This is a genomic window from Herbiconiux moechotypicola (genome assembly GCF_024979255.1).
Classification (GTDB): domain Bacteria; phylum Actinomycetota; class Actinomycetes; order Actinomycetales; family Microbacteriaceae; genus Herbiconiux; species Herbiconiux moechotypicola.
On record NZ_JANLCN010000007.1, the window covers coordinates 1 to 55,608 of the forward strand.

Below are 55,608 nucleotides of genomic sequence, written 5' to 3' on the forward strand. Positions count from 1 at the left end.
ACTTCGCCACCCCAGCTGAGATCATCGAACCCTACCTGTTGCACTGACCACTAGAGACCACCCCCGGAGGAGGGCACCTATTGACGTGTCGATGGTGGCGACGCGGATGCGCGGGCGAGCGCGCACGCGGGTGCGCGCCGGGGAGTGGGCATACTGGAGTGGTGAGTTCTGTGACGCCACCGCTCGGTCTGCTGCTCGACGTCGACGGGCCCATCGCCAGCCCGGTGACCCGCACCATCGCGATTCCCTCCATCGCCGCCGACCTCGTGGCGCTCGCCAACGCGGGCGTGCCGGTCGTGTTCAACACGGGGCGCTCGGACGAGTTCTTGCAGGGCGAGGTGGTCGGCCCGCTGGTCGAGGGCGGGCTGCGCGACGAAGCGCGGGTGTTCGGCGTGTGCGAGAAGGGCGCCGTGTGGTTTCGCATCACCCCTGAGGGCGTGGGCGACCTGACCGTCGACGACTCCCTCCTGGTGCCCAGCCAACTCCGCGAGCAGATCGCCCGCCTCGTGGCCGAGCAGTTCGCCGACTCGATGTTCTTCGACGACACCAAGCGCACCATGGTCTCGGTCGAGCAGCGCACCGACGTCGACTCCGACCACTATCTCGGGGTGCAGCCCGACTTCGACCGCGCGGTGCTCGATCTGTGCAGAACCGACGACATCGGCGCCCTGTGGAGGAGTGAACGGCACCCGGCCGCCGACGGCAGCATCCGTTACCGTCTCGACCCCTCGATCATCTCCACCGACATCGAGTCGGTGCGCGTGGGCAAAGACCTCGGCGCAGAGCGCGCGCTCGACCTGGTCGCCGCGACGGGTGCCGTCCCGACCCTGTGGCGCACGGTGGGCGACTCCCGGGGCGACTACGCCATGGCCGACTGGATGCACGGCCGCGGGTTCGACGTCGCCCACGTCGACGTGCGCCCCGCCGAGGGCGTGCCCGAGAAGCCCTACGACGTGCTCACCGAGTCCGGCGTCGTGAACGACGCCGCGGGCGCCGTCTTCCTCCGCCGCTGGGCCGTCGAGCACGTCGGCGCCTGAGGTGCGGGGCTGAGGTGCGAGCTTGAGGCGCCACGCCGGCCTCAGCCCCTCCTGATCACCCCGGTCGTACCGCCCACGGCCCGCACCAGGTCGGCCGGCGCGATCTCCAGGTCGAATCCCCGCCTCCCGCCCGACACGAACACCGTCTCGTACCCGAGTGCGCTCTCGTCGACCACGGTCGCCAGCCGCGTCTTCTGTCCGACAGGCGAGATGCCGCCCACCACGTAACCCGTCTTGCGCTCGGCCACGGCGGGGTCGGCCATCGACGCCTTCTTCGCCCCGAGCTCCGCCGCGAGCGCCTTGAGGTCGAGCTGGTCGGCCACCGACACCACGCCCACGCCGAGCCCCGCATCCGTCTCCACCAGGAGGGTCTTGAACACCCGCCCCTGCTCGACACCGAGTTCGCGGGCGGCCTCGGCGCCGAAGTCGGTGCTGCCGGCACGATGCTCGTACACGTGCGGCACGAAGTCGATGCCCGCCGCCACCAGGGCGAGCGTGGCGGCCGTCGACGGTGACGCCGCCTTGCCCTTGCGCGCGGCCATCAGCTCTGTGCAGCGGTCGCGATCGGCAGGGACGAGGTGAGGAACTCCGACACGTCGGCGAGCTCGTCGAGCGAGATGGAGTGGGCGATGCCCGGGTAGCGCCGCTCGGTCGCGGTCGCGTGCCCGGCGAGGAAGGCCTCGGTGCGCCCGACGGCCTCGGCGGTCATGGCCGGATCGTCGAGGTCGCGCCCCCAGAAGATCGGCGGCCGCCGGCCGGCCAGCACCTCGTCGCCGGCCACCTCGCCCACCCCCACGACCCCCGAGAGATCGACGGCGGCGGCGAACCGGTGCGGTGCGGCCCGCAGCAGCTCCATCGACATCATGCCGCCCTGCGAGAAGCCGAGTCCCGCCACCGCGGTCGGCGCGCCGTGCTCACTCTCCACGCGGTCGAGCCAGCCCAGGACGGCGGCGACGGCCGCGTCGACGGATGCGCGTGAAGGCGGCCCGGGCACGGTGAGGTCGAACCAGGTCCAGCCGCCCATGTTCCATGGTGCAGCCGAGAGGGGCGCACGCAATGAGGCGTACACGGCTCCGGCCGGCAGGTGCGGCCATCGCGTGGGCAGGTCTGCCTCGTGCGACCCGCGCCCGTGCATCACGATCACGAGCGGCTGACTCGCCAGTCGCTCCGAGCGTTCCTCCCACGGCACCGACCACACCACCGCGGCGTCATCGATCTGCACCTGGTCGTACTCGCTCATCGTGCTCCCGTCGGGTTCTGGGTCTGGGTCTCCTGCGAATCTAACAGCCCTGGCGGGCGCCGCGCGGGCGACGGGTGAGTGCCGGCCGGTGGCGTCCCCGCCGCGGCGGCGGTAGCCTCCAGACATGCAGCACCCACGACTGTTCGAGGCCGCCGACCCGATCGTGGCCCGGGTGCGCGAGATCTGCTCCGACTACCCCGAGATGGCCGAGGTCGAGGCCTGGGGAAGGCCCACGTTCCGGGCGGGCAAGAAGATCTTCGTGGTGGTGGGCGCGATGATGGACCGCCCGCACACGCTCGTGTTCAAGCCGCAGCGCGATGAGCATCCCGCCCTCTCCGAGCGCGACGACGTGTTCGTTCCGCCCTACTTCGGTCCGGGCGGCTGGCTGGCCCTCGACCTCGACGAGCGCACCGACTGGGAGTTCGCGGCCGAGCTCATCGACAGTTCATACCGTCAGGTGGCCCTGAAGCGCCAGATCGCCGCGCTCGACGCCGCCGGCCTCCGCTGAGCGGCGACCGCACCACCGCCCGGAGGGCTGTCGTGCTCAGTGGCGCCGCACCCGCACGATGCACACGTCGTCGGGAGGGGCGGAGCGGCCGCTGCGCCGCAGGATGAGGCTCTCGACGGCTTCGGCGAGCCGGGGTGCCGAACCCAGGTCGGCCAGGTCGGTGAGCAGGGCGGACAGGGTGCCGTCGCCGAGTTCGAGCATGCCGTCGCTCACCACCATGAGGGTGTCCCCCGCCTCCAGCGTCACCGTGCCCACCTGCCAGGAGTCGACCGGGTTCAGCCCGAATGGCTGGTTGTTGGCGGAGAGGAGCGCGCTCCGCCCGTCGGGCCGGAGATGCGCCGCGAGGCCGTGACCGGCGTCGATGTAGGCGACGTGGCCGTCGGCCAGCTCGAGGTGGGCGTGGAACAGGGTGGAGAACGCCTCCGCCGCCGCGAACTCCTCGTCGAGGGCCACCGCAGCTGTCGCCACGCGCGACTCCACGCATCCGGGTTCGGTCACCACGCTCGTCTTCAGCGCACCCCGGATGGTGGCGGCGAGCAGGGCCGCACCCGTGCCCTTGCCCATCACGTCGCCGAGGGTGAGCGCGACGCCGGTGGCGTCGGACCGCCAGTCGTAGAAGTCGCCGCCCACGTCGTGCGAGGCGATGAGGATGCCGTCGACGTCGTAGCCCGGCACGTCGAGCTTCACCGGTGGCTGGAGGGCGCGCTGCACGTCGCGGGCGCGCTGCGACTCGCGCTCCGCGGCGAGCTCGGCCTCGACCCAGCTCACGATGCGCGAGATGTTCTGCAACTCGGCGCCGCTGAAGCTGCGAGGACGCGGGTCGGCCAGCGCGAACACGCCGATGCGCTCGCCCCCGGCCGCGTGCAGGGGCGACACGGCGAACGAGCGCAGGAAGGGTGCGGCCACCACGGACGGGTGGTCGTGGAACCGTGCGTCGGAGCTGCCGTCCTCCACCACCACGGGCTCGCCGCTCATGAGGGCGGCCTCGGTGAAGCTGCCCTGCAACGGGATGCGCACCGCGTCGCCCAGCCCCACACTGGCCTTGATGATGAGGTCGGAGTCGTCGGCGATGGCGATCGCCGCCTGGTTCATGCCGAAGAAGTCGGCCACCATGGTGAGGTAACCCACGAAGCGCGACTCGAGTTCGCTGTCGAGAAGGCCGTACGCCTCGAGTGCCGCGACGCGTTCGGCGTCGTGCCCGATCCTCGTCGCCGCCACCGTCACCCCTTGTCTTCGTGCCTTCGAGCCCCGCCGTCCCGCCCCCGTCGACGACTCGGCCACCGACCAGCGTACGCCGTGCGGGAGCTCAGCTCTGACAGGTGGGGCACCAGTACGTGATGCGCCTGGTCAGCTCGGTGGCGCCGAGCTCCCCGCTCCGGATTCGCGTCCCGCAGCGCAGGCACGGGCGCCCTTCGCGCCCGTAGACGTAGGTGCGCCGGCCCGGTCTCAGGTCGCCGGTGGTGGTGCGTTCGACGCGGTCGCGATTGGCCACGATCAGGCGCCGGCCGAGCGCGACGAGCGCCTCGAGGTCGGCCACCTCGTCGACGGGGCGCTGCGGCAGCACGCCGCGCAAGAAGCAGAGCTCGTTCACGTACACGTTTCCGAGCCCCGCGAGGTTGCGCTGGTCGAGCAGCGCCACGTCGATCTCGCGGCCGCCGTCGGTGCGCAGACGGCTGGCCGCCTCCGACACTTCGGCCTCGCTCCAGCTCGGCGAGAGCACGTCGGGACCGAGGTGCCCCACCGCCTCGTCTTCGTCGTCGCGCCGCACGAGCTCCACCACGCCGAGGTCGAAGCCCACCACGACCCACTCGGCGTTCTCGAGCACCGCCCTGGCCTGGTAGGCGGGCCGCCGCCACCGCGATCCGTGCCGGTACACGTGCCAGGCGCCCTCCATCTTGAGATGGGTGTGCAGCGTGTGCTCGCCGATCCGCGTGAGCAGGTGCTTCCCACGGGAGACCACCTCGTCGACGGTCTCCCCGCGGAGGTCGGCGGATGCGAGCCGCGGCACCCGCAGGTCGAAGACGGTGAGCGGCCGGCCGGCCAGGGCCTGGTTCAGGTGCTCCGCCGTGCGGAAGACGGTGTCGCCCTCAGGCACGAAGCCTCAGCCCCCGGGGCGTGGCGGTGAACCCGGCGGCCTCGAGGGCGCGCCCGGTGGGGGTGCCGAGCACGAAGTCGCCGTCGGCCTTCTCCACCGACAGCCGGTCGATGCGGCCGGCGCGCACCGCATCGGCCAGCGAGGCGGCCGCGGCCGTGAGCGTCTGCTCGTCGGCCGTGAAGGTGAGTGCGGTCTTGCCGCCGCGCTCGAGGTAGAGCACCAGCTCGCCGGCCACCAGGGTGACGAGGGCTCCCGCCTTGCGGCCGGGGCGATGCCCCTCCGTCTCGGGCCAGGGCAGCGCGGCGCCGAAGGGGTTGGCCGGGTCGGTGGCGGCGAGGGTGAGCGCACCGTCGCTCGCGAGCCGATCGCGACTGGCGGTCTCGGGCCGGCCCAGCGCATCCGGAGCGAAGGCGCGCAGCCGGTCGACCGTGCCGCCGGTGGCGAACTGGGCGGCGCCGAGTGTCTCGACGAAGTAGCCGCGGCGGCAGCGGCCCGACTCCTCGAACTGGCTGAGCACGCGGTACATCTGCGCGAAGCCGCCGGGCACGCGCTCGGCCATCACCGAGCCCCGGGTGACCAGGCCGTACCGGTCGAGCAGCAGTTCGGCGGTGGCGTGGGCGCGGAGCGTCGGGTCGGCGACGGGCTCGGGCAGCAGCGACCACCGGCCGCCCGCGGTGGGAGGGCCCACCCTGGTCTGCATGGTGGCGCGCAGTGCGGAGCGGCCGCGGTAGAGGCGGGTGCGGGCGGGTGCCCGGCGGGTGGCATGACTCGAGGTGCCGGAGCCCGTGAGGCTCCGCAGCGGGGCCACGGTGTCGTTGGTGACGAGCCCGGCCCACACGAGGTCCCAGAGCGCGGCGACGATCGCCTTGTCGTCGGCGGCGACCCCGGCGGGGCCGTCTGCGCCGACCTCGAGCTCGGCCGTCACGCGGTCGGCGAGGGAGCGGAAGAAGTAGGCACCCCCTCGGCCGAGCGCGTCGATCAGCGCGCGATGCACCGGGGTGGCGTCGAACTCCTCGGCCGCCGTGGCGGTCACCGGCAGGGTGTCGGCGGTGTGCAGCACGACCCAGCCGTCGTTGCCCGGCAGAGAGCCGCGACCGGTCCAGAGCACCTCGCCCGAGGCGGTGAGCTCGTCGAGCAGGGCGGGACTGTAGTCGCGCACCCGGGCCGGCAGCACCAGGGTCTCCCAGGCCGAGGCGGGCACCGGCACCCCGGCGAGCTGGTCGATCACGGTGAGCACACCGTCGGCCCCGCGGAGCGAGCCGCCCACGTGCTGCCACGCCGGCAGGAACCGGGCGAGCGTCTCGGTGGGCACCGGCTCGACCTCGTGCCGAAGGGCGGCGAGAGATCTGCTGCGCAGGCGCCGCAGCACCTCGGCGTCGCACCACTCGGTGCCGCCGGCCTCGCCCAGCCGGTTCTCCTCGTCGGCCAGGCCGGTGGGCCGGAACTCGCCCTCCACCACGCGGCGGTCGGCCACCAGGCGCCGCAGGGCGTCGGCCACGACGGCGGTGCCGAGCCCGAACCTCCCGGCCACCTCCGAGACGAGGAACGGTCCGTGCGTGCGTGCGTACCGGCTCACCAGGTCGAGCACGGGATGCTCGACGGGGGCGATGAAGGCCTCGGGCACGCCGATCGGCACGGGCACACCCAGCGCGTCGCGCAGGCGGCCGGCGTCTTCGACGGCGATCCACCACTGCCGGCCGGCGAAGGTGACCGTGAGGGCGCGCTTGTGAACGGCCAGGCTCTCCAGGGCGGCGGTCACGTCGAAGTCGAGGCAGCGGGCGACGACCTCGTCGTGCGTGAGCGGGCCGAGCATCCTGAGCAGGTCGGCGACGCCCTCGGCATCGCGGGCGCGCCGCTCGGGGGCGAGGCGCTGCAGTTCGAGCTCGGTCTGCTCGATGACCGCCGGGTCGAGCAGCTCGCGCAGCTCGGCGCGCCCCAGGAGCTCGGCGAGGAGTGTCGGGTCGAGGGAGAGCGCCGCGGCTCGGCGTTCGGCCAGCGGCGAGTCGCCCTCGTAGACGAACGAGGCCACATACCCGAACAGCAGCGACCGCGCGAATGGGGACGGTTCGACGGTCTCGACCTCGGTCACCCGGATGCGGCGCGACTCCAGGTCGCGGGCCAGGGCGAGCAGGGAGGGGAGGTCGTAGACGTCTTGGAGGCACTCCCGCACCGTCTCGAGGATGATCGGGAAGCTCGGGTATTTGCGGGCCACTTCGAGCAGTTGGGCGGAGCGCTGGCGCTGCTGCCAGAGCGGCGACCGTCGTCCGGGGTTCTGGCGGGGGAGCAGCAGCGCCCGGGCCGCGTTCTCGCGGAAGCGTGAGGCGAACAGCGCCGAACCGCCCACCTCGTCGGTCACGAGCTGTTCGAGCTCGTCGGGCTCGAACAGGAACAGCTCGGCCGAGGGCGGTTCGCTCTCGGTGTCGGGCAGGCGCACCACGATGCCGTCGTCGCTCGCGACGGCGTTGGCGTCGACGCCGAGACGCTCCCGGATGCGCGCCCCGACGGCGAGCGCCCACGGGGAGTGCACCTGCATGCCGTACGGGGAATGCAAGACCATCCGCCAGTCGCCGAGCTCGTCGCGGAAGCGCTCCACCACGAGGGTGCGATCGCTCGGCACCGCGCCGGTGGCCTCGTTCTGTTCGGCCACGAAGGTGGTGAGGTTCGTGGCGGCGCGCTCGTCGAGTCCGGCCTCGACGGCGATCGCGGCCGCCTGCTCCGCATCCGCGGCCGCCACCGTGCGGGTGAACGCGCCAATCGCCCTGCCGAGCTCGGCAGGGCGGCCGATGCCCTCGCCGCGCCAGAACGGCAGCCTCCCCGGTTGCCCGAAGGCGGGCGTCACCAGCACCCGGTCGTGCGTGATCTCGTGGATGCGCCAGCTCGTCGCCCCCAGCGCGAACACGTCGCCGACGCGCGATTCGTAGACCATCTCCTCGTCGAGCTCGCCGACCCGCCGACCGGGCGCCGACCGGGGCGAGCCGGTCGAAGGATCGGCGTCGGCGGGCTCGCCGCCCACCATGAACACCCCGAAGAGCCCACGATCGGGGATCGTGCCGCCGCTCGTGACCGCGAGCCGTTGAGCGCCGGGCCGGCCCGTGAGGGTTCCCGCATCCCTGTCCCAGACCACCCTCGGTCGCAGCTCGGCGAACTCGTCGGAAGGGTAGAGGCCGGAGAGCAGATCGAGCGTGGCCTCGTATGCCGATCGGGGCATGTTCGAGAACGACGCGCTCCTGCGCACGGTGTCGAACCACTCCTCGACGTCGATCGGCTCGAGGGCGCAGGCCGCCACCGTCTGCTGGGCCAGGATGTCGAGCGGGTTGGCCGGCAGCGAGATGGCCTCGATCTCGCCCCGGGTCATGCGGGTGGCGACCACCGCGGAGTGCAGCAGGTCGGCCCGGTGCTTCGGGTAGAGCAGCCCGCGCGAGATCTCGCCCACCTGGTGCCCGGCGCGGCCCACCCGCTGCAGCCCGCTCGCGACGGAGGGGGGAGCCTCGACCTGCACGACGAGGTCGACCGCGCCCATGTCGATGCCGAGCTCGAGGCTCGAGGTGGCCACCACGCAGCGCAGGCGCCCCGACTTGAGGTCGTCTTCGATGAGGGCGCGCTGCTCTTTGCTCACCGAGCCGTGGTGGGCGCGCGCGAGCACGGGCTCGGCGCCGGCGCTGCTACCGGCCTGACCCATGACCTGGGCCGGAGCCGACCCGCCGCCACCGCTGCTCCCGCGGTCACCGCTGCCGTCACCGCCACCGTCGTCGCCGCTGGCCCACCCCATCCGCTCGGCGAAGATCTCGTTCAGCCGGGCGGTCAGCCGCTCCGCGAGCCGCCGTGAGTTGGCGAACACGATCGACGAGCGGTGCTCGAGCACCCGATCGACGATGTCCTCCTCGACGTGCGGCCAGATGGAGCCCTGCTCCGGTGCGGAGGCGGCCGAGGCCGGCCCCTCGCGCAGGCCGGTCTCGGCGGGCGGGATCTGCGCCATGTCGTCGACCGGCACGACGACCCTCAGGTCGAAGGTCTTCGTGGTGGGCGGCGCCACGATCGCCACGGGCCTGCCCCCGGCCAGGTACCGCGCGACCTCCTCCCGGGGCCGCACCGTGGCCGAGAGCCCGATGCGCTGGGCCGGCGCGGGCAGCAGCCGGTCGAGCCGGTCGAGACTCACCGCGAGGTGCGCGCCGCGCTTGGTGGCGGCCACCGCGTGCACCTCGTCGACGATGACGGTGGTGACCTCGGAGAGCGACTCCCGCGCCGAGGAGGTGAGCATGAGGAAGAGCGACTCGGGCGTGGTGATGAGGATGTCGGGAGGGGTGCGCGCGAGCGACCGGCGCTCCTGCGAGGTGGTGTCGCCCGACCGCACGCCCACCGTCACCACGGGGGGTTCGGCGCCGAGGCGCTTCGCGGTCTGCGTGATGCCCACGAGCGGTGCGCGCAGGTTGCGTTCCACGTCGACGGCGAGGGCCTTGAGCGGTGAGACGTAGAGCACCGAGGTCTTGCGGCCCGCTCCCGCGTCTGGTGCCGTCGAGGTGAGCCGGTCGATCGCCCAGAGAAATGCCGACAGCGTCTTGCCCGAGCCGGTGGGAGCCACCACGAGGGCGTGCTGCCCGCTCGACACGGCCTCCCAGGCGCCGAGCTGGGCCGGGGTGGGCGCGCTGAACGCACCCCTGAACCACTCGCGAGTCGCGGGGGAGAAGCTGTCGAGCATGTCGCCCATCCTCTTATCCTCACCCCGACCGCCGACATCGGCCCGCCCTCGCGCAGAAGCGGAGCGCGCTCGGGTAAGAATGGAGCATGAGCGTGCGTACCCCCGACCCCAACTCAGGCTGGCTGAGCGACAGCGAGCTCGCCGAGATCAGGCAGCGGCTGCCGCTGCTCTACGTCGAGGCTGTTCCGGTGCGCGTCGACGGCCTCGGCCAGGTGGTCGAGGTGGGTGTGCTGCTGCGCGTGGGGTCGAGCGGCACGATCGCCCGCACCCTCGTGTCGGGCCGCGTGATGTACGGCGAGACGCTCCGCGACGCGCTGTTCCGGCACCTTGAGAAAGACCTCGGGCCGATGGCGTTCCCGCAGCTGCCGGCCAGCCCCGTGCCGTTCCAGGTGGCCGAGTACTTCCCGCTCCCCGGCGCATCCGCGTACTACGACTCGCGACAGCATGCCGTGGCGCTCGCCTACGTGGTGCCGGTCACGGGCACCTGCGAGCCGAGGCAGGACGCCCTCGAGCTCACCTGGATGACGCCCGAGGAGGCGGCGTCGCCCGCCGTGGGCGAGGAGATGGAAGGCGGCCGCGGCGGGCTGCTGCGTGCCGCACTGGCCTCGGTCGGCCGCCTGCCGTAAGCACGCCGTCGCCATGGCCGAGGAATACGAGCACCTCGAGTTCGCCGATGCCGCAGCCTTCGAGGCGTGGCTGGCCGAGCACGGCGGCGAGGTCGCGGGCATCCGGCTGCGCATCGCCAAGAAGGCCAGCGGCATCGAGACCGTCAACCACTCCGACGCGATCGACGTGGCCCTCTGCCACGGCTGGATCGACGGCCGCCGCAACGGACTCGACGAGCACTACTTCTTGCAGACCTTCACCCCGAGGCGGCCGCGGAGCCTCTGGTCGAAGATCAACCAGGAGCGGGTGGCCGCGCTGATCGAGGCCGGCCGGATGCGCGACGCCGGTCTCCGGGAGATCGAGCGCGCGCGGGCCGACGGCCGGTGGGATGCGGCGTACGCCTCGCCGAAGAACATCGAGGTGCCGCCCGAACTCGCTGCGGCTCTCGCGGCCTCGCCCGTCGCGGAAGCCCGCTTCGCCGAGCTGACCGGTCAGCGGCGCTTCCAGATCCTCTTCACGCTGCACAACCTCAAGCGCGAGGAGACACGAACCCGGCGCATCGCACAGTACGTCGCCGAGCTCGCCGGAGAGCGCGCGGACGCACGCGCTTCCGAACCGAGCGGAGACGACTGAGCGCGGTCGCCCGATCACCCGGGAGACCGCGCTCATGATCCTGCGTCAGCGCGAGCGGCGACGCCCGCCGGAGGAGTTCGCCGAGAACGAGGCCGCCGACTGCCGCGAACGACCCGCGTCGCCGCCGCCGTGACCGCCCGAGCCGCCGCCGGGGCGGTCGGTCGAGGTGCTGTAGAACGAACGGCTGCCGCCGGAGGTCGACGCCGAGTCGGCACCACCGCGCGACCGCTGCCGAGAGCGCCCGGAACGGCCCGATCCCTCGGCACCGTTCGCGCCGCCCGCGCCCGCACCGCCGCCGCCGTGCCCGCCGCGCCGACCGCCGTTGCCGCCCTGCGCATCCGGAGCACCCGCCCCGCCGCGCCCGCGGCCGCGACCACCGGTCGAGCCTGCGCCCCCGTTGCCACCCGATCCCGCCTCGCCGGTGCCGCCACCGCGACGGGCGCGCTTGCGCTGCGCGTTGGCGCCCTGCGACTGGCCGCCGCCGCCCTGCTGGCCCTGTGCCGCCCGCGGCGCGGGCTTCACGTAGGCCGCGACCTCGCCGACGAGTGCCGTCACCGACGCGGAGTCGGCCTCGACGGGCTCGGGTGTCACCTTGATGCCGGCCTTGCGCAGCAGGTCGGCTACGTCTTTGCGTTGCGTCGGCAGCATGATGGTGACCACGTCGCCCTCCGATCCGGCGCGCGCCGTGCGGCCCGAGCGGTGCAGGTAGGCCTTGTGCTCGGCCGGCGGGTCGACGTGGATGACGAGCTCGATGTCGTCGACGTGCACGCCGCGGGCGGCCACATCCGTCGCCACCAGCACCTTCACGTCGCCGGCGCTGAACGCGGCCAGGTTGCGGTCGCGGGCCACCTGCGAGAGGTTGCCGTGCAGGTCGACGGCCGGGATGCCCGCCTCGGTGAGCTGCTTCGCGAGCTTCTTGGCGTGGTGCTTGGTGCGCATGAACAGGATGCGGCGGCCGGTGCCCGAGGCGAGGCGCTCCACGAGTACCCGCTTCGACTCCACCGAGGGGGTCTCGAACACATGGTGGGTCATCGCGGCCACGGGCGAGTTCGCCTCGTCGACCGAGTGCAGCACCTCGTTGTGGAGGAAGCGCTTCACGAGCTTGTCCACGCCGTTGTCGAGGGTGGCCGAGAACAGCAGGCGCTGACCCGTCTGCGGGGTCTTGTCCAGGATGCGCGTGACGACGGGCAGGAAGCCCAGGTCGGCCATGTGGTCGGCCTCGTCGAGCACGGTGATCTCCACGGCGTCGAGGGTGACGAAGCCCTGCTTCATGAGGTCTTCGAGGCGACCGGGGCAGGCCACGACGATGTCGACGCCGGCCTTCAGCGCGGTCACCTGGCGCGACTGCGAGACGCCACCGAAGATGGTGGTGGTGGTCATGCCGTAGGCGTGGGCGAGAGGCGCGAGGGTGGCGTCGATCTGGGTGGCGAGCTCGCGGGTGGGGGCGAGGATGAGGCCCACCGGGCGGCCTGGGCGGCGCTTGCCGCCCGCGAGGGGCCCGGCCAGGCGCGCGACCATCGGGATGGAGAACGCGAGCGTCTTGCCCGAGCCGGTCTTGCCGCGGCCGAGCACGTCGCGCCCTGCGAGGGTGTCGGGCAGGGTGTCGACCTGGATGGGGAAGGGCTCGGTCTTGCCACCGGCCGCGAGGGCGGTGACGAGAGGAGCGGGCACGCCGAGCGCGCCGAAGGTGGTGTCGTTCTGAGACAAGTGGGTGCCTTTCCGGCAGTGGCCGGGCGGGCGCGCGGTCTCGCGGCCCGATCGGGATGATGGCGAACGCACCGGCGGTGCATCCGTTCGCCGCAAGAAGTGTCTGCAATCGGCGTGACATCGCACCGTGGGTGCTGTGCCCGCCAGAAGAAGAGGGAGCGTTCTTTCGACGCACGGGGCTCATGGTCGAGCCCTCGAGTACCTCCAGCCTAGCGCACCCGCGTTTGCACTGAGTAGGAAGTACCCCTCACGCCTCGGTGCGCGGTGGTGGTTGCCTGTCGCAATGCCCATCACTCGAACCCCTCCCCACTCGTCCCGCTCGGCTTCGACGTCGCGTCGTATCGCGCGTCTCGGTGCCGCTGCGGCCCTCGCTGCAGCCCTCACCGCGCCCCTCAGTCTCGCCACCACGGCGCCGGCGGCGTCCGCCGACCCGTTCACCGCTCCGCCCGTCGTGTCGCTCTGGCACGACCTGCCCGAGTTGCACGCCTCGGCGCGCGTCTCCGGGCTAGCCCACGACGCCGCGGGCGACCTCTGGTACAGCGACTCGGCGCTCGACGTGCTCGTGCGGGTCGACGCCGACACCCACGTGCAGACCAGCTACGACATCGCGGCGAAGTCCAACGTGCTCGGCATGGTCGGCACTCCCGACGGTGCGCTCTGGTTCACCGACTCGACCAGCCACACCATCTCCCGGCTCGACCCGGCGACGGGAGCGATCGTGCCCCACACCCTCAGCGGTCTCAGCAGCCTCCCGTGGACCGTCATGCTCGGAGCTGACGGCGGCATCTGGCTCGGCGACCCCTTCGTCGGCAATCTCGTGCGGATCGACCCTGGCACCGGCGTGCTCTCCGCTGTCGCCGACCCCACCGGGATGCCGATCATCGACCTCGTCGCCGCACCGGACGGCCGCCTCTGGTACGTGCGTCAAGGCGGCGGCAACAACGTCGTCGCATTCGATCCCTCGACGAAGGCGTTCACCGAGGTCGCCACCGTCGACGACGGCTACGGCATCGCTGCGGGCAAGGGCGGATCGGTGTGGGTGAGCGGCCCGAGCAGGTTCACCGAGATCGCGATCGACGGCTCGTCGGTCATCCCGCATCCGGTCGACCTCCCGTCGCCGGTACCGTCGTTCCCTCACGCCGTGCTGGGTGGCGACCTCGTCGGCGACGACGACAACGAGCTCTACTTCCTCGACAGCTACTACGGCCTCGGCACCGTCGACTCCCACGGCACCACGCACTTCAGCCGCCTCGACGGCACCCGCACCGCGCTGGCCTTCGACGGTCTGGGCCACCTCTGGGTGAACGACACCTGGGGCACGAGCCTCAACTGGATGTGACGCCATGAACGATCAGGCCTTCGACCGCCGCCGGTTCCTCGGCATCGCGGCCGCCGGTGCCGTCCTCGGTGCTGCGGCGTGCTCGACGACTGCGGCCCCTGCCTCGCACGCCGGCGAGCTCCCTCCCGCACCCCCGCCGCGTGACTTCATCACCTGGCACGAGTTCCCGCTGGTGGGTCTCTCGCCCGTGGCCACCGCCCTCGCGACGGATGCTGCCGGGAGGGTCTGGTACGCGGATTACACCCACCGCACGGTGGTGCGCGTCGACCCGACGGCCGGCAGCACCACGGAATTCGTCACCGGTGACGTCGTCGCGCGTCTGTGCCCGACCCCTGACGGGCGGGTGTGGTTCAGTTCTGCCTTCACCGACCGCATCGGAGTCCTCGATCCCGCCACCGGGTCGGTCGCGTGGTTCGCGGCTCCGGATTCGCAGGCGATGCTCACGCCGTCCTCCACAGGGGAGCTCTGGTTCGACGACCCGAAGCACGGCGGTGTCGCCCGGATCGACGCGTCGGGAGTCATCACCTCGGTCTCCGCGCCTGGCTCACCCACCGTGTCATCCCTCGCCGGCGCGGTCGACGGCACGATCTGGTTCGCCACGGACGGGTCGGCAGACCTCACGCGGTACGACCCGCTGGCCGGGTCGTTCACCACCGTGCGCACCGCGCTCGCCGAGATCACCGGGCTCGCAGCGACTCCTGCTGGAGCGGTGTGGGCTGCCGGTCCCGGCGCACTGCAGCGGTTCGCCCTCGACGGGAGCGTCACGGGCACGGCCGTGCTCCCGCCCGGCGCCGCGCTGCCGCGGATGCTGGTCGCCGGTGTGCATGCCGAACTGTTCTTCCGCGTGACCGATCTCGGGATCGGCCGGGTGAACCCCGACCACTCCCTCACCTTCATGCTGCCGCCCTTCGAGCGCGCCGCCCCGATGGGGCTGGCCGTCACCCCGGCGGGATCGGTGTGGTTCCTGCACCGCTTCCGGGAGACGCTCGGCTGGTTCTGACGGCTGGTGTCAGCGAGGCGCACCGTACCGCTCGCCCACCGGAATCTCCACCGGCACGGTATTGCCCGGCTGGGCGAGCGGGCAGGCCCACATCGGGTCGTAGGCGCACGAGGGGTTGTAGGCGAAGTTGAAGTCGAGCACGAGCTCGGGTGCGGCGTGTGAGTCCCGCTCGACGAGGTCGTTGAGGTGGGCTCCCTTGATGGTGTCGACGAGGTAGCGCCCGCCGCCGTAGGTGCCACCGGGTCGCCCGGCCAGTGCATCCTTCACCGGCACGAACAGGCCGCCGCCGTACGAGGTGAGTCGCCACACGTCGAGCGACCCCACTCCCGCGATGCGCGCCACGCCGAGCAGGTCGAACGACACGATGCCGTCGGTGCCGGTCTCGAAGTCGAAGCGCCGGGGCCGGTCGCCCTCATCCCCCGTCTCGATCGTCGCGCTGAACCGCCACGCCGGGTCGTAGTCGCGCACGGGCAGCCCCCTGAAGCCCGGCCGATCCTCCGGGAGGAGCGGTGACGCGGGATGCGTGGCGAAGAGCTCGTCGCGCTCCCTCCGCCAGAGTTCGTGCGCGCCCACGATGTCGTCGGCCGACTCGCTCCGCACCCGCTCGTAGAGTCCGAACACGCGTCGCCGCCAGTCCGCGGTCTCGAGTGCCGTCACGGCCGCCGGGTTCATGCGGCGTCCCCCTCGGCCTCGTCGCGCACCGGGTCGTACGCCCAGGTCGGCGCGAGCTGCTGCAGACGCCGCCCCCGCCACTGCCAGAACGCCCACAACCCGTACCAGGCGAACGGGGTGAGCAGTCCGGCACCGATCACGAGCTGATCGCGGTAGAGGGTCTTCCCCGTTCCGGCCGGGTCGGGGGCGACGGCCATCTTGTGATCCCACAACTTGATGCCGCTCACCGCGCCGCGCAGCCCTGCGCCGGAGTCGTGCAGGATGCGCGTCGACCCCTGCTCCGCCGTCTCGAAGGTGAGGCGGATGACCTGCTGCCCGATCGGCAGCACTCCGCCGCCACGCAGCTCGACCGGATGCACGCCGGGCTCCCAGACGGTCGGGAACCCCTCGACCGAGAGCGACTCGATCTCCACCAGCGGACTCGACACCTCGCGGAACACCGCGGGGCTCCTGATCGCCCGCCAGGCGGCGTCGGGGTCGCAGTCCAGGATGAGCTTCAGCAGCACTCGCATGGGTCCAGTCTCCCTGGTCGGTAGGATCGGCGGAATGCCCTCCCCGACTCTGCACAGCGACTCGCCCCAGTCCCGCTACCAGGTGCGTCTGCACCTCGGTGCTGATCCGGAGGCGATGCCCGTGCTCACGGAGGCCGCCGACCTCGTGGTGTTCGCCGACGCCCTCCCCGATCCCTCGTCGCCGTCCGGGCCGGGGAGTGCCGTGAGCGTGATCGGCTTCGGCTTCCGGAGGTCCGCCGCACGCGCAGTGCTCGAGGCACAGGCCGATGCGGGTGAGCGGGTGTTCGTCGCCGTGGTCACCCCACTTTCGGCCGGCGGGGGCTTCGCGGTCGAGGACTTCCTGCTTGCCGGCGCGGTCGTCGACGCGCTCGCCGAGGTCGGGATCGACTACTCCTCGCCCGAAGCCGCGGCGGCCTGCGCCGCCTTCGTGTCGTTGCGGGGCGCCGTGGGTCACCTGGTGAGCGCCTCGGAGGAGGGCCAGCGGTGGGTGGCGGCGGGTCGAGGTGCCGAGTTGGCCGCCCTGTGCCGTCTCGACACCGATCAGGCGTAGCGTGGAAGCGACTCAGGAGGTCGCATCATGAAGGCAGTCGTCGACGGCACCGTTCTCGCGGAGGCGCCGAAAGAAGAACTCATCGCCATCGAGGGCAACTGGTACTTCCCTCCGTCGAGCGTGAAGTCGGAGCTGCTCTCGCCGAGCGACACGCCGTACACCTGCCCGTGGAAGGGCGAATGCCAGTACTTCGACGTGACGGCGGGCGTCGCCGTGCTGCACGACCGCGCGTGGAGTTATCCACAGCCGTACCCCACAGCCTTCGACCGTGTCGGCAAGGACTTCAGCGGGTACGTGGCCTTCTGGAAAGAGGTCGAGGTCACCGACTGACCCACCTTTCCAGAGAGTAGCAACTACTCAACCCGGGTTGAGTTCTCCTCGAATAACGTGATCACGGCCCCACCCGGCCGTCCATCATTCGAGGAGAGTCCGATGTCGTCCCGCACAGCACCCGTCTACAGGATGCGCGCACTCGCCGCGCTGGCCGCCGTCGCCGTGATCGGTGGCGGGCTCGCCGCCCTCGCGCCCGCCGTCGGTGCGGGTGCGCTCGAGCCGCCTCCCCGCGACTACGCCACCTGGCACGAGTACGACACCGCGACGCCCGGGGGGTCGCCGGGGGCCGTCACGGTCGACGCGACCGACCGCGTCTGGTACGCCGACGGCACCTCCAACCAGATCGTCACCTTCCCGGCCGAGACCCCTAGATCGTGGGTCGCCTACGACCTAGGGCCGTCCATGCCGGGCATCACCGCACTCGTCGCCGCACCCGACGGCACCATCTGGTTCAACGACAGCTCCAACGGCGCGATGGGTCGACTCGATCCCGCCACGGGCACGGTGTCGAGCTTCCCGCTCGGCACGGGGCCCGACTTCCCCGCCTCGCCGGTGCTCGGGCCCGACGGGGCGATCTGGTTCGGGTGGCCGGCGGCCGGTGGCCTCGGGCGGATAGCGCTCGACGGAACCATCTCGTCGGTGCCGGAGCCCACGGGCGCGCAGATCTACAACGTCGTGTCGGCGCCCGACGGCCGACTCTGGTTCACCCACGATGCCACGGGTCTACTCGGCGCCTACGACCCCGTCTCGGCGGCGTTCGAGGCCTTCCCGGTCGACGTGCCGAACGTCTCCGGTCTCGGCGTGGGGCGCGACGGATCGCTGTGGGTGGGCGGCACGCACCTGCTGCGCAAGGTCTCGCTCGCGGGTGCCGTGCTCGACACCCAGACCATACCGGGTGCGCCCTTCGACTTCCTCCAGCCCAGTTCGCTCGTCACCGGTGTCGACCAGGAGCTCTACTTCGTCGTCGACGACTCCCGCCTGGGCATGATCGACCACCGCGGTCGCTTCGCCTTCGTCGTCCCGCCCTTCACAGGCTCCCTCTATGCCGCCGTCGCCATCACGAGCTACAACTCGCTCTGGTTCACCGATGCGGTCCGGGGCAAGATCCTCAACGGCTGAGGCCGGAGCTCCGAAGCCGCAGTCCGCCGGCCGCCGTCTCGTTTCCCCCGCGAGCCGGCCGGCGGGCTGCTTCAGTGCCGCGCGGCCCTGCGCGCGCCGCTCACGTCGCGCCGCGACCACGCGATCACGTGGGCAGCGCTGAACCCGCGTGCGCACACACTGCACGACACCCTCCGTGTGGGGCGGCGATGCCTGAAGTACTCGTGACCGGCCGGGCACCGCCCCACCCACGGAGCCAGCTCGTCGGCGCGCTCACCGTCGTGCAGCCGAGAGCCCTCGTACCCGAGCTCCCGTGCCACCGCCACCCACCTCGGTCCGTGACCCGCCGCCGACCCGGCGAGCGCGTGCGCCACCTCGTGCAGCAGCACCTGATAGATCTCGTCGTCGTCGTACCGGGCGGCCAGGTACCTCGACACCGTGATGCGCTTGGCCGTGTAGTTGCACTGGCCCGCGCGGGTCTTGGCGTTGTCGAACCCGAATCCCCAGCCCGCGCCGGCGAGATGCATCACGATGAGGGCGTCCGCCCACCGCTTCACCCGCTCGAGGTCGGCCATCGCTGCAGGCCGGCTCAGTCCGTGGAGGCGGAACCGCTGCCCGGTCCGCCACGGTGCCCCGATGCGCCGTCAACCGGTCGATGCCCGCCGACCGCCGAACCGCCGACTCCGCCCGCGGCCTCGGCTGCCGCCACACCCATCAGTGGCCCTTCGAGCTGGTCGAGCGAGGCGCCCTGACGCTCCATCGCGAACACCGTCGACTTGAAGTCGACGAGCGCGCCGTCGAAGTCTCCCAGGTCGAACAGCACCCGGCCCCGCGCGAACGTCGCCGCCGCCTCGAGCGTGCCCCACTCGTGCGTCTGCGCCTCCTCGACGCACAGCCCCAGCTCCTGCAGGGCGGCCGCGAGCTTGCCCTGGTACTGCTGCACCTGCGCTCGACGGATCCGTGCGCCCAGCGCCATCTCCCGGTCGCCCGAGAACCGGGCCTGGCGCAGCGCCTCATTGGCGATCGGCCACGCCTCGTCGACCCGCCCCGAGACCCGCAACAGCACGACCTTCTCGTTGAGGGCGGAGAGGCTCCGCAGCTGGCCGAGCTCGCGCAGTCGTGCGGAGACGGCCCCCTCGTCGATGGTCTCGCGCAGGGTGGCGGTGTCGTAGCCGGTGATGATGCTCAGTTGGTGCTCCAGAGGCCGGGGTGTTCGATTCAGCGTACCCAGCGCACCCGCATTTGACGGGCTGACGCGCTCAGCAAACCCGAACCGCACATCCCGCCCGAACCGCTCAGCCCGCCGGAACGAGATCGATCCGGTACAGCACGTCGTCCCCCGCGCGCGGATCACCGCGCCCGTCGGTGTTGTTGGTGATGAGGTAGAGGCTCGAGCCCGGGCCGCGCACCACATCGCGCACGCGTCCTAGCTGTCCGCCGCCGTACCACTCGGCCGCGGCTCCGTCGAACCCCACAGACCACAGGCGCTCGCCGCCGAGCGCCGCCATGAACACCGTGTCACCCACCACCGCGATTCCCGAGGGGCTGGCGTCGTCCGTCGCCCACTGCTGCACCGGGTCGATGAGGTTGGGGTCGCCGGCGCGGCCCTCCACGATCGGCCAGCCGTAGTTGCCGCCCGGGACGATGACGTTGAGCTCGTCCCAGGTGTTCTGCCCGAACTCGGCCGCCCACATCGTGCCGTCGGCGGCCCAGCCGATGCCCTGCGGATTCCGGTGCCCGAGCGACCAGGTCGGAGAGCCGGGGAACGGGTTGTCGGCGGGAACCGCACCCTCGGGCGTCACGCGGAGGATCTTGCCGCCGAGCGGCGACAGCTCCTGCGCGTAGCTCCCGGTGCTCGCGTCGCCCGCCGTGACGTAGAGCATCCCGTCGGGCCCGAAGGCGATGCGCCCGCCGTTGTGATTCGCCGCCCTCGGGAGCCCGGTCAGCACCTCTTCGGGGGCGCCGAGGGTGTGAGCGCCCGCCGTGCCCGCCAGGGGCATGCGCACCACCCGGTTGTCGTCGGCGGCGGTGTGCATCGCGTACAGCCAGCTCCCGGATGCGTCCTCCAGCGCGGCGAGCCCCATCAGCCCGCCCTCTCCCGCGGCCGCTACCCCGGGCACCGCCGTCACGGGCACCACCTGGCCGTCGACGATCTCCACGATCCGCGCGGTGTCGCGCTCACTCACGAGCACCGACCCGTCGGCCAGCACGGCGATCGACCACGGTGCCGCCAGGCCGGAGGCGAGTGGCTGCGGATCGCCCGACGGCACGAGCGCGCCGAGGTCTTCGACGGGTTCGGCCGACGCCGTCGGAGTGGGGGAGGGTGTGGGCGTCGAGGTCGCGGGAGGGGTGACGGATGCGCTCGGTGCGACGGATGCGGTCGGTGCCGGCTCCTCCGCGCACGCGGTGAGCATCCCGGCCATCACCAGCACCCCGGTGAGCGCACCGGCTCTGCGCGTGGTCGCCCGCATCCGTTCCTCCTTGCGTCGCGTCTGCTCCCACCCTCCTCCCGGAGCGTATGAACCGCCTCCGAACGCGACCGACCGGATGAGGGCGGGCTCAGCGCTCGTCGGACTCCCGCCGCGACACCGCGAACACCGTCCGCGCCGGAGTGGGGGAGGGCACCGCCGTGGCATCGGTCGCCACCGGTGCTCCGGCGACGAACTGTACGAGCTCGGCCCCGGCCACCACCTTCGCCGGCACGGGGTCGCTCGCCACCAGCCGCGGCAACCTGTCGAGCAGCCTCGGCAACGCCGACGACGGGCCGGAGGGTGCGGCGAACGCCACCACGTTGCCGAAACGCCGCGCCTTGAGCATCTGCGGGTCGGCCACGATCGCCACCTCGCCGAACACCTGCCGGAGCGTCGCCGCCTGGCTGCGCGCGAAGGCCAGCCCCGCGCCGTCGGCCACGTTGACCGCGACGAGCCCGCGTGGCGACAGCAGTCCCGCCACCAGCTCGTAGAACTCCACGCTCGTCACGTGTGCCGGCGTGCGCGCTCCGGAGAAGACGTCGACCACCACCACGTCGACGGCTCCGTGCAGGCCGGGAGGCAGTTTGGCGAGCACCTCGCGGGCGTCGCCGTGACGCACCCGGATGCTCGCACCTCGCGGCAGCGGCAGCTGCTCGCGCACGAACGCCACGAGCTCGCCGTCGATCTCCACCACCTGTTGCCGCGATCCCGGCCGTGTGGCCTCGACGTACCGGGGGAGGGTGAACGCCCCTCCGCCCAGGTGCACCGCCGTGATCGGTTCGCCCTCCTCGGCCACGAGGTCGATCCCGTGGCCGATGCGCCGCACGTACTCGAACGCGAGATAGCCCGGGTCGTCGAGGTCGACGTGCGACTGAGGCGTGCCGTCGACGATGAGCACGGACGCCCCGTCACGGAAACGGTCCGGCTCCACGGTCGCGAGCATCCCGTTCGCGAGCCGGGTCGACGGATGCTCGGTGGGCGCCCTGCGCCTGTCGCGTTCCCGTGCCACCGTTCGACCCTACTCCGCGTCGTCCGGCGCCCGCGGCGGGTACACCCAGGTCACCAGCACCACCGAGATGATCATGAGCAGCGCCCACGACACGAGCTTCGCGGCCGACACGAGCTGCCACCCGCCCTCCTGGTCGGGGTAGCTCCACGCCCCCGAGAGCGTCGCGATGTTCTCGGCCAGCCAGATGAACACGGCGACGAGCGCGAACGCCACGAGAACCGGCATCCGGCCCGTCCAGCGGAACACCCGGAACGACATGACCGTGCGCCCGAAGACCACGATCGTCGCCGCGACCAGGATCCACCGGAGATCCCACACGTAGTGATGGGTGAAGAAGTTGAGGTAGATCGCCCCGGCCAGGACGGCGGTGACCCACACCGGGGGATACCGAGTGAACCGGAGGTCGAACAGCCGGTACACGCGCACGAGGTACGAACCCACCGCGGCGTACATGAAGCCGCTGAACAGAGGCACGCCCGCGATCCTCAGCACGCCGTCGGCCCCGTACGCCCACGAGCCGACGTCGGTCTTGAAGACTTCCATCACCGTGCCCACAACGTGGAAGAGCACGATCACCCGCAGCTCCCGCCAGGTCTCCAGCCGCGTCGCCACCATCACGACCTGGATGGCCACCGCGGCGAGCGTGAGAAAGTCGTTGCGGGCGAGCGCGGCATCCGACGGGTACCAGAGCCGCACCGCGACGATGACGGCGAGAAGGGCGCCTCCGAAGACACAGGCCCAAGCCTGTTTGAGTCCGAAGGCGAGGAACTCCACCAGCCACGACGACGGTCCGCGCGTGGGGGTGCGGGCGAGGATGCGCCGCCAGCGGCCTTCGAGGTAGCGCTCCGCATCGGTCATCCGCGCGTTATACCCGAGAATCCGGAACTGGTCAAGAAAAAGACTGGACAGGCGTGTCGGAAACACCTATAGTTGTTCTTTGCGCTCCCAGAACACTCATGCCTTCATATTGTGGTCGGCAGCCGCGCGGAGATGACGGTCATTCGGTGACACCACACCGCGCAGCAACACTCTAGAACCAAATGGCGGGTTCAGACCATCTCTCGGGAGTTCTCGACACACATCGACCGTAAGTAACGCAAGGCCCGACGGGGCCCACGGAGGTTATTTCCTTGGCTGCTGCGCGCAACGCAACCACCAACTCACCCAAGAACGGTCGGGCCCACTCGCGGCTCTCGTTCGCCAAGATCACCGACACGCTCACCGTCCCCGATCTGCTCGCCCTGCAGACGGAGAGCTTCGACTGGCTGGTCGGGAACGACGTGTGGAAGGCACGCGTCGCCGAAGCCCAGGCCGCCGGCCGTCAAGATCTGCCGAGCCACTCGGGTCTGGACGAGATCTTCGAGGAGATCTCCCCGATCGAAGACCTCGGCGAGACCATGCAGCTCAGCTTCACGAGCCCGTTCCTCGAGCCCGAGAAGTACACCATCGACGAGTGCAAGGAGCGCGGCAAGACCTACGCCGCTCCCCTCTACGTCGAGGCCGAGTTCATGAACCACCAGACCGGTGAGATCAAGACCCAGACGGTCTTCATGGGCGACTTCCCGCTCATGACCGAGAAGGGCACCTTCATCATCAACGGCACCGAGCGTGTCGTGGTGTCGCAGCTGGTTCGCAGCCCCGGCGTGTACTTCGAGCGCACCCCCGAGAAGACCTCCGACAAGGACATCTACTCGGCCCGCGTCATCCCGAGCCGCGGTGCCTGGCTCGAGTTCGAGATCGACAAGCGCGACCAGGTGGGCGTGCGCATCGACCGCAAGCGCAAGCAGTCCGTCACCGTCTTCCTCAAGGCGCTCGGACTCACCTCCGAGGAGATCCTCGAGGAGTTCAAGGGCTACGCCTCCATCGAGGCCACCCTCGAGAAGGACTCCATCCTCACCAAGGAGGAGGCCCTGAAGGACATCTACCGCAAGCTCCGCCCGGGTGAGCAGGTCGCCGCCGAGGCCGCGCGTGCGCTGCTGGACAACTTCTACTTCAACCCCAAGCGCTACGACCTGGCGAAGGTGGGTCGTTACAAGATCAACCGCAAGCTCGGCATCGACGCGCCGCTGTCCGACTCGGTGCTCACCACGCAGGACATCATCGCCACCATCAAGTACCTGGTGGCCCTGCACGACAACCAGACGCACCTGTCGGGCGTGCGCGACGGCAAGCCCGTCGAGATCCGTCTCGACGTCGACGACATCGACCACTTCGGCAACCGCCGCATCCGCGCGGTCGGCGAGCTCATCCAGAACCAGGTGCGCACCGGACTGTCGCGCATGGAGCGTGTCGTGCGTGAGCGCATGACCACGCAGGACATCGAGGCGATCACCCCGCAGACCCTGATCAACGTGCGCCCCGTCGTGGCCGCGATCAAGGAGTTCTTCGGCACCTCGCAGCTGTCGCAGTTCATGGACCAGAACAACCCGCTCGCGGGCCTGACCCACAAGCGCCGCCTCAGCGCCCTGGGCCCCGGCGGTCTCTCCCGTGAGCGCGCCGGCGTCGAGGTGCGCGACGTGCACCCGAGCCACTACGGCCGCATGTGCCCGATCGAGACCCCTGAGGGCCCGAACATCGGTCTCATCGGCTCGCTCGCGTCGTTCGCCCGCATCAACTCCTTCGGTTTCATCGAGACCCCCTACCGTCGCGTCGTGAACGGCAAGGTCACCGAGAACATCGACTACCTCACCGCGAGCGAGGAGGACGACTTCATCGTCGCCCAGGCCAACGCGCCCCTCACCGCGGACTCGCACTTCGCCGAGCAGCGCGTGCTGGCTCGTAAGAAGGGCGGCGAGGTCGACCTGTTCCCGGCCGACGAGATCGGCTACATGGATGTCTCGCCGCGCCAGATGGTGTCGGTCGCGACCTCGCTCATCCCGTTCCTCGAGCACGACGACGCCAACCGCGCGCTCATGGGTGCGAACATGCAGCGCCAGGCCGTTCCGCTGCTGCGCAGCGAGAGCCCCGTGGTCGGCACCGGTATGGAGGGCTTCGCCGCCATCGACGCCGGAGACGTGGTCGTGGCGAACAACGCCGGTGTGGTGCAGGAGGTCTCGGCCGATGTCGTGACCGTTCTGCTCGACGAGGGCGGCACCGAGGACTACTACCTGCGCAAGTTCGACCGCTCCAACCAGGGCACGAGCTACAACAACCGCGTCATCGTCTCGGAGGGTGAGCGCATCGAGGTGGGTCAGGTCATCGCCGATGGCCCCGCCACCGAGAACGGCGAGCTCGCGCTCGGCAAGAACCTCCTCGTGGCGTTCATGCCGTGGGAGGGTCACAACTTCGAAGACGCCATCATCCTCAGCCAGAACCTGGTGAAGGACGACGTGCTCTCGTCGATCCACATCGAGGAGTACGAGGTCGACGCCCGCGACACCAAGCTCGGCAAGGAGGAGATCACCCGTGACCTCCCCAACGTGAGCCCGGAGCTCCTGGCCGACCTCGACGAGCGCGGCATCATCCGCATCGGTGCCGAGGTGCGCCCCGGCGACATCCTCGTCGGCAAGGTCACCCCGAAGGGCGAGACCGAGCTCAGCGCCGAGGAGCGCCTCCTGCGCGCCATCTTCAACGAGAAGAGCCGCGAGGTGCGCGACACCAGTCTCAAGGTGCCGCACGGTGAAGAGGGCACGATCATCGCCGTCAAGGAGTTCTCGGCCGAGAACGACGACGAGCTGGGCTCCGGTGTGAACCAGCGCGTGGTGGTGTACATCGCCCAGAAGCGCAAGATCACCGCGGGTGACAAGCTCGCCGGCCGTCACGGCAACAAGGGCGTCATCTCGAAGATCCTCCCGGTCGAGGACATGCCCTTCCTCGCCGACGGAACTCCGGTCGACATCGTCCTGAACCCGATGGGCATCCCGGGCCGCATGAACTTCGGCCAGGTGCTGGAGACCCACCTCGGGTGGATCGCCAAGCAGGGCTGGGAGGTCGACGGCAAGCCGAAGTGGGCCGCGAACCTGCCTGAGCAGGCGCGTTCCGCCGCCCCGAACACCAAGGTCGCCACCCCGGTGTTCGACGGCGCCTCGGAGGAGGAGATCGCGGGTCTGCTCGACTCGACGCTGCTCACCCGCGACGGCGAGCGGCTGATCGACTCCACCGGAAAGACCCGTCTGTTCGACGGCCGATCCGGTGAGCCCTTCCCGAACCCGGTCTCGGTCGGCTACATGTACATCCTGAAGCTGCACCACCTGGTCGACGACAAGATCCACGCCCGTTCGACCGGCCCGTACTCGATGATCACGCAGCAGCCGCTGGGTGGTAAGGCGCAGTTCGGTGGTCAGCGCTTCGGTGAGATGGAGGTGTGGGCCCTCGAGGCGTACGGCGCGGCCTACGCCCTGCAGGAGCTGCTCACCATCAAGTCCGACGACATCCTCGGCCGCGTGAAGGTCTACGAGGCCATCGTCAAGGGTGAGAACATCCAGGAGCCCGGCATCCCCGAGAGCTTCAAGGTGCTCATCAAGGAGATGCAGTCGCTCTGCCTGAACGTCGAGGTGCTCTCGGCCGACGGCACCGCGGTCAGCCTGCGCGACACCGATGACGAGGTCTTCCGTGCCGCCGAGGAGCTCGGCATCAACATCTCCAGCCGCTTCGAGTCGTCGTCCATCGACGACATCTGAGCCGGCAACCACTGATTACGACTTTTTCCAAGGAGAGAAGGAAAATTGCTCGACGCAACAACTTTTGACGAGCTGCGGATCGGCCTCGCGACGGCCGACGACATCCGCAAGTGGTCGCACGGTGAGGTCAAGAAGCCCGAGACCATCAACTACCGCACGCTGAAGCCGGAGAAGGACGGCCTCTTCGGCGAGCAGATCTTCGGCCCGAGCCGCGACTGGGAGTGCTCCTGCGGCAAGTACAAGCGCGTGCGCTTCAAGGGCATCGTCTGCGAGCGCTGCGGCGTGGAGGTCACGAAGTCGTCGGTGCGCCGTGAGCGCATGGGCCACATCGAGCTCGCCGCCCCGGTCACGCACATCTGGTACTTCAAGGGTGTGCCGTCGCGGCTCGGCTACCTGCTCGACATGGCGCCGAAAGACCTCGAGAAGGTCATCTACTTCGCGGCGTACATGATCATCTCGGTCGACGAGGAGGGCCGTCACGACGACATGCCCGGTCTCGAGAACGAGCTGCGCCTCGAGATCAAGACCCTCGCCGACCAGCGTGACGCCCGCATCGCCGACCGCCTGTCGCGCCTCGAGGCCGACCTCGCCGAACTCGAGAACGAGGGTGCGAAGGCCGACCAGAAGCGCCGCACCAAGGACGGCGCCGAGAAGGAGATGGCGCAGACCCGCAAGGCCTACGACGACCAGATCTCCCAGCTCGAGCGCGTGTGGGAGGACTTCCGCGGCCTCAAGGTGGGCGAGCTGAAGCCCGAGGACGCGATCTTCCACGAGCTGCAGGACCGCTACGGCATGTACTTCGAGGCCTACATGGGCGCCGAGGCCATCAAGAAGCGCCTGGAGGCGTTCGACCTCGCGACCGAGTCCGACACGCTGCACCTGCAGATCGCCGAGGGCAAGGGTCAGAAGAAGATCCGCGCCATCAAGCGTCTGCGCGTGGTGAACTCCTTCCTGCAGACCGGCAACTCGCCGGCCGCGATGGTGCTCGACGTGGTGCCGGTCATCCCGCCGGAGCTGCGCCCGATGGTGCAGCTCGACGGTGGCCGCTTCGCGACCAGCGACCTGAACGACCTCTACCGCCGCGTGATCAACCGCAACAACCGCCTCCGTCGTCTGCTCGATCTCGGCGCCCCCGAGATCATCGTGAACAACGAGAAGCGCATGCTGCAGGAGGCCGTCGACGCCCTGTTCGACAACGGCCGCCGCGGTCGCCCCGTCACGGGTACCGGCAACCGCGCCCTGAAGTCTCTGAGCGACATGCTCAAGGGAAAGCAGGGTCGTTTCCGCCAGAACCTGCTCGGCAAGCGCGTCGACTACTCGGGCCGTTCGGTCATCATCGTCGGCCCGCAGCTGAAGCTGCACCAGTGCGGTCTGCCCAAGCAGATGGCGCTCGAGCTCTTCAAGCCGTTCGTCATCAAGCGCCTGATCGACCTGAGCCACGCCCAGAACATCAAGGCCGCCAAGCGCATGGTGGAGCGTTCGCGCCCGCAGGTGTGGGACGTGCTCGAGGAGATCATCCGCGAGCGCCCCGTGCTGCTCAACCGCGCGCCCACGCTGCACCGTCTCGGCATCCAGGCCTTCGAGCCCCAGCTGGTCGAGGGCAAGGCGATCCAGCTGCACCCGCTCGTCTGCGCCGCGTTCAACGCGGACTTCGACGGTGACCAGATGGCCGTGCACCTGCCCCTGTCGGTGGAGGCCCAGGCCGAGGCGCGCATCCTGATGCTCGCGTCGAACAACATCCTGAAGCCGTCGGATGGCCGCCCGGTCACCCTGCCGACCCAGGACATGATCATCGGTCTGCACCACCTCACCACGGTGAAGGAGGGGGCGACCGGCGAGGGCCGCGCGTTCTCGAGCGTCTCCGAGGCGATCCTGGCGAAGGACCAGGGCACCCTCGACCTCAACGCGATGGTGAAGATCCGGATGAGCGGCGTGCACTTCGCCGAGGGCACCGGTCCCGAGGGCTACGACGGCGGGGTCATCCTGCTCGACACCACCCTCGGCCGCGCGCTCTTCAACGAGGCGTTGCCCGAGGACTACCCCTTCGTGCAGCAGGTGGCCGACAAGGGCACCATCTCGGCGATCGTCAACGACCTCGCCGAGCGCTACCCGAAGGTGGAGGTCGCGGCCTCGCTCGACCGCATCAAGGACGCCGGCTTCTACTGGGCCACCCGCTCGGGTGTCACGGTGGCGCTCAGCGACATCCTCACGCCTCCCACGAAGCGCGAGATCGTCGCCGGCTACGAGAAGCAGGCCGCCAAGGTGCAGGCGCAGTTCGAGAAGGGTCTCACGACCGACCTCGAGCGTCGCCAGGAGCTCATCCAGATCTGGACGAAGGCCACCGACGAGGTCGCCGCAGCCATGCGCGCGAACTTCCCGGCCGACAACACGATCAACCGGATGGTCACCTCGGGTGCCCGTGGTAACTGGCTGCAGGTGCGCAACATCGCCGGTATGCGAGGCCTCGTGAACAACCCGAAGGGTGAGATCATCCCTCGCCCGATCATCTCCTCGTACCGCGAGGGCCTGTCGGTGGCGGAGTACTTCATCGCCACCCACGGTGCCCGCAAGGGTCTCGCCGACACCGCGCTCCGCACCGCCGACTCCGGGTACCTCACCCGTCGTCTGGTGGACGTGTCGCAGGACGTCATCATCCGCGAGACCGACTGCGGCACCTCGCGCGGTCTCGAGCTGCCGATCGCGATCGAGGAGGCCCCGGGCGTCTGGGTGCGCGACTCGAACGTCGAGAACTCGGTCTACGCCCGGTCGCTCGCGGCCGACGCCGTGAACGAGGCGGGCGAGGTCGTGGCCGAGGCCGGTGACGACGTCGGAGACGTGCTCATCGACAAGCTGGTCGCGGCCGGCGTGCGCACCATCAAGGTGCGCTCGGTGCTCACCTGCGAGTCGGCGGTCGGCGTCTGCGCCACCTGCTACGGCCGTTCGCTGGCCACGGGCAACCTCGTCGACATCGGCGAGGCCGTGGGCATCATCGCGGCCCAGTCGATCGGTGAGCCCGGTACCCAGCTCACCATGCGCACCTTCCACACCGGTGGTTCGGCCTCGGCCGACGACATCACGCAGGGTCTGCCCCGCGTGCAGGAGCTCTTCGAGGCCCGCACCCCCAAGGGTGCGTCGCCCATCGTCGAGGCCGCCGGCCGCGTCACCATCGAAGACACCGACCGCAGCCGCAAGGTGATCCTCACGCCCGACAACGGCGACGAGCCGATCGCCTACCCGGTGCTGAAGCGTGCCACCCTCCTCATCGAGGACGGGCAGCACGTGGAGCTCGGGCAGCAGCTCATCGTCGGCGCCGTCGACCCCAAGGAGGTCCTGCGGGTCAAGGGCGTGCGCGAGGTGCAGAAGCACCTCGTGGGCGGTGTGCAGGGCGTCTACCGCTCGCAGGGTGTGCCGATCCACGACAAGCACATCGAGGTCATCGTGCGCCAGATGCTGCGCAAGGTCACCGTCGTCGAGCACGGCGACACCGACCTGCTGCCCGGTGAGCTCGTCGACCGGTCGCGCTACACCGAGGTGAACCGCGCCGCTCTCGCCGAGGGCAAGAAGCCCGCTTCGGCTCGCCAGGAGGTCATGGGTATCACCAAGGCCTCGCTCGCGACCGAGTCGTGGCTGTCGGCCGCGTCGTTCCAGGAGACCACGCGTGTTCTCACGCAGGCCGCCATGGAGGGCAAGTCCGACCCGCTGGTGGGCCTGAAGGAGAACGTGATCATCGGAAAGCTGATCCCGGCCGGAACCGGTCTCCAGAAGTACCGCAACGTCACCGTCGAGGCCACCGAGGAGGCCAAGGCCGAGCGCTACCCGAACCGCATCTTCACGGATGACTCGGTGTTCTCGGAGGCCGACCTCTCCTTCGTCGACTTCGACAGCTTCAGCTCGGACGACTACACCCCCGGCACCTACAACTAGGCGCCGGCGGACGGTCGATCCGCACCGGAGATCAGAAGGGCTCCTCACCGCATGGTGGGGGGCCCTTCTGCGTGCGTCTTGGTACAGTGACGCCATGAGCGACGAACGCCGAGACGACAAGCCGGAGTTTCCGGAGAGTGCGGCGACCCCGGCCGAGCCGGCCGCCCCGTCCACCCCGCCGATGCCGGCGATCCCGGGGTGGGAGCCGACGGGTTCGCGCGACCTCACCCCCGACCGCGCGACACCGGTGGTCGAGGAGACGGTCGTCGAGGAGCCCGCCGTGGTGGAGCAGGCCCCGTCGCCCGCTGACGGGCAGACCAGGGCCCCCATCGGCGGGCCGTACGTCGTGACCGAGACCGGGGCGCCGGTGGCGGAGCAGGCCGTCGTGGCCTACGAGCGCCAGCCCATCGGCGGTCCCTACGTCACCTCGTCGGAGCCGGCCGCCTACCCCGATCCCGAGCCCGCCGCGTATGCGGCCGTGCCTGCCGCGGCGCCCGTGGGCGAGGTCGCGTACGCGCAGTATCAGCCGGTTCCCCAGCCGGTCGCTCCCGTGGCTCCCACGCCCCGGGGCAACCGCGGGGGCGGCACGCTTCTCGCGCTGGCGGGTACGGTCGTGTTCGCGGCGGTGTTCGCGGCCGTGGCGTTCGTGATCGTCACCCTCAACGTCCCGGGAGCCGCCGGTCTGGCGGCGTTCGGATCGTTCCTGGCCAGTGCCGCGTTCATCGTGCCGGTGGTCGTGTTCGCGGTCTCGCTCATCCTGATCGTGCTCATCGTCAACCGGGCAGGCTGGTGGGCCTACGTGCTCGGCGGTTTCGTGGTGGCGGTGCTGGTGTACGTCGGCGGGATAGCGGGTGCCCTGGTGCACGTGCAGGCCTGGGGATGGCAGCCGCAGGAGCAGTACGACTTCGTCCGCTCGCTCACGATGGACCCGCTCACGCTGGCGGGTGCCATCATCGCCCGCGAGGTGTCGATCTGGACAGGCGCGGTGATCGCCGCGCGCGGGCGCAGGGTGAAGACGGCGAACGCCGCAGCCTACGCCGAGTGGCAGCAGCGCGACATTTGACCGAAGGGCAAACGGGGGCTATCATTTTCCGGGTGTGTGCATACTTGCATGCCCAGATTTAGAGCGAAGCAGAACGAAAGTTCCCACTGCTCCACCAACCAGCGATACCAGAGCCATTTTGTACCGCCGGTGGGTCCAACCGCATCCGACACGCCATCCGGCGTCATGCGAACACTGACACCAAGCGTTACGAAAACAAGGAGCAAGTAGTGCCAACCATTCAGCAGTTGGTCCGTAAGGGTCGCAGCCCCAAGGTCACCAAGACCAAGGCGCCCGCCCTGAAGGCCAACCCCCAGCAGCGCGGCGTGTGCACCCGTGTGTACACCACCACCCCCAAGAAGCCGAACTCCGCGCTTCGCAAGGTCGCCCGCGTCAAGCTGTCGAACGGCACCGAGGTCACCGCCTACATCCCCGGCGAGGGCCACAACCTCCAGGAGCACTCGATGGTGCTCGTGCGCGGCGGGCGTGTGAAAGACCTCCCCGGTGTGCGCTACAAGATCATCCGCGGTGCGCTCGACACGCAGGCCGTGAAGAACCGCAAGCAGGCTCGCAGCCGTTACGGCGCGAAGATGGAGAAGAAGTAATGCCTCGCAAGGGTCCCGCCCCGAAGCGCCCCGTGGTCGCCGACCCGGTCTACGGCGCACAGATCGTCAGCCAGCTCGTCAACAAGATCCTCCTCGACGGCAAGAAGGCCACCGCTGAGCGCATCGTCTACGACGCCCTCGAGGGTGTCGCCGCGAAGAACAGCCAGGATGCCGTCGTCACCCTGAAGAAGGCTCTCGACAACGTGCGTCCCACCCTCGAGGTGCGCAGCCGCCGTGTCGGTGGCTCGACCTACCAGGTGCCGATCGAGGTCAAGCCGCACCGTGCGAACACCCTCGCGCTGCGCTGGCTCACCACCTACGCGAAGGCCCGCCGCGAGAAGACCATGACCGAGCGTCTCACCAACGAGATCCTCGACGCCTCGAACGGCCTCGGTGCCGCGGTCAAGCGCCGCGAAGACACCCACAAGATGGCCGAGTCGAACAAGGCCTTCGCGCACTACCGCTGGTAGCCCCTGCGGCGCGCGGCGCCTCCCGCTCTTTCCCTTTTCTACCTATCGGAGGAATCCGTGGCACAGGACGTGCTCACCGACCTGAACAAGGTCCGCAACATCGGCATCATGGCCCACATCGATGCCGGCAAGACCACCACCACCGAGCGCATCCTGTTCTACACGGGCATCACCCACAAGATCGGTGAGGTCCACGACGGTGCGGCGACGATGGACTGGATGGCGCAGGAGCAGGAGCGTGGCATCACGATCACCTCCGCCGCCACCACCTGCTTCTGGAACAAGAACCAGATCAACATCATCGACACCCCCGGTCACGTCGACTTCACGGTCGAGGTGGAGCGTTCGCTCCGCGTGCTCGACGGTGCGGTCGCGGTGTTCGACGGCAAGGAGGGCGTGGAGCCCCAGTCCGAGACCGTGTGGCGCCAGGCCGACAAGTACAACGTGCCCCGCATCTGCTTCGTCAACAAGATGGACAAGCTGGGCGCCGACTTCTACTTCACGGTCGACACCATCATCAACCGCCTCGGCGCGAAGCCCCTGGTGATCCAGCTCCCGATCGGCGCGGAGTCCTCCTTCGAGGGCGTCGTCGACCTGGTCGAGATGCGTGCGCTCACCTGGCGCGGCGACGCCAAGGGTGACGTGCAGATGGGCGCCAAGTACGAGATCGAGGAGATCCCGGCCGACCTCAAGGAGAAGGCCGAGGAGTACCGCCAGGTGCTGCTCGAGACCGTCGCCGAGAGCGACGACGAGCTGCTCGAGAAGTTCTTCGGCGGTGAGGAGCTCACGGTCGCCGAGATCAAGGGCGCCATCCGCAAGATGACGGTCAACTCGGAGCTCTACCCGGTGCTCTGCGGGTCGGCGTTCAAGAACCGCGGCGTGCAGCCCATGCTCGACGCGGTGGTCGACTACCTGCCGTCGCCGCTCGACGTGCCCGCCACCGAGGGTCACGACATCCGCGACGAAGAGATCATCATCGAGCGCCACCCCGACCCGAAAGACCCGTTCGCGGCTCTCGCGTTCAAGGTCGCGGTGCACCCGTTCTTCGGTCGTCTCACCTACGTGCGCGTCTACTCGGGCCAGCTCGAGTCGGGTGGTCAGGTGATGAACTCCACCAAGGGCAAGAAGGAGCGCATCGGCAAGATCTTCCAGATGCACTCCAACAAGGAGAACCCGGTCGACTCGGTGACCGCCGGTCACATCTACGCGGTCATCGGCCTGAAGGACACCACCACCGGTGACACCCTGTCCGACCCGAACAACCAGGTCGTGCTCGAGTCGATGACCTTCCCGGAGCCCGTGATCGAGGTGGCCATCGAGCCGAAGACCAAGGCCGACCAGGAGAAGCTGGGTGTCGCCATCCAGAAGCTCGCCGAAGAAGACCCCACGTTCCGCACCGAGCAGAACCAGGAGACCGGTCAGACGGTCATCAAGGGCATGGGCGAGCTCCACCTCGACATCCTCGTCGACCGCATGAAGCGCGAGTTCAACGTGGAGGCCAACGTCGGCAAGCCCCAGGTGGCCTACCGCGAGACCATCCGCAAGACCGTCGAGCGCCACGACTACACCCACAAGAAGCAGACCGGTGGTTCCGGTCAGTTCGCGAAGGTGCAGATCGCCATCGAGCCGCTCGAGGTCACCGCCGAGACGGTGTACGAGTTCGAGAACAAGGTCACCGGTGGTCGCGTTCCCCGCGAGTACATCCCCTCGGTCGACGCCGGTATCCAGGATGCGCTGCAGGTCGGTGTGCTCGCCGGGTACCCGATGGTGGGCGTCAAGGCCACCCTCATCGACGGCGCGTACCACGACGTCGACTCCTCGGAGATGGCGTTCAAGATCGCCGGCTCCATGGCGTTCAAGGAGGCTGCCCGCAAGGCCAGCCCCGTGCTGCTCGAGCCGCTCATGGCGGTCGAGGTGCGCACCCCCGAGGAGTACATGGGCGACGTGATCGGCGACCTGAACTCCCGCCGCGGCCAGATCCAGTCGATGGAGGACGCCTCCGGCGTCAAGGTCGTGCGTGCTCACGTTCCGCTGTCGGAGATGTTCGGTTACATCGGTGACCTTCGCTCCAAGACGTCGGGCCGTGCGGTGTACTCGATGACCTTCGAGAGCTACGCCGAGGTCCCGAAGGCTGTGGCCGACGAGATCATCCAGAAGAACAAGGGCGAGTAACTCCCGAGTTCTGCGGGCCTCGTAGGTTCGCGTAACATATCAACACACCCCCGCCTGACTCCGGATGCATCCAGCATCCGGTGTCCGGCATGACAGTCCTGAGGAGGACCAAGTGGCTAAGGCCAAGTTCGAGCGGACCAAGCCGCACGTCAACATCGGAACGATCGGTCACGTCGACCACGGTAAGACCACTCTCACCGCGGCGATCTCGAAGGTTCTGGCGGACAAGTTCCCGTCGGCCACCAACGTGCAGCGCGACTTCGCGTCGATCGACTCCGCTCCTGAGGAGCGTCAGCGCGGCATCACGATCAACATCTCGCACGTCGAGTACGAGACCCCGAAGCGTCACTACGCTCACGTCGACGCCCCCGGTCACGCCGACTACATCAAGAACATGATCACCGGCGCGGCCCAGATGGACGGCGCGATCCTCGTGGTCGCCGCCACCGACGGCCCGATGGCGCAGACCCGTGAGCACGTGCTGCTCGCCAAGCAGGTCGGCGTGCCCTACCTGCTGGTCGCACTCAACAAGGCCGACATGGTCGACGACGAGGAGATCCTGGAGCTCGTCGAGCTCGAGGTCCGCGAGCTGCTCTCGAGCCAGAACTTCGATGGCGACGACGCCCCCGTCGTGCGCGTCTCGGGCCTGAAGGCCCTCGAGGGCGACGAGAAGTGGACCCAGTCCATCCTCGACCTCATGGACGCCGTCGACGAGTCGATCCCCGACCCGGTGCGCGACAAGGACAAGCCCTTCCTCATGCCGATCGAGGACGTCTTCACGATCACCGGTCGTGGAACCGTCGTCACCGGCCGTGCGGAGCGCGGTACCCTCGCCATCAACTCCGAGGTCGAGATCGTCGGCATCCGCCCGACGCAGAAGACCACGGTCACCGGTATCGAGATGTTCCACAAGCAGCTCGACGAGGCCTGGGCCGGCGAGAACTGTGGTCTGCTCCTCCGCGGCACCAAGCGCGAAGACGTCGAGCGCGGCCAGGTCGTCGTGAAGCCCGGTTCGGTCACCCCGCACACCGAGTTCGAGGGCACCGCGTACATCCTGTCGAAGGACGAGGGTGGCCGCCACAACCCCTTCTACACGAACTACCGTCCGCAGTTCTACTTCCGCACCACCGACGTCACCGGCGTCATCACGCTGCCCGAGGGCACCGAGATGGTCATGCCCGGCGACACCACCGACATCTCGGTCTCGCTGATCCAGCCGATCGCGATGGAGGAGGGCCTCGGCTTCGCCATCCGTGAGGGTGGCCGCACCGTGGGTGCCGGTACCGTCACCAAGATCCTCAAGTAACACCGCTTCACCGAAAGGGCCGCACCTCAGGGTGCGGCCCTTTCGTCGTGTTCGGGGTTAGATCGAAGGATGCCACGTCTTCGCCGCTCGGACTCCTCGGGTCGCGGCATCCGCCGCCTCAGAGCCGGAACAGGATTCACCTATCGGAGCGACGACGGCGACACCGTCCGTGACCCGGAGCTGCGGGCGCGCATCGAGCATCTCGCCATCCCGCCCGCCTGGACCGATGTGTGGATCGCTCCCTACGCCAACGGGCACATCCAGGCCACGGGTATCGACGGCGCCGGCCGCCGCCAGTACATCTACCATCCGACCTGGCGCGAACAGAAGGATCGCATCAAGTTCGACCGCTCGCTCGCGCTGGCCGAGTCGTTGCCTGTGGCGCGCCGGCTCGTCACGATCGATCTCCGCCGGGAGGGGTACCCGCGGGAGCGTGCCCTGGCGGCGGGTTTCCGGATGCTCGACACCGGCTCCCTGAGGGTCGGCAACGAGCGCTACGCCGAGCAGCACGGCAGCTACGGACTCACCAGCCTGCTGGGGGAGCACGCGCACGTCTCAGGCGAGGTCGTGGCGCTGGAGTTCCCCGCCAAGAGCGGGGAGGAGTGGTCGTCCGAGATCCACGATGCCGACCTCGCGCACGTGGTGCGCAGCCTCAAGCGCCGCGGCCCGCAGGCGCGCCTGCTGGCCTGGAAGAGCGGGGCGCGCTGGCACCCGGTCGATCCGGCCGAGATCAATGACTACGTGCGCGAGCGCACCGGCGGCCAGTTCACCGCGAAGGACTTCCGTACCCTCCACGGCACCCTCGCAGCCGCCGTGAGCCTGGCGCGCCGCGGACCGGAGATGACCAAGACGGCCCGCACCCGCGCTCTCGCCCAGGCGATGCGCGACGCCGCAGTCGTGCTGGGCAACACGCCGGCCATCGCGAAGAAGAGCTATGTCGACCCCCGGCTGATCGACCACTACACCGCGGGCGCTACCATCGACCCGTCCCGCCTCGACTCCGCCGAGTCGGAACTCCGGGCCCTCCTCTACTCCTGAGCCGACCCGGCGGCAACCCACTCGACGACCGCGCCGTCGTGCACGAACTCGAGGTCGACGAGGGCGCCCGTCTCCTCGAGCATCCCGTTCACCGTGAGGCTCCCGTCGACCAGCTGCGCCTCCGAGATGCTGAAGCGGCCGGAAGCCGCCACTGCCTGCGGGAGCCACGCCCCGGAGGGATGGAGCCAGAAGCCGAGACGCTCGACCCCGTAGAGGCGCACGACGGCCACGCCCTCGAACCGCGTTGTGCGTTCCCCGCGCTCCAGGCGCACGACGGCCGTGGCACCGTGGCGGCGGATATCGACCAGGCAGGCTCCGTAGAGCGTGTTCCAGAGCGCCGGATTCATGATGATGAGCAATCCACGACTACGAGTGACCCACGGTGAGGCCGTGAAGTCAAGACTTGTTTTGGTGGGGGAGGGGCGCACAATAGGGGCAATCGTTCTTACGGGAGGCCCGCCGCCAGGCGCTGCGAACAGAGCCAGGCCGTGAGCGACCGGCGTATTTTGACGACTGGGCCCCGGGTCTCCCGTGAGAGCGTTCTGGCCGACAGGCTGTCCACGAGTACGTGAGTGAGCGCACGGGCGGAGGGCTCGCAGCCGAAGACTTCCACACCCTGCACGGCACGGCCGCGGCCGCAGTGAGCCTCCCCCACAGCGGCCCGCAGCCCACCAAAACCCGTCAGGAGCGACGATCGACGCCTCGAAGCTCGGCCAAGTCGGTGGTGCGCGTGCTCCGCAGAAATCCAGCTTTCACGTGCGTCCGCCAGGAAACACCAAGGGCGAGGATTGCTCGTGTATGATGCGTCTGTGACCCATTCGGATCCAGCGACGGCGTGGAGACTGGTTGCAGAAGCACGCCGCAATGCAAGGCAGCATCGGCACGTCGCAGCGCGGCGGTCCTACGAGCACGCGATCGACAGGTTCCGGGCAATCGACGATCGCTTCTCGGTGGCTGCGCTTTCCCTCGAGCTTGCATCGGCGATATCGGACGAGGACTCCGATGCTGCACTCTGGCTCATCATGCAGGCGGTAGAAGCCGTCGTGGGCGCTGGCGGTGGCTACGCGACGATCGAGGCGGCCATTCCGCTGCAGGAACGCATCCTGGCTCGTATCGATGACGAGTCGGCCGCCGCAGTGCGGGCAGAAACGGATGCGCTTCTGACAGATTACGGGACGGAGAACCCGCGCAGTCCTGCCGGCTCCTCTGGCTAAGACGATGGCTGCATTGTGATGTCGGAGAGCAGGGGGCAATCGTTCTTACGGGAGGCCCGCCGCCAGGCGCTGCGAACAGAGCCAGGCCGTGAGCGACCGGCGTATTTTGACGACTGGGCCCCGGGTCTCCCGTGAGAGCGTTCTGTGTCCCGTGAGAGATCTCTGGCCGAACAGGCCTCCAGGTTGTTCGTTGCCCGACACGAGGCCGAAACCTGATGCGCCTAGCGTGGAACCGTGTTCACCAAGCTCGACCCCTCTGCGCCGGACGGCTTCTTCGAGGCCGAGGCAGCAGGACTCGCCTGGCTGGCCGAGGCGGGTGGCGCGCGCTGTGTGAAGGTGGAGCGGGTCGGGCCCGACCGGATCGACTTGGAAGAGCTGACGAGCGCGCGGCCGAGTCGCGAGGCGGCACGCCGATTCGGGGAGCTGCTCGCCGTGACGCACCGCGCGGGTGCGCCCGCCTTCGGCTCGCCTCCTGCAGGGTGGGAAGGCCCTAGCTTCATCGGCCGCCGCGAGATGTCCGTGCGCGAGCACGAGCAATGGAGTGACTTCTATGTGCTCGAACGGGTGATGCCTTACGCCGAACAAGCGGTGGGAAGAGGCAACCTCACGGCCGAGGGCTATCGCACGGTCGCCCGGGCGTGCGACCTCATCCGCTCCGGCATCTTCGACGACGGCGAACCGCCGGCGCGCGTGCACGGGGACCTGTGGTCGGGCAACGTGATGTGGACGCAGACCGGGGTCGTGCTGATCGATCCGGCAGCCCACGGGGGCCATCGCGAGACCGATCTGGCCATGCTCGTGCTCTTCGGGGCGCCCTTCGTCGACGACATCCTCGCGGGCTACGACAAGGCCGCTCCGCTGGCTCCAGGATGGGCGGGACGGGTGCCGATGCACCAGCTCTTCCCGCTCGCGGTGCACGCCGTGGGGCACGGACCGTCGTACGGGATCGAGCTCGAGAGGGCGGCGTCGGCGGTCCTCCGATTCGGGGCGGGATCGGCGTCCTGATGCGCGACACGCCCGGGTTGCAAGTACCGCCGGGATGTGGCAAACTCTTCTAGTTCAACATTTCGGGCCGCTCTGCGTGCCTGGATCACTGTCTTGGCAGTGCATAGCCCGGTGAGGTCATCCTCCGAGTCGGTTAGGCCGCAGACAGCAGAACACAGCTTAATCGCACCCCACACCTTCTTCGGGAGAGTCGTGCGTGTGCGTGCTTGAAAGCAGAACAGCGGTGCGTCCGATGCAGTCGAGGCTGTATGACGCGTAAGAAAGAGAGAGAGTCACACATGGCGGGACAGAAGATCCGCATTCGACTTAAGTCGTATGACCACGAGGTCATCGACACCTCGGCACGCAAGATCGTCGACACGGTCACGCGCGCAGGAGCCACCGTCGTCGGCCCCGTGCCGCTCCCGACGGAGAAGAACGTGGTCGCCGTGATCCGTTCGCCTCACAAGTACAAGGACAGCCGCGAGCACTTCGAGATGCGCACCCACAAGCGCCTCATCGACATCATCGACCCGACGCCCAAGGCCGTCGACTCGCTGATGCGCCTCGACCTCCCGGCCGACGTCAACATCGAGATCAAGCTCTGAGCGCGGAAGGACCAGGACTAAGCAATGGCTACCACCGCTAAGACCTCCAAGGGCCTGCTCGGCAAGAAGCTCGGCATGACCCAGGTGTGGGACGAGAACAACCGTCTCATCCCGGTCACCGTCGTCGAGGTCACCCCCAACGTCGTCACCCAGATCCGCACCCCGGAGAAGGACGGCTACTCGGCCGTCCAGATCGCCGCAGGCCAGATCGACCCGCGCAAGGTCAACCAGCCGGCCACCGGCCACTTCGCCGCCGCGGGTGTCACCCCCCGTCGCCACCTCACCGAGATCCGCACCGCGGATGCGGCCGACTACACCGTCGGCCAGGAGCTCACCGCCGAGGGCGTCTTCGAAGCCGGCCAGAAGGTCGACGTCGTGGGCACCTCGAAGGGCAAGGGCTTCGCCGGTGTGATGAAGCGCCACAACTTCAAGGGCGTCTCCGCTTCGCACGGTGCGCACCGCAACCACCGCAAGCCCGGTTCCATCGGCGCCTCCTCGACCCCCAGCCGCGTGTTCAAAGGCATGCGCATGGCCGGCCGTATGGGCGGCGAGCGCGTGACCGTGCTCAACCTCGTCATCCACTCGGTCGACGCCGAGAAGGGTCTCCTGCTGGTCAAGGGCGCCGTGCCCGGCGCCAAGGGCCGTCTCGTCTTCGTCCGCAACGCAGTGAAGGGGGCGTAGTTCATGGCTACCGCAACCACCAAGGTCGACGTCCTCGGCCTCTCGGGCAAGTCGGCCGGCTCGGTCGAGCTGCCCGCCGAGATCTTCGACGTGCAGACCAACATCCCGCTCATCCACCAGGTCGTCGTCGCGCAGCTCGCCGCCGCCCGCCAGGGAACCCACAAGACCAAGCGTCGCGGTGAGGTCTCCGGTGCCGGCCGCAAGCCGTTCAAGCAGAAGGGAACCGGTCGCGCTCGTCAGGGCTCGATCCGTGCTCCTCAGATGACCGGTGGTGGCATCGTCCACGGTCCCGTGCCCCGCGACTACGCGCAGCGCACCCCCAAGAAGATGATCGCTGCCGCTCTCCTCGGTGCACTGTCCGACCGCGCTCGCGGCGGCCGCGTGCACGTCGTCGAGTCGCTCGTCGCGGGCGAGGCCCCGTCGACCAAGGCCGTGAACGAGTTCCTCGCCACCGTCGCCACCTCGAAGAACTTCCTCGTGGTCGTCGAGCGCGACGACGAGGCGGGCTACAAGAGCGTGCGCAACATCCCGAGCGTGCACGTGCTCCCCGCCGACCAGCTCAACGCCTACGACGTCCTCGTCTCCGACGACATCGTCTTCACCAAGGGCTCCTTCGACACCTTCGTCGCGTCGAAGACCAAGAAGGAAGAGGTTTCCGCATGAGCAACGCAGCCTTCAACAAGGACCCGCGCGACATCATCCTCGCCCCGGTCGTCTCCGAGAAGAGCTACGGCCTGATCGACGAGGGCAAGTACACCTTCATCGTCGACCCGCGCTCGAACAAGACCGAGATCAAGCTCGCCATCGAGAAGATCTTCAAGGTCGAGGTCGCCTCGATCAACACGCTGAACCGTCAGGGCAAGACCCGTCGCACCCGCTTCGGGCAGGGCAAGCGCAAGGACACCAAGCGCGCGATCGTCACCCTCAAGTCCGGCTCCATCGACATCTTCACGGCCGTCGGCTAGTAGGCACGGAAGCTAGAGGAATAAAGACATGGCTATTCGCAAGTACAAGCCCACGACTCCGGGTCGCCGCGGTTCATCCGTCGCCGACTTCGCCGAGATCACCCGCTCGACCCCCGAGAAGTCGCTGCTGCGCCCGCTCGCCAAGACCGGCGGCCGCAACAACCAGGGCCGCATCACGACCCGTCACATCGGTGGTGGCCACAAGCGCCAGTACCGCGTGATCGACTTCCGTCGCAACGACAAGGACGGCGTGAACGCCAAGGTCGCTCACATCGAGTACGACCCCAACCGCACCGCCCGCATCGCGCTGCTGCACTTCGTCGACGGCACGAAGCGCTACATCCTGGCCCCGAACAAGCTCGCCCAGGGCGACATCGTGGAGTCGGGCGCCGGCGCCGACATCAAGCCCGGCAACAACCTGCCGCTGCGCAACATCCCCACCGGTACCGTCATCCACGCGATCGAGCTGAAGCCGGGCGGGGGCGCCAAGATGGCCCGGTCCGCCGGCACCTCGGTGCGCCTCGTGGCGAAGGACGGCCCCTACGCGCAGCTGCGTCTGCCGTCGGGTGAGATCCGCAACGTCGACGCCCGCTGCCGCGCCACCATCGGCGAGGTCGGCAACGCCGAGCAGTCCAACATCAACTGGGGCAAGGCCGGCCGCAGCCGCTGGAAGGGCATCCGCCCGACCGTGCGTGGTGTCGCCATGAACCCGGTCGATCACCCGCACGGTGGTGGTGAGGGCAAGACCTCCGGTGGTCGTCACCCCGTCAGCCCCTGGGGTCAGGCCGAGGGCCGTACCCGCCACCCCAACAAGGAAAGCGACAAGCTCATCGTGCGTCGTCGGACCGTCGGCAAGAAGCGCAAGTAGGAGTCTAGAAAATGCCACGCAGTCTCAAAAAGGGCCCCTTCGTCGACGACCACCTGTACCGCAAGGTCGTCGCGCAGAACGAGGCCGGTTCGAAGAACGTCATCAAGACCTGGTCGCGTCGCTCGATGATCATCCCGGACTTCCTGGGTCACACGATCGCCGTGCACGACGGCCGCAAGCACATCCCGGTGTTCATCACCGAGACCATGGTGGGTCACAAGCTGGGCGAGTTCGCCCCGACCCGCACCTTCCGTGGACACGTGAAGGACGACAAGAAGGGCCGTCGCCGCTAACCGCGGTGACGTGAAGGAGGAAGAGAAATGGTGGAGTCGATCGCCCGCGTGCGACACATCCGCGTCACCCCCCAGAAGGCCCGTCGCGTCGTCAACCTCATCCGCGGCCGCCAGGCCGTCGAGGCGCTCGCCATCCTGAAGTTCGCCCCGCAGGGCGCTTCGGAGCCCGTGTACAAGCTGGTCGCCTCGGCGATCGCCAACGCCCGGGTCAAGGCCGACGCCTCGAACGAGTACCTCGACGAGCAGGACCTGTTCGTCGCCAAGGCGTTCGTCGACGAGGGCACCACGCTCAAGCGCTTCCAGCCCCGTGCTCAGGGACGCGCGTTCCGCATCAACAAGCGCACCAGCCACATCACCATCGTCCTGGCCACGCCGGACGAAGCCGATGTCGCCGCCGCGAGCAAGAAGGCGAGCAAGTAATGGGCCAGAAAGTCAATCCGTACGGCTTCCGTCTCGGCATCACCACCGACCATGTGTCGCGCTGGTTCTCCGACAGCACGAAGAAGGGCCAGCGTTACAGCGACTACCTCGCTGAGGACGTGAAGATCCGCAACCTACTGAAGACCTCGCTCGACCGCGCCGGCGTGGCCAAGATCGAGATCGAGCGCACCCGCGACCGCGTCCGCGTCGACATCCACACCGCCCGCCCGGGCATCGTGATCGGCCGCCGCGGCGCCGAGGCCGAGCGCATCCGCGCCGACCTCGAGAAGCTCACCGGCAAGCAGATCCAGTTGAACATCCTCGAGGTGAAGAACCCCGAGGCCGAGGCTCAGCTCGTGGCGCAGGGCATCGCCGAGCAGCTCACCGCCCGCGTGGCCTTCCGTCGCGCGATGCGCAAGGGTCTGCAGGGCGCGCAGCGCGCCGGCGCCAAGGGTGTCCGCATCCAGGTGTCGGGCCGTCTCGGCGGCGCCGAGATGAGCCGCTCGGAGTTCTACCGCGAGGGCCGCGTGCCCCTGCACACCCTCCGCGCCAACATCGACTACGGCTTCTACGAGGCCAAGACGACGTTCGGCCGCATCGGTGTGAAGGTGTGGATCTACAAGGGCGACATCACCAACAAGGAGCTCGCTCGCGAGCAGGCCAACCAGAAGTCCTCGCGCCCCGAGCGCGGCGACCGCGACCGTCCGCGCCGTAACTCCGCCCCCAAGGCGGACGCACCGGTCGCAGCAGGAGTTGAGGCGTAATCATGCTTATCCCCCGTCGAGTCAAGCACCGCAAGCAGCACCACCCCGGCCGTAGTGGCCAGGCCACCGGCGGCACCACGGTGAACTTCGGTGAGTACGGCATCCAGGCCCTCACCCCCGCCTACGTGACCAACCGTCAGATCGAGTCCGCTCGTATCGCCATGACCCGTCACATCAAGCGTGGCGGAAAGGTGTGGATCAACATCTACCCCGACCGTCCGCTCACGAAGAAGCCGGCCGAGACCCGCATGGGTTCCGGTAAGGGTTCGCCCGAGTGGTGGGTCGCCAACGTCAAGCCGGGCCGTGTGCTCTTCGAGCTGAGCGGGGTCAACGAGACCATCGCTCGCGAGGCACTCACCCGTGCAATCCACAAGCTGCCCCTGAAGGCACGCATCATCAAGCGCGAGGAGGGCGACGCGTAATGGCGATCGGATCCAAGGAGCTCGCCCCGGCAGAGCTCGACACTTTTGAAGACTCCCGTCTCATCGAGGAGCTTCGCAAGGCCAAGGAAGAGCTGTTCAACCTGCGCTTCCAGTCGGCGACCGGCCAGCTCGAGAGCCACGGCCGTCTCCGTGCCGTCAAGCGCGACATCTCGCGCATCTACACCGTCATCCGCGAGCGGGAGCTCGGCATCCGTGCCACCCCCGCCCCCGTCGAGGCCCCGGCCAAGGCGACCAAGAAGTCCAAGAAGGCTGCTGAGGCTGACGCCCCGGCCGTCGCCGAGACCGAGGAGGCCAGCAAGTAATGGCTAAGACCGAAGAGAAGGTCGCGGAAGCCGGACACGAGTCGGCCGCCCACGACGTGAAGGACGCGGGAGCCCGTGGCTACCGTAAGACCCGCCGCGGCTACGTGGTGAGCGACAAGATGGAGAAGACCATCGTCGTCGAGGTCGAGGACCGCGTGAAGCACCCGCTGTACGGCAAGGTCATCCGCCGCACCTCCAAGGTGAAGGCGCACGACGAGGCCGGCAGCGCCGGCATCGGCGACCTGGTCGTCATCAGCGAGACCCGTCCGCTCAGCGCTACCAAGCGCTGGCGCCTGGTCGAGATCCTGGAGAAGGCGAAGTAACATGCTGCAGCAAGAATCCCGAGTCAAGGTCGCCGACAACACCGGCGCCAAGGAGCTCCTGACGATTCGTGTGCTCGGTGGCTCCGGCCGTCGCTACGCAGGTCTCGGCGACGTCATCGTCGCGACCGTCAAGGACGCCATCCCCGGCGGAAACGTCAAGAAGGGCGACGTGGTCAAGGCCGTCATCGTCCGCACCGTCAAGCAGACCCGTCGTCCCGACGGCTCCTACATCAAGTTCGACGAGAACGCCGCGGTGATCCTGAAGAACGACGGAGACCCCCGTGGTACCCGTATCTTCGGCCCGGTCGGCCGTGAGCTCCGTGACAAGAAGTTCATGAAGATCATCTCGCTGGCACCGGAGGTCATCTAAACCATGGCAAACATCAAGAAGGGCGACCTGGTCCAGGTCATCTCGGGCGCCACCCAGGCCCGCGGCGGAGACCGCGGCAAGCAGGGTCGCGTGATCGAGGTGCTCGTCGAGCAGGACCGCGTGGTCGTCGAGGGCGTGAACTTCGTCACCAAGCACGTGCGCGTGGGCCAGACCCAGCGCGGCACGAAGACCGGTGGCATCGAGACCGTCGAGGCCCCCATCCACGTCTCCAACGTCGCGATCGTCGACCCCGAGACCAAGAAGCCGACCCGCGTCGGCCACCGCACCGAAGAAGTCACGAAGGACGGCGTCACCAAGACGGTCCGCGTTCGTTACGCGAAGAAGTCAGGAAAAGACCTCTGATGAGCATCGACACTGCCGCGCCGGCTGGCAAGATCCAGCCGCGCCTGAAGCAGAAGTACCGCAACGAGATCGTCGACTCCCTCACCAAGGAGTTCGGGTTCACGAACGTGCACCAGGTGCCCGGCCTCGTGAAGGTCGTCGTGAACACCGGCGTCGGCGAGGCCGCGCGCGACGGCAAGGTCATCGACGGTGCGGTCAAGGACCTCACCGCGATCACCGGCCAGAAGCCGCAGGTCACCAAGGCCCGCAAGTCCATCGCGCAGTTCAAGCTGCGCGAGGGCCAGCCCATCGGCGCCCACGTCACCCTCCGTGGTGACCGCGCCTGGGAGTTCCTCGACCGCCTGCTCTCGCTGGCGCTTCCCCGCATCCGCGACTTCCGCGGCCTCTCGGACAAGCAGTTCGACGGCCGTGGCAACTACACCTTCGGTCTCACCGAGCAGTCGGTCTTCCACGAGATCGACCAGGACAAGATCGACCGCGTGCGTGGTTTCGACATCACCGTCGTGACCACCGCGAAGACCGACGACGAGGGTCGTGCGCTGCTCAAGGCGCTCGGCTTCCCGTTCAAGTCGGGCGACAGCACCACCAACTAGCACCACCCATCCACGACGACCCAGGTCGGCATCCTCGTAAAGGGTGTCGAAACCAGGCGCGAAAGGCACACCACCATGACAATGACAGATCCGGTCGCAGACATGCTGACCCGTCTGCGCAACGCGAACTCGGCGCACCACGACACCGTGTCGATGCCGCACTCGAAGCTCAAGGGCCACATCGCCGAGATCCTCAAGACCGAGGGCTACATCTCCGGCTGGGAGGTCAGCGACGCCCGCGTCGGCCAGACCCTCACGCTGAACCTCAAGTTCGGCCCCAACCGCGAGCGTTCCATCGCCGGTATCAAGCGCGTCTCCAAGCCCGGACTCCGCGTCTACGCGAAGTCGACCGAGATCCCCACGGTTCTCGGCGGGCTCGGCGTCGCCATCCTGTCCACCTCCTCGGGGCTCCTCACGGACCGTCAGGCGAGCAAGAAGGGCGTGGGTGGGGAAGTCCTCGCCTACGTGTGGTAACCGACAATGTCACGAATCGGACGTCTCCCCATCGACATCCCTGCCGGCGTGACCGTCACCATCGACGGCCAGCAGGTGCAGGTCAAGGGCCCGAAGGGTGAGCTCGCGCTCACCATCGCGACCCCCATCGCCGCCTCCATCGAGGAGAACCAGGTGCTGGTCACCCGCCCCGACGACGAGCGCACCTCGCGTTCGCTGCACGGGCTCACCCGCACCCTCATCGCGAACCAGATCATCGGTGTGACCCAGGGCTACTCCAAGAGCCTCGAGGTCGTGGGCACCGGTTACCGCGTGGCTGCCAAGGGCACCGGCGTCGAGTTCGCCCTCGGCTTCTCGCACCCCGTCGCCGTCGAGCCCCCCGCGGGCATCACGTTCACCGTCGAGGGCAACAACAAGCTCACGGTCAACGGCATCGACAAGCAGGCCGTCGGTGAGGTTGCCGCCAACATTCGCAAGCTGCGCAAGCCCGAGCCCTACAAGGGCAAGGGTGTGCGGTACGCCGGCGAGGTCGTTCGCCGCAAGGCCGGAAAGAGTGGTAAGTAACCATGGCTACTGTCACAAGAGGAAAGTCGAAGTCCGCCGCCCGCGACCGCCGGCACGCGCGACTCCGCAAGAAGGTCGAGGGCACCGCAGCGCGCCCCCGCCTGGTCGTCACCCGTTCGGCCCGCCACGTCTTCGTGCAGGTCGTCGACGACAGCAAGGGTCACACCCTCGCGTCGGCGTCGACCCTCGAGGCCGACCTGCGCGCCTTCGACGGCGACAAGACCGCCAAGGCCAAGAAGGTCGGTGAGCTGGTCGCTGAGCGCGCCAAGTCGGCCGGCATCGAGGCCGTCGTGTTCGACCGCGGCGGCAACCGCTACGCCGGTCGCGTCGCGGCCATCGCCGACGGAGCCCGGGAAGGCGGTCTGAGCCTGTGAGCACCGACAACAACAAGGAGCAGGACGTGGCAGCAGTCACCGAGACGCCCGTCGAGACCGCCGCGTCTTCGGGCTCGAACCAGAGCGAGCCGCGTGAGGCCCGTCGGGGTGGTCGCGAGCGCAACCCCAACCGCGACCGCGGCAGCCGCGACGCCGAGAAGAGCCAGTTCCTCGAGCGCGTCGTGACCATCAACCGTGTCTCGAAGGTCGTGAAGGGTGGTCGTCGCTTCAGCTTCACCGCTCTCGTGGTCGTCGGCGACGGCAACGGCCTGGTGGGTGTCGGCTACGGCAAGGCCCGCGAGGTTCCGACCGCGATCTCCAAGGGTGTCGAGGAGGCCAAGAAGAACTTCTTCCGCGTGCCTCGCGTCGGCAACACCATCCCTCACCCGGTGCAGGGTGAGGCGGCCGCCGGTGTGGTGCTCCTGCGCCCCGCCGCCGCCGGTACCGGTGTTATCGCCGGTGGGCCGGTGCGCGCCGTCCTCGAGTGCGCCGGCATCCACGACATCCTCTCGAAGTCGCTCGGCTCGTCGAACACGATCAACATCGTGCACGCGACCGTCGAGGCGCTGCAGCAGCTCGAAGAGCCGCGTGCCGTCGCCGCCCGTCGTGGGCTCGACTTCGACGAGGTCGCCCCGGCCCGCCTCGTGCGTGCCGAGGCCGACGCCCTCGCAGCGAAGGCAGGTGCATGATGGCCACCAGTCTCAAGGTGACCCAGATCAAGTCCAAGATCAGCGAGAAGCAGAACCAGCGTGACACGCTGCGCAGCCTCGGACTGAAGCGCATCGGCGACGTCGTCGTGCGTGAAGACAACGCCCAGAACCGCGGGTACGTGCGCACCGTCGCACACCTGGTGAAGGTCGAGGAGATTGACTAATGGCTGAAGAGAAAGCCAACGAGACCGCGAAGGCGGCTCCGAAGAAGGCTGCGGCCCCTAAGGCCGCCGCTGCCAAGGCGCCCGCTGCCGCGAAGGCCGCCGCTGAGAAGCCGGCCGCCGAGAAGCCCGCCAAGGCTCCGGCCAAGGCCAAGGCGCCTGCCGCATCCGCCGCCACCGCGAAGGCCGAGCCGGCCGCCGAGGTCGCCGGTTCGGGTGAGCACGTGCTGAAGGTGCACCACCTCCGTCCCGCCCCCGGGGCCAAGAAGGCGCGCACCCGCGTCGGCCGTGGTGAGGGCTCGAAGGGTAAGACCGCCGGCCGTGGTACCAAGGGCACGAAGGCCCGTTACCAGGTCAAGGTCGGCTTCGAGGGTGGCCAGATGCCGCTGCACATGCGTACGCCGAAGCTGCGCGGGTTCAAGAACCCGTTCCGCGTCGAGTACCAGGTGGTCAACCTCGCCAAGCTCGCCGAGCTCTACCCGACCGGTGGCGACGTCACCGTGAGCGACCTCGTCGCCAAGGGTGCGGTGCGCAAGAACGAGAAGGTCAAGGTTCTCGGCGAGGGCGACATCGCTGTGAAGCTGACCGTCGCGGTCGACAAGGTCTCCGGCTCCGCCGAGCAGAAGATCGTCGCCGCGGGTGGTTCCGTCAAGTAAGCAGTACTCAGCCGGTGGCCCGATTCGAAGCCCGTACACAGTCGCCTCATCAGAATGAGGTAGCCTGTCGAGGCCACGAATCGGGTCACCGGCATTCTTGGCATTGAGCCACACGAACGCAGGAGGCCCTTTTTGTTCAAAGCCGTCGCGCGGATCTTCCGCACTCCGGATCTCCGTAGGAAGATCGGCTTCACGCTCGGCATCGTCGCGCTGTTCCGACTGGGATCGTTCATCCCCGCGCCGTTCGTCGACTTCGGTAACGTGCAGACCTGTCTGGCCGCCAACCAGGGCACCTCGGGCCTCTACGAGCTCGTCAACCTCTTCTCGGGTGGCGCGCTCCTCCAGCTGTCCATCTTCGCGCTGGGCATCATGCCGTACATCACGGCCTCGATCATCGTGCAGCTGCTGCGCGTGGTCATCCCCCACTTCGAGACCCTCTACAAAGAGGGCCAGGCCGGCCAGAGCCGCCTGACGCAGTACACCCGCTACCTCACCATCGCGCTGGGCGTGCTGCAGTCCACCACCCTCATCACGGTGGCCCGCTCGGGTGCGCTCTTCGGCACCTCCACCGTGGCCGAGTGCGGCCAGCTCATCACCAACGACGCCTGGTACGCCATCCTGCTCATGGTCATCACCATGACGGCCGGCACCGGCGTCATCATGTGGATGGGTGAGCTCATCACCGAGCGCGGCATCGGCAACGGCATGTCGCTGCTCATCTTCACCTCGATCGCCTCCACCTTCCCGTCGTCGCTGTGGCTCATCGCCGAGACCCAGAGCTTCGAGACCTTCCTGCTGGTCTTGGCCGTCGGAATCGTGGTGGTCGCCCTCGTGGTGTTCGTCGAGCTCTCGCAACGCCGCATCCCGGTGCAGTACGCCAAGCGTGTCGTCGGCCGGCGCACCTATGGCGGCAACAACACCTACATCCCGATCAAGGTGAACATGGCGGGTGTGGTGCCGGTCATCTTCGCGTCGTCGCTGCTGTACCTGCCGGCGCTGATCGCCCAGTTCAACCAGCCGCAGGCCGGGCAGGAGCCCGCCGGCTGGGTCACCTGGATCAACAACTACCTCGTGCGCGGCGACCACCCGCTCTACATGCTGCTGTACTTCCTGCTCATCGTGGGCTTCACCTACTTCTACGTGGCTATCACGTTCAACCCCGAAGAGGTCGCCGACAACATGAAGAAGTTCGGCGGGTTCATCCCCGGCATCCGTGCCGGGCGCCCGACCGCGGAGTACCTCGACTACGTGCTGACCCGCATCACCCTGCCGGGTTCGATCTATCTCGGTCTCATCGCCCTGCTGCCGCTCATCGCGCTGGTGGCGGTGGGTGCGAACCAGAACTTCCCGTTCGGTGGCGCCTCCATCCTCATCATCGTGGGTGTCGGCCTCGAGACGGTGAAGCAGATCGACTCGCAGCTGCAGCAGCGGCACTACGAAGGGCTTCTCCGATGAGCGACGGTGCACCCGACACCTCTTCCACCGGCCTGCGACTCCTGCTGGTCGGCCCTCCCGGCGCCGGCAAGGGCACCCAGGCGACTCGTCTGTCGGCCAGCTACGGCATCCCGGCCGTCTCCACCGGAGACATCTTCCGCGAGAACGTGAAGAACGGCACCGAGCTCGGCGTGAAGGCCAAGGGCTACATGGATGCGGGCCAGTACGTGCCCGACGAGCTCACCAACGACCTCGTGCGCGACCGGCTCTCTCAGCCCGACGTCGCCGACGGCTTCCTGCTCGACGGCTACCCGCGCACGCTGCAGCAGGTGGAGGAGCTCGACGGGATGCTCGGGGTCGACGGGCTCTCGCTCGACGCGGTCGTCGTGCTCACCGCCGACACCGACGAGGTGGTGCGCCGCCTGCTCGGCCGCGCCGCCGAGCAGGGCCGAAGCGACGACACCGAAGAGGTCATCCGCAAGCGCCTCGACGTGTACGCCGAGCAGACCGCGCCGCTCATCCAGGTGTACGCGAGCCGCGACCTGGTGGTGGAGGTCGACGGCCTCGGCGAGATCGACGAGGTCACCGGGCGCATCGTCGCCGCTCTCGCCGCCCTGTGACGGGGGTTCCCGCATGATCGGGCGTAAGAAGGGCATCTACAAGACACCCGCCGAACTGCGGCTGATGGTCGAGCCTGGACTCGTGACCTCCGCCTCGCTGGAGGCCGTGCGCGCCGCGATCCGCCCGGGCATCACGACGCTCGAGCTGGACCGCATCGCGGACGAGGCGATCCGGGCGCGCGGGGGAGTGTCGAACTTCCAGATGGTGCCGGGCTACGCGCACACCGTGTGCACCTCGGTGAATGACGACATCGTGCATGGGATCCCCGGCGACCGGGTGCTGCAGCCCGGCGACATTGTGTCGATCGACAGCGGAGCCGACGTGGGCGGCTGGAACGGCGACTCCGCCATCACGATCGTGCTCGACGACCCGTCTCGGCCGGAGCTTGTGGCCGAGCGACAGCTGCTCTCCGAGGTCACCGAGCAGGCGCTCTGGCACGGCATCGCCCGCCTCGCGAGCGCCCGGCACCTCAACGAGGTGGGGGAGGCGATCGAGGAGTTCGTGGAGTCGCACCCGTCGGTGGCATCGGGAGCCGTGTACGGCATCCTGACCGACTACATCGGGCACGGCATCGGCCGCAGCATGCACGAAGAGCCGCCCGTGTTCAACTACCGGGTGCGCCAGCGGGGCCCCGAGGTGAAGCCCGGGCTCGTGGTGGCGATCGAGCCGATGATCACGGCCGGCACCACGGAGACCTACACCCGCGACGACGACTGGACCGTCGCCTCGGCCGACGGCAGCATGGCCTCCCACTGGGAGCACTCCGTCGCCGTGCACGCCGACGGCATCTGGGTGCTCACCTCCCCCGACGGCGGCGCCTCGGCCCTCGCCCCCCTCGGAATCACCCCCGTCCCCATCCCCTGACCCTGACGGCGACGTACCGCTGCCCGATCGCGGGTCAGGTGTCCATGATGTGGACGAGTTCGTCGATGAAGGAGGGGAAGTCGGTGGCGCGGCGCACGATGCGCTGCACGTCGTCGCGGTCGGAGAAGACTTCGACGAGCTGGTCGAACACCGACTGGAAGGCGCGGCGCCCGCCCTCGCTGAAGGCGATGAGGGCGATCACGTTGACGCGGTTCTCGCCCCAAGCCATCGGCGTCTCGTTCACCACGATCGCGATGGCGGTGCGCGACGCGCTCATCGACATGGCGTGCGGCACCGCGATGGTGTCGGTGAACGCGGTCGACGACATCGCCTCACGCTCGATCGCACCCTCCACGTAGCTGGAGTCGATCACGCCGAGCGCCTCCATCGACGCGCCGAGCGAGCGGATCATCGCCGCCTCCGATCCCGCGTGCAGATTGCGCCAGAACAGCCGCTCGTCGAAGTACTGCAGCAGCTGGTCCTTGATCTCCATGCGCCGCCGGTGCCGCCGCACCGTGGTGATCGCCCGGCGCACCGCCTCCACATCGGCGTCGGTGAGGAACGGCTGGATGACCACCACGTTGTCGCGCGCCGCCGGCACGGGGATGGTGGTGACGACGATGTCCGACGACAGCGCCGACCAGTCCACGTCGGCCCGCGTGATGACCACGTCGACCTGCAGCTCGCCACCGAGCTCGGCCTCGAGCTTCTTGCGCAGCATGAGGTGCATGTCGTAGTACCCCGGGCACACGATCGCGCAGCTCACGCGCTCCTCGCGCAGGTTCTGCCGCTCCAGGTACGACCCCACGTGCAGCGCGATGTAGGCGATCTCGTCGTCGTTCACCGTGATGGCGTGCCGCCGCTGCACCTGGCTCGCGATGAACACCGCGAGCTCGTAGATCATGGGGTACGACCCCTTGATCGACCGCGTCATGGGGTTGCGCGAGTACGAGTTCTCCGCGGCACGCGCCACCAGGTTCCGGATGTGCAACGACAGCCGCACGATGAAGTCCTCGTCGTCGAGGTCGACCAGGTACTCCTCGCTCGCCAGCGCGACGATGCGCCGCATGTCGGCCAGGTCGTCGGGGTCGAGGTAGCTGTCGGCGATGCTCTCGGCGCTCTCGTCGTGGCCGGGAGTGAGCACCCGCGTGGTGAGCAGCACCGAGAGGTACACCAGCTCGCGGCGCCCGAGGCCCGAGCCGAAGTGGGAGCGCACGAGCGCGTCGAGCTGATCGGCGATCGACCGGATGGTCTCCGAGAGCTCCGACTCGTCGGCGATGTCGATGGGCTGGTTCTTGGCCGCGCGGTCGACCGCGATCGCCAGGTGCAGCAGCACGTTGTTGATCGAGTACTCGTTGACGAAGTAGCCGTTGCCGTCGAGCATCGTGAGCAACGACGACTTGAACGCGGCGAGGTTCTTCGACGAGAACTCCCGCTGGATGTTCTCGAGGTCGAGGAAGCCCTGCGCGCTCTCGTCGCGGAAGATGCGGCTGAGCAGCCGCCGCCGGTTGAGCTCGCTGCCCTCGAGGGTCACGACCGAGCCTCGGCGCACGAGCGAGAGGCCCGCCTCCTCGACGAGAAGCTTCGCCTTGCGGAGGTCGGACTCGACGGTCGATTCGCTCACGTACAGCTCAGCGGCGATCTCGTACACGTCGATGCCCGTGGGGGAGTCGCCGAGCCGCCGGATGACGTGGTGCACCCGCTCGCGGGGCGCATCCCGTGACCGCAGCCCGCCCACGAACGAGGCGTAGGCCTCGCGGTTGAGGCGGTAGCCGCTGGTGGAGGAGGCGATGACGTCGAGCGGCTTCGCGGCCGACTTCACGCTCGTCACGTAGCTGCGCACGCTGCGGGTGGTGACGCCGAGCCGGTCCGCGAGTTCTCCGGCCGTCACCCAATCGTCGGTCTCGGCCAGGAACTCCAGCAGTCTCTCGTGCTTCGCACTCATTACCCCCACAGCCTAAACGCTGGCGGCGGCCTTCCGGGGGTGCGGAAGGAAAGCTGCTGGATGCGTGTGCATGGTTGGCCGACGATGGTACAGATCGAAGCAGAACGCGAGGAGGCGTGTGTGGACAAGGTGCTCATCATCTGCGGTGCAGGAGCATCGAGCACGTTCCTCGCACTTCGGGTGCGCCGCGTCCTGCGGGCGCGCGGACTCGATCTGACCGTCGAGGCCGGCACGGTGCCGGACCTGGACGACCGGATCGGCGCCACCGACGTTCTGCTGGTCGGCCCCCACCTCGGAGAGCAGTTCGGCACCCTGCACGAACGCGCCGCCCGGGAGGGTGTCCCGGCCGCGCTCCTTCCCGACACGGCGTTCGGGCCGGAGGGCGCCGAGCAGACGGCCGACCTCGTGACCGGGCTGCTCGACGCACCGCGCGGCCCGCACCACACGCTCAAGGCAGAGCAGATCTAAGGAGATAGCGACCATGGCACAACGAACCGTCGAACTGGCGTCCGCCCACGGACTCCACGCGCGCCCCGCGACCCTCTTCACCCAAGCCGTCGCCAAGGCCGGTGTTCCCGTCACCATCGCCAAGGGCGAGGGCAAGGCCGTGAACGCCGCGAGCATCCTCGGTGTCATCTCCCTCGGCATCGAGCAGGGCGACACGGTCACGTTGGTCTCCGACGCCCCCTCGTCCGACGAGCTGCTCGACGAGCTCGCCACTCTCCTCGCCACCGACCTGGACGCCGAGTGATGGCCGCCGCGACCCACCTCTCCGGCACCGGCATCGGCCGGGGCATCGCCGTCGGCACCGTGCTCCGGATGCCCGACCCCCTCCCCGAGCCGGCCGACACCCCGAGCACGCTGAGTGCCGACGCCGAGAAAGAGCGCGCCCGCGCCTCCCTCGCCGCCACGGCCGCCATCATCCGTCACCGCGGCGAGCGGGCCGGCGGTTCCGCCAAGGACGTGCTCGAGGCCCAGGCCTTCATGGCCGAAGACCCCACGCTGATCGACGACATCGGCGTGCGCATCGACGGCGGCAAGACCGCTGAGCGCGCCGTGTTCGAAGCCTTCGCCTCCTTCCGCGACCTGCTCGTGAGCATGGGCGGCTACATGGGCGAGCGCGCCACCGACCTCGACGACGTGTCGCAGCGCGTGGTGGCCCACCTGCGCGGCGTGCCCGCACCCGGCGTGCCCGACCCCGAGCATCCCTTCATCCTCGTCGCTCGCGACCTCGCGCCGGCCGACACCGCCCTGCTCGACCTCGACAAGGTGCTCGCGCTCGTCACCAGCGACGGCGGACCCACCTCACACACCGCCATCCTCGCCCGCGAGAAGTCGATCGTGGCGATCGTGGGCGTGAAGGATGCGCTCACGCTGGCCGACGGCACCGAGGTCGTGGTCGACGCCGCCTCGGGCGCCGTGACGGTGAACCCGGATGCGGATGCGCGCGCCGCCGCCGAGGCCAAGGCTGCGGAGATCGCCGCGACCCGCGACGCCGCCACCGGCCCCGGACACCTCGCCGACGGCACCGCCGTGCCGCTGCTGGCGAACCTCGGCTCCGCCGACGGCGCCGAGGACGCGCTGGAGAAGGGGGCGGAGGGCGTGGGCCTGTTCCGCACCGAGTTCCTCTTCCTCGATGCCGCGACCGCTCCCACCGTGGAGGAGCAGAAGGCGCAGTACGTGCGACTGCTGCAGGCCTTCGCCGGCAAGAAGGTGGTCGTGCGCGCCCTCGACGCCGGAGCCGACAAGCCGCTGAGCTTCCTCAACGACGCCTCGGAGGAGAACCCCGCCCTGGGGCTCCGGGGCCTCCGCGCCCTGCGCGCCAACGAGCCGATCCTGCGAGACCAGCTCACCGCCCTGGCGGCGGCCGACGCCGAGACCGAGGCCGACCTCTGGGTGATGGCCCCGATGGTCTCGACGGTCGAGGAGACCCGCTACTTCACGGCGCTCGCG

Annotated in this window: 60 protein-coding genes (1 of these 60 only partly in view); 45 read left to right on the forward strand and 15 right to left on the reverse strand. The window is 69.0% G+C overall.

The genetic code is table 11. The features are described 5' to 3' along the window. Positions 1 to 161: 161 nt before the first annotated feature. Positions 162 to 1,037 carry a hypothetical protein gene (locus N1031_RS12060; protein WP_259479900.1) on the forward strand — a complete coding sequence of 292 codons (876 nt, stop codon included), beginning with the start codon at positions 162 to 164 and terminating at the stop codon, positions 1,035 to 1,037. A 41-nt stretch (positions 1,038 to 1,078) separates the two neighbouring features. Here the strand turns inward: N1031_RS12060 and ybaK are convergent, their stop codons facing one another. Both ybaK and N1031_RS12070 read right to left on the reverse strand, forming a co-directional pair. After that, complete coding sequence (gene ybaK / locus N1031_RS12065; RefSeq protein WP_259479901.1) at positions 1,079 to 1,579, reverse strand: Cys-tRNA(Pro) deacylase; 501 nt, start codon at positions 1,577 to 1,579, stop codon at positions 1,079 to 1,081. Next, the gene (locus tag N1031_RS12070) at positions 1,579 to 2,277 is read right to left on the reverse strand and encodes an alpha/beta hydrolase (protein ID WP_259479902.1); all 699 of its coding nucleotides are present in this window, start codon (positions 2,275 to 2,277) and stop codon (positions 1,579 to 1,581) included. Before N1031_RS12070 ends, ybaK begins: the two co-directional genes overlap by 1 nt. A gap of 124 nt (positions 2,278 to 2,401) precedes the next feature. On the opposite strand from N1031_RS12070, the gene N1031_RS12075 reads away from it, so the two are divergent. Next, positions 2,402 to 2,785, forward strand: coding sequence for an MmcQ/YjbR family DNA-binding protein (locus tag N1031_RS12075; RefSeq protein WP_259479903.1), 384 nt, complete (start codon positions 2,402 to 2,404; stop codon positions 2,783 to 2,785). Positions 2,786 to 2,821: 36 nt separating this feature from the next. Here N1031_RS12075 and N1031_RS12080 read toward each other — a convergent pair whose 3' ends face one another. From N1031_RS12080 to N1031_RS12090, 3 genes are all read right to left on the reverse strand, one after another. Next, positions 2,822 to 4,003 carry a PP2C family protein-serine/threonine phosphatase gene (locus tag N1031_RS12080; protein ID WP_259479904.1) on the reverse strand — a complete coding sequence of 394 codons (1,182 nt, stop codon included), beginning with the start codon at positions 4,001 to 4,003 and terminating at the stop codon, positions 2,822 to 2,824. Between the two features lie 88 nt (positions 4,004 to 4,091). After that, on the reverse strand, positions 4,092 to 4,880 hold the full coding sequence (locus N1031_RS12085; protein WP_259479905.1) for a DNA-formamidopyrimidine glycosylase family protein: 789 nt from the start codon (positions 4,878 to 4,880) through the stop codon (positions 4,092 to 4,094). After that, positions 4,873 to 9,585, reverse strand: a complete 4,713-nt coding sequence (locus N1031_RS12090; protein ID WP_259479906.1) for an ATP-dependent helicase — start codon at positions 9,583 to 9,585, stop codon at positions 4,873 to 4,875. Before N1031_RS12090 ends, N1031_RS12085 begins: the two co-directional genes overlap by 8 nt. 77 nt (positions 9,586 to 9,662) lie before the next feature. Between N1031_RS12090 and N1031_RS12095 the strand changes: the two genes are divergently transcribed. Further along, entirely contained in the window at positions 9,663 to 10,202 is a 540-nt protein-coding gene (locus N1031_RS12095) for an NUDIX hydrolase family protein (RefSeq protein WP_259479907.1), read from the forward strand. A 13-nt stretch (positions 10,203 to 10,215) separates the two neighbouring features. After that, entirely contained in the window at positions 10,216 to 10,815 is a 600-nt protein-coding gene (locus N1031_RS12100; RefSeq protein WP_259479908.1) for a YdeI/OmpD-associated family protein, read from the forward strand. A gap of 45 nt (positions 10,816 to 10,860) precedes the next feature. On the opposite strand, the gene N1031_RS12105 is transcribed toward N1031_RS12100, so the two are convergent. Then, positions 10,861 to 12,522, reverse strand: a complete 1,662-nt coding sequence (locus N1031_RS12105) for a DEAD/DEAH box helicase (protein WP_259479909.1) — start codon at positions 12,520 to 12,522, stop codon at positions 10,861 to 10,863. Between the two features lie 283 nt (positions 12,523 to 12,805). Between N1031_RS12105 and N1031_RS12110 the strand changes: the two genes are divergently transcribed. Next, positions 12,806 to 13,861, forward strand: a complete 1,056-nt coding sequence (locus N1031_RS12110) for a Vgb family protein (protein ID WP_259479910.1) — start codon at positions 12,806 to 12,808, stop codon at positions 13,859 to 13,861. A 4-nt stretch (positions 13,862 to 13,865) separates the two neighbouring features. Then, positions 13,866 to 14,861, forward strand: a complete 996-nt coding sequence (locus N1031_RS12115) for a Vgb family protein (RefSeq protein WP_259479911.1) — start codon at positions 13,866 to 13,868, stop codon at positions 14,859 to 14,861. Between the two features lie 9 nt (positions 14,862 to 14,870). Here N1031_RS12115 and N1031_RS12120 read toward each other — a convergent pair whose 3' ends face one another. Together N1031_RS12120 and N1031_RS12125 are read right to left on the reverse strand one after the other, a co-directional pair. Continuing rightward, entirely contained in the window at positions 14,871 to 15,533 is a 663-nt protein-coding gene (locus N1031_RS12120) for a DUF1684 domain-containing protein (RefSeq protein ID WP_259479912.1), read from the reverse strand. Continuing rightward, positions 15,530 to 16,045, reverse strand: a complete 516-nt coding sequence (locus tag N1031_RS12125; protein ID WP_259479913.1) for a hypothetical protein — start codon at positions 16,043 to 16,045, stop codon at positions 15,530 to 15,532. The genes N1031_RS12120 and N1031_RS12125 overlap by 4 nt, the downstream gene beginning before the upstream one ends. Before the next feature lie 34 nt (positions 16,046 to 16,079). On the opposite strand from N1031_RS12125, the gene N1031_RS12130 reads away from it, so the two are divergent. From N1031_RS12130 to N1031_RS12140, 3 genes are all read left to right on the forward strand, one after another. Next, a complete protein-coding gene (locus N1031_RS12130; RefSeq protein WP_259479914.1) occupies positions 16,080 to 16,595 on the forward strand; it encodes a hypothetical protein in 516 nt (171 codons plus the stop codon). A gap of 27 nt (positions 16,596 to 16,622) precedes the next feature. Further along, entirely contained in the window at positions 16,623 to 16,925 is a 303-nt protein-coding gene (locus N1031_RS12135) for a DUF427 domain-containing protein (RefSeq protein ID WP_259479915.1), read from the forward strand. 102 nt (positions 16,926 to 17,027) lie between these two features. Next, positions 17,028 to 18,047: a Vgb family protein gene (locus N1031_RS12140; protein ID WP_259479916.1), complete on the forward strand. Its 1,020-nt coding sequence runs from the start codon at positions 17,028 to 17,030 to the stop codon at positions 18,045 to 18,047. A 71-nt stretch (positions 18,048 to 18,118) separates the two neighbouring features. Here N1031_RS12140 and N1031_RS12145 read toward each other — a convergent pair whose 3' ends face one another. The 5 genes from N1031_RS12145 to N1031_RS12165 form a co-directional block, all read right to left on the reverse strand. Then, positions 18,119 to 18,601 carry a SprT-like domain-containing protein gene (locus tag N1031_RS12145; RefSeq protein ID WP_259479917.1) on the reverse strand — a complete coding sequence of 161 codons (483 nt, stop codon included), beginning with the start codon at positions 18,599 to 18,601 and terminating at the stop codon, positions 18,119 to 18,121. Between the two features lie 14 nt (positions 18,602 to 18,615). Then, entirely contained in the window at positions 18,616 to 19,305 is a 690-nt protein-coding gene (locus N1031_RS12150; RefSeq protein ID WP_259479918.1) for a hypothetical protein, read from the reverse strand. A 16-nt stretch (positions 19,306 to 19,321) separates the two neighbouring features. After that, positions 19,322 to 20,497 carry a PQQ-dependent sugar dehydrogenase gene (locus N1031_RS12155; RefSeq protein ID WP_259479919.1) on the reverse strand — a complete coding sequence of 392 codons (1,176 nt, stop codon included), beginning with the start codon at positions 20,495 to 20,497 and terminating at the stop codon, positions 19,322 to 19,324. Positions 20,498 to 20,585: 88 nt separating this feature from the next. Next, complete coding sequence (locus tag N1031_RS12160; protein WP_259480153.1) at positions 20,586 to 21,440, reverse strand: spermidine synthase; 855 nt, start codon at positions 21,438 to 21,440, stop codon at positions 20,586 to 20,588. Positions 21,441 to 21,515: 75 nt separating this feature from the next. Next, a complete protein-coding gene (locus N1031_RS12165; RefSeq protein WP_259479920.1) occupies positions 21,516 to 22,364 on the reverse strand; it encodes a DUF817 domain-containing protein in 849 nt (282 codons plus the stop codon). A gap of 272 nt (positions 22,365 to 22,636) precedes the next feature. Here N1031_RS12165 and rpoB point away from each other — a divergent pair, with 272 nt between their 5' ends. From rpoB to N1031_RS12205, 8 genes are all read left to right on the forward strand, one after another. Next, the gene (gene rpoB, locus N1031_RS12170; RefSeq protein WP_259479921.1) at positions 22,637 to 26,125 is read left to right on the forward strand and encodes a DNA-directed RNA polymerase subunit beta; all 3,489 of its coding nucleotides are present in this window, start codon (positions 22,637 to 22,639) and stop codon (positions 26,123 to 26,125) included. A gap of 45 nt (positions 26,126 to 26,170) precedes the next feature. Further along, positions 26,171 to 30,049 carry a DNA-directed RNA polymerase subunit beta' gene (gene rpoC / locus N1031_RS12175; RefSeq protein ID WP_259479922.1) on the forward strand — a complete coding sequence of 1,293 codons (3,879 nt, stop codon included), beginning with the start codon at positions 26,171 to 26,173 and terminating at the stop codon, positions 30,047 to 30,049. 94 nt (positions 30,050 to 30,143) lie between these two features. Then, on the forward strand, positions 30,144 to 31,112 hold the full coding sequence (locus tag N1031_RS12180; RefSeq protein WP_259479923.1) for a hypothetical protein: 969 nt from the start codon (positions 30,144 to 30,146) through the stop codon (positions 31,110 to 31,112). Positions 31,113 to 31,321: 209 nt separating this feature from the next. Then, on the forward strand, positions 31,322 to 31,696 hold the full coding sequence (gene rpsL / locus N1031_RS12185; RefSeq protein ID WP_022889720.1) for a 30S ribosomal protein S12: 375 nt from the start codon (positions 31,322 to 31,324) through the stop codon (positions 31,694 to 31,696). After that, complete coding sequence (rpsG, locus tag N1031_RS12190) at positions 31,696 to 32,166, forward strand: 30S ribosomal protein S7 (RefSeq protein WP_259479924.1); 471 nt, start codon at positions 31,696 to 31,698, stop codon at positions 32,164 to 32,166. Before rpsL ends, rpsG begins: the two co-directional genes overlap by 1 nt. 57 nt (positions 32,167 to 32,223) lie before the next feature. Then, the gene (gene fusA / locus N1031_RS12195; RefSeq protein ID WP_310795690.1) at positions 32,224 to 34,338 is read left to right on the forward strand and encodes an elongation factor G; all 2,115 of its coding nucleotides are present in this window, start codon (positions 32,224 to 32,226) and stop codon (positions 34,336 to 34,338) included. A 112-nt stretch (positions 34,339 to 34,450) separates the two neighbouring features. Further along, positions 34,451 to 35,644, forward strand: a complete 1,194-nt coding sequence (gene tuf / locus N1031_RS12200; RefSeq protein WP_259479925.1) for an elongation factor Tu — start codon at positions 34,451 to 34,453, stop codon at positions 35,642 to 35,644. 69 nt (positions 35,645 to 35,713) lie between these two features. Beyond that, complete coding sequence (locus N1031_RS12205; RefSeq protein ID WP_259479926.1) at positions 35,714 to 36,682, forward strand: DNA topoisomerase IB; 969 nt, start codon at positions 35,714 to 35,716, stop codon at positions 36,680 to 36,682. Here N1031_RS12205 and N1031_RS12210 read toward each other — a convergent pair. After that, a complete protein-coding gene (locus tag N1031_RS12210) occupies positions 36,673 to 37,029 on the reverse strand; it encodes a hypothetical protein (RefSeq protein WP_259479927.1) in 357 nt (118 codons plus the stop codon). The two genes, N1031_RS12205 and N1031_RS12210, sit on opposite strands and share 10 nt — an antisense overlap. 462 nt (positions 37,030 to 37,491) lie before the next feature. Between N1031_RS12210 and N1031_RS12215 the strand changes: the two genes are divergently transcribed. The 25 genes from N1031_RS12215 (at position 37,492) to map (ending at position 51,710) form a co-directional block, all read left to right on the forward strand. Further along, complete coding sequence (locus N1031_RS12215; RefSeq protein WP_259479928.1) at positions 37,492 to 37,896, forward strand: hypothetical protein; 405 nt, start codon at positions 37,492 to 37,494, stop codon at positions 37,894 to 37,896. A 234-nt stretch (positions 37,897 to 38,130) separates the two neighbouring features. Then, complete coding sequence (locus tag N1031_RS12220) at positions 38,131 to 38,901, forward strand: fructosamine kinase family protein (protein WP_259479929.1); 771 nt, start codon at positions 38,131 to 38,133, stop codon at positions 38,899 to 38,901. A gap of 278 nt (positions 38,902 to 39,179) precedes the next feature. After that, entirely contained in the window at positions 39,180 to 39,488 is a 309-nt protein-coding gene (gene rpsJ / locus N1031_RS12225) for a 30S ribosomal protein S10 (protein ID WP_022895514.1), read from the forward strand. A gap of 24 nt (positions 39,489 to 39,512) precedes the next feature. Then, positions 39,513 to 40,169: a 50S ribosomal protein L3 gene (rplC, locus tag N1031_RS12230; RefSeq protein ID WP_259479933.1), complete on the forward strand. Its 657-nt coding sequence runs from the start codon at positions 39,513 to 39,515 to the stop codon at positions 40,167 to 40,169. Between the two features lie 3 nt (positions 40,170 to 40,172). After that, positions 40,173 to 40,832, forward strand: a complete 660-nt coding sequence (rplD, locus tag N1031_RS12235) for a 50S ribosomal protein L4 (protein WP_259479936.1) — start codon at positions 40,173 to 40,175, stop codon at positions 40,830 to 40,832. Continuing rightward, the gene (rplW, locus tag N1031_RS12240) at positions 40,829 to 41,134 is read left to right on the forward strand and encodes a 50S ribosomal protein L23 (protein WP_259479938.1); all 306 of its coding nucleotides are present in this window, start codon (positions 40,829 to 40,831) and stop codon (positions 41,132 to 41,134) included. The genes rplD and rplW overlap by 4 nt, the downstream gene beginning before the upstream one ends. A 28-nt stretch (positions 41,135 to 41,162) precedes the next feature. Continuing rightward, positions 41,163 to 42,002 carry a 50S ribosomal protein L2 gene (gene rplB, locus N1031_RS12245; RefSeq protein WP_259479940.1) on the forward strand — a complete coding sequence of 280 codons (840 nt, stop codon included), beginning with the start codon at positions 41,163 to 41,165 and terminating at the stop codon, positions 42,000 to 42,002. Between the two features lie 11 nt (positions 42,003 to 42,013). Beyond that, positions 42,014 to 42,295: a 30S ribosomal protein S19 gene (gene rpsS, locus N1031_RS12250; protein ID WP_259479941.1), complete on the forward strand. Its 282-nt coding sequence runs from the start codon at positions 42,014 to 42,016 to the stop codon at positions 42,293 to 42,295. A 27-nt stretch (positions 42,296 to 42,322) separates the two neighbouring features. Then, entirely contained in the window at positions 42,323 to 42,715 is a 393-nt protein-coding gene (gene rplV, locus N1031_RS12255; RefSeq protein WP_259479943.1) for a 50S ribosomal protein L22, read from the forward strand. Next, the gene (rpsC, locus tag N1031_RS12260; RefSeq protein WP_259479944.1) at positions 42,715 to 43,479 is read left to right on the forward strand and encodes a 30S ribosomal protein S3; all 765 of its coding nucleotides are present in this window, start codon (positions 42,715 to 42,717) and stop codon (positions 43,477 to 43,479) included. The genes rplV and rpsC overlap by 1 nt, the downstream gene beginning before the upstream one ends. Before the next feature lie 2 nt (positions 43,480 to 43,481). Next, entirely contained in the window at positions 43,482 to 43,901 is a 420-nt protein-coding gene (gene rplP, locus N1031_RS12265) for a 50S ribosomal protein L16 (RefSeq protein ID WP_259479945.1), read from the forward strand. After that, positions 43,901 to 44,224 carry a 50S ribosomal protein L29 gene (gene rpmC / locus N1031_RS12270; protein WP_259479947.1) on the forward strand — a complete coding sequence of 108 codons (324 nt, stop codon included), beginning with the start codon at positions 43,901 to 43,903 and terminating at the stop codon, positions 44,222 to 44,224. The genes rplP and rpmC overlap by 1 nt, the downstream gene beginning before the upstream one ends. Continuing rightward, complete coding sequence (gene rpsQ / locus N1031_RS12275) at positions 44,224 to 44,547, forward strand: 30S ribosomal protein S17 (protein ID WP_259479949.1); 324 nt, start codon at positions 44,224 to 44,226, stop codon at positions 44,545 to 44,547. The genes rpmC and rpsQ overlap by 1 nt, the downstream gene beginning before the upstream one ends. Position 44,548: 1 nt before the next feature. After that, positions 44,549 to 44,917: a 50S ribosomal protein L14 gene (rplN, locus tag N1031_RS12280; RefSeq protein ID WP_022897968.1), complete on the forward strand. Its 369-nt coding sequence runs from the start codon at positions 44,549 to 44,551 to the stop codon at positions 44,915 to 44,917. Between the two features lie 3 nt (positions 44,918 to 44,920). Further along, the gene (rplX, locus tag N1031_RS12285; RefSeq protein WP_259479953.1) at positions 44,921 to 45,280 is read left to right on the forward strand and encodes a 50S ribosomal protein L24; all 360 of its coding nucleotides are present in this window, start codon (positions 44,921 to 44,923) and stop codon (positions 45,278 to 45,280) included. Then, positions 45,280 to 45,873 (forward strand): 50S ribosomal protein L5, encoded by a 594-nt coding sequence (rplE, locus tag N1031_RS12290; RefSeq protein ID WP_259479955.1) that lies wholly within the window; start codon positions 45,280 to 45,282, stop codon positions 45,871 to 45,873. The genes rplX and rplE overlap by 1 nt, the downstream gene beginning before the upstream one ends. A gap of 75 nt (positions 45,874 to 45,948) precedes the next feature. Continuing rightward, complete coding sequence (rpsH, locus tag N1031_RS12295) at positions 45,949 to 46,347, forward strand: 30S ribosomal protein S8 (protein WP_259479957.1); 399 nt, start codon at positions 45,949 to 45,951, stop codon at positions 46,345 to 46,347. Positions 46,348 to 46,353: 6 nt separating this feature from the next. Next, positions 46,354 to 46,890 (forward strand): 50S ribosomal protein L6, encoded by a 537-nt coding sequence (gene rplF / locus N1031_RS12300; protein WP_259479959.1) that lies wholly within the window; start codon positions 46,354 to 46,356, stop codon positions 46,888 to 46,890. Between the two features lie 2 nt (positions 46,891 to 46,892). Further along, a complete protein-coding gene (gene rplR, locus N1031_RS12305; RefSeq protein ID WP_259479962.1) occupies positions 46,893 to 47,264 on the forward strand; it encodes a 50S ribosomal protein L18 in 372 nt (123 codons plus the stop codon). A 26-nt stretch (positions 47,265 to 47,290) separates the two neighbouring features. Then, entirely contained in the window at positions 47,291 to 47,953 is a 663-nt protein-coding gene (rpsE, locus tag N1031_RS12310; protein WP_259479964.1) for a 30S ribosomal protein S5, read from the forward strand. Then, a complete protein-coding gene (rpmD, locus tag N1031_RS12315) occupies positions 47,953 to 48,138 on the forward strand; it encodes a 50S ribosomal protein L30 (protein WP_022897975.1) in 186 nt (61 codons plus the stop codon). Before rpsE ends, rpmD begins: the two co-directional genes overlap by 1 nt. Further along, positions 48,138 to 48,791 (forward strand): 50S ribosomal protein L15, encoded by a 654-nt coding sequence (gene rplO / locus N1031_RS12320; RefSeq protein ID WP_259479966.1) that lies wholly within the window; start codon positions 48,138 to 48,140, stop codon positions 48,789 to 48,791. The genes rpmD and rplO overlap by 1 nt, the downstream gene beginning before the upstream one ends. A 132-nt stretch (positions 48,792 to 48,923) precedes the next feature. Continuing rightward, positions 48,924 to 50,246, forward strand: coding sequence for a preprotein translocase subunit SecY (gene secY, locus N1031_RS12325; protein ID WP_259479968.1), 1,323 nt, complete (start codon positions 48,924 to 48,926; stop codon positions 50,244 to 50,246). Continuing rightward, positions 50,243 to 50,845 carry an adenylate kinase gene (locus tag N1031_RS12330; RefSeq protein ID WP_259479970.1) on the forward strand — a complete coding sequence of 201 codons (603 nt, stop codon included), beginning with the start codon at positions 50,243 to 50,245 and terminating at the stop codon, positions 50,843 to 50,845. The genes secY and N1031_RS12330 overlap by 4 nt, the downstream gene beginning before the upstream one ends. A gap of 13 nt (positions 50,846 to 50,858) precedes the next feature. After that, positions 50,859 to 51,710 carry a type I methionyl aminopeptidase gene (gene map, locus N1031_RS12335; protein ID WP_259479972.1) on the forward strand — a complete coding sequence of 284 codons (852 nt, stop codon included), beginning with the start codon at positions 50,859 to 50,861 and terminating at the stop codon, positions 51,708 to 51,710. 34 nt (positions 51,711 to 51,744) lie between these two features. On the opposite strand, the gene N1031_RS12340 is transcribed toward map, so the two are convergent. After that, entirely contained in the window at positions 51,745 to 53,655 is a 1,911-nt protein-coding gene (locus N1031_RS12340; RefSeq protein ID WP_259479974.1) for a BglG family transcription antiterminator, read from the reverse strand. A gap of 120 nt (positions 53,656 to 53,775) precedes the next feature. On the opposite strand from N1031_RS12340, the gene N1031_RS12345 reads away from it, so the two are divergent. The 3 genes from N1031_RS12345 to ptsP form a co-directional block, all read left to right on the forward strand. Next, positions 53,776 to 54,123, forward strand: a complete 348-nt coding sequence (locus tag N1031_RS12345; RefSeq protein WP_259479976.1) for a PTS sugar transporter subunit IIB — start codon at positions 53,776 to 53,778, stop codon at positions 54,121 to 54,123. A gap of 13 nt (positions 54,124 to 54,136) precedes the next feature. Then, complete coding sequence (locus tag N1031_RS12350) at positions 54,137 to 54,406, forward strand: HPr family phosphocarrier protein (RefSeq protein ID WP_259479977.1); 270 nt, start codon at positions 54,137 to 54,139, stop codon at positions 54,404 to 54,406. A 68-nt stretch (positions 54,407 to 54,474) separates the two neighbouring features. Then, positions 54,475 to 55,608: the 5' portion of a phosphoenolpyruvate--protein phosphotransferase gene (gene ptsP / locus N1031_RS12355; RefSeq protein ID WP_375163641.1), read on the forward strand. Its footprint extends 465 nt past the window's final position; 1,134 of the gene's 1,599 nt are visible here — the first part of the coding sequence; its start codon is at positions 54,475 to 54,477; its stop codon lies off the right edge, out of view.

Coding starts and splice junctions, on each gene's coding strand:
- ybaK (WP_259479901.1), bottom strand. CDS start 1,579: ATGGCCGCGCGCAAGGGCAAGGCGGCGTCACCGTCGACGGCCGCCACG.
- N1031_RS12070 (WP_259479902.1), bottom strand. CDS start 2,277: ATGAGCGAGTACGACCAGGTGCAGATCGATGACGCCGCGGTGGTGTGG.
- N1031_RS12075 (WP_259479903.1), top strand. CDS start 2,402: ATGCAGCACCCACGACTGTTCGAGGCCGCCGACCCGATCGTGGCCCGG.
- N1031_RS12090 (WP_259479906.1), bottom strand. CDS start 9,585: ATGGGCGACATGCTCGACAGCTTCTCCCCCGCGACTCGCGAGTGGTTC.
- N1031_RS12095 (WP_259479907.1), top strand. CDS start 9,663: ATGAGCGTGCGTACCCCCGACCCCAACTCAGGCTGGCTGAGCGACAGC.
- N1031_RS12100 (WP_259479908.1), top strand. CDS start 10,216: ATGGCCGAGGAATACGAGCACCTCGAGTTCGCCGATGCCGCAGCCTTC.
- N1031_RS12110 (WP_259479910.1), top strand. CDS start 12,806: ATGCCCATCACTCGAACCCCTCCCCACTCGTCCCGCTCGGCTTCGACG.
- N1031_RS12115 (WP_259479911.1), top strand. CDS start 13,866: ATGAACGATCAGGCCTTCGACCGCCGCCGGTTCCTCGGCATCGCGGCC.
- N1031_RS12120 (WP_259479912.1), bottom strand. CDS start 15,533: ATGAACCCGGCGGCCGTGACGGCACTCGAGACCGCGGACTGGCGGCGA.
- N1031_RS12125 (WP_259479913.1), bottom strand. CDS start 16,045: ATGCGAGTGCTGCTGAAGCTCATCCTGGACTGCGACCCCGACGCCGCC.
- N1031_RS12130 (WP_259479914.1), top strand. CDS start 16,080: ATGCCCTCCCCGACTCTGCACAGCGACTCGCCCCAGTCCCGCTACCAG.
- N1031_RS12135 (WP_259479915.1), top strand. CDS start 16,623: ATGAAGGCAGTCGTCGACGGCACCGTTCTCGCGGAGGCGCCGAAAGAA.
- N1031_RS12140 (WP_259479916.1), top strand. CDS start 17,028: ATGTCGTCCCGCACAGCACCCGTCTACAGGATGCGCGCACTCGCCGCG.
- N1031_RS12145 (WP_259479917.1), bottom strand. CDS start 18,601: ATGGCCGACCTCGAGCGGGTGAAGCGGTGGGCGGACGCCCTCATCGTG.
- N1031_RS12155 (WP_259479919.1), bottom strand. CDS start 20,497: ATGCGGGCGACCACGCGCAGAGCCGGTGCGCTCACCGGGGTGCTGGTG.
- N1031_RS12160 (WP_259480153.1), bottom strand. CDS start 21,440: ATGCTCGCGACCGTGGAGCCGGACCGTTTCCGTGACGGGGCGTCCGTG.
- N1031_RS12165 (WP_259479920.1), bottom strand. CDS start 22,364: ATGACCGATGCGGAGCGCTACCTCGAAGGCCGCTGGCGGCGCATCCTC.
- N1031_RS12180 (WP_259479923.1), top strand. CDS start 30,144: ATGAGCGACGAACGCCGAGACGACAAGCCGGAGTTTCCGGAGAGTGCG.
- rpsG (WP_259479924.1), top strand. CDS start 31,696: ATGCCTCGCAAGGGTCCCGCCCCGAAGCGCCCCGTGGTCGCCGACCCG.
- N1031_RS12205 (WP_259479926.1), top strand. CDS start 35,714: ATGCCACGTCTTCGCCGCTCGGACTCCTCGGGTCGCGGCATCCGCCGC.
- N1031_RS12210 (WP_259479927.1), bottom strand. CDS start 37,029: ATGAATCCGGCGCTCTGGAACACGCTCTACGGAGCCTGCCTGGTCGAT.
- rpsJ (WP_022895514.1), top strand. CDS start 39,180: ATGGCGGGACAGAAGATCCGCATTCGACTTAAGTCGTATGACCACGAG.
- rplC (WP_259479933.1), top strand. CDS start 39,513: ATGGCTACCACCGCTAAGACCTCCAAGGGCCTGCTCGGCAAGAAGCTC.
- rplD (WP_259479936.1), top strand. CDS start 40,173: ATGGCTACCGCAACCACCAAGGTCGACGTCCTCGGCCTCTCGGGCAAG.
- rplW (WP_259479938.1), top strand. CDS start 40,829: ATGAGCAACGCAGCCTTCAACAAGGACCCGCGCGACATCATCCTCGCC.
- rplB (WP_259479940.1), top strand. CDS start 41,163: ATGGCTATTCGCAAGTACAAGCCCACGACTCCGGGTCGCCGCGGTTCA.
- rpsS (WP_259479941.1), top strand. CDS start 42,014: ATGCCACGCAGTCTCAAAAAGGGCCCCTTCGTCGACGACCACCTGTAC.
- rplV (WP_259479943.1), top strand. CDS start 42,323: ATGGTGGAGTCGATCGCCCGCGTGCGACACATCCGCGTCACCCCCCAG.
- rpsC (WP_259479944.1), top strand. CDS start 42,715: ATGGGCCAGAAAGTCAATCCGTACGGCTTCCGTCTCGGCATCACCACC.
- rplP (WP_259479945.1), top strand. CDS start 43,482: ATGCTTATCCCCCGTCGAGTCAAGCACCGCAAGCAGCACCACCCCGGC.
- rpmC (WP_259479947.1), top strand. CDS start 43,901: ATGGCGATCGGATCCAAGGAGCTCGCCCCGGCAGAGCTCGACACTTTT.
- rpsQ (WP_259479949.1), top strand. CDS start 44,224: ATGGCTAAGACCGAAGAGAAGGTCGCGGAAGCCGGACACGAGTCGGCC.
- rplN (WP_022897968.1), top strand. CDS start 44,549: ATGCTGCAGCAAGAATCCCGAGTCAAGGTCGCCGACAACACCGGCGCC.
- rplX (WP_259479953.1), top strand. CDS start 44,921: ATGGCAAACATCAAGAAGGGCGACCTGGTCCAGGTCATCTCGGGCGCC.
- rplE (WP_259479955.1), top strand. CDS start 45,280: ATGAGCATCGACACTGCCGCGCCGGCTGGCAAGATCCAGCCGCGCCTG.
- rpsH (WP_259479957.1), top strand. CDS start 45,949: ATGACAATGACAGATCCGGTCGCAGACATGCTGACCCGTCTGCGCAAC.
- rplF (WP_259479959.1), top strand. CDS start 46,354: ATGTCACGAATCGGACGTCTCCCCATCGACATCCCTGCCGGCGTGACC.
- rplR (WP_259479962.1), top strand. CDS start 46,893: ATGGCTACTGTCACAAGAGGAAAGTCGAAGTCCGCCGCCCGCGACCGC.
- rpmD (WP_022897975.1), top strand. CDS start 47,953: ATGGCCACCAGTCTCAAGGTGACCCAGATCAAGTCCAAGATCAGCGAG.
- rplO (WP_259479966.1), top strand. CDS start 48,138: ATGGCTGAAGAGAAAGCCAACGAGACCGCGAAGGCGGCTCCGAAGAAG.
- N1031_RS12330 (WP_259479970.1), top strand. CDS start 50,243: ATGAGCGACGGTGCACCCGACACCTCTTCCACCGGCCTGCGACTCCTG.
- map (WP_259479972.1), top strand. CDS start 50,859: ATGATCGGGCGTAAGAAGGGCATCTACAAGACACCCGCCGAACTGCGG.
- N1031_RS12340 (WP_259479974.1), bottom strand. CDS start 53,655: ATGAGTGCGAAGCACGAGAGACTGCTGGAGTTCCTGGCCGAGACCGAC.
- N1031_RS12350 (WP_259479977.1), top strand. CDS start 54,137: ATGGCACAACGAACCGTCGAACTGGCGTCCGCCCACGGACTCCACGCG.